The following is a 57,671-nucleotide window of genomic DNA, read 5'->3' on the forward strand; positions in this document are numbered from 1 at the left end:
ACAGAGAAGTTAAGCCCGCCAGAGCCGATGGTACTGCAGTAAAATGTGGGAGAGTAGGTCGGTGCCAAATCTTATCAGCTTCAATGCTGTAGCACTAAGCCCCTTATCGAAAGATGAGGGGCTTTTTTTGTGCGTGTGAGTTTTTCTTCATCGTTGCCAAGCAGCCTGGCAGCAAATAAGGGTTAAAACAATGCCTGGATAGCAAGGCTTATTGCAAATCAATTAATTTACTGCCGCCTTTTTAGTATAATTGCCTGCGCCTTATAACAATGAAACGTAGATCCTGGTTAATATTTTCTGTTATCGTGCTGTTGATAACATCATGTGCACCCAAATTTATTCAATGGTCGGCGGCCCGACCACTTAAGTGGGACGACTTTTTAGCACGGTATACCTCGGGCTTTGAAGCGCATGCCGATGCGCAGATAAAATATCACTATCAAAAACAGCCAGTCGCCCGTGATTACCTGGTAAATTTTACTGTGCAAAATGTGTTTATTCCTTATCAATCGTGGGTAAAACTGGGCAGCGAGACAGACACGTTACTTAAGCACGAGCAACTGCACTTTGATATCTGCGAGTTATATGCCCGCAAGCTTTATATCGCATTAACTAAATATACTTATACGCCAAATTATCGCAACGAAATAAGGACCATTGCCACCAATATTTTTAAGGAGCTAAAGCAAACCCAAACTAATTACGATGCCGAAACGCAGCATTTTTTTAATAAGGATGCTCAAGCCGCATGGGAAGTATTGGTTAGACGGCAACTGGCGCAAACACCGGAGTATCCGCATGTAGGAAAAATAGGCATTGAACCGAATGGTAAATAAAAAAGGCACAAGCGGATGCTTGTGCCATAGACGGTCGCGTCGTTATAGTTCGCAATGATAAATAATTACATTGACCGGCTAATCCCCATTTCCAGCCCTCGCAACTCAGCCAATCCGCGTAAGCGGCCAATGGCGCTATAACCCGGGTTGGTTTTCTTATTCAGGTCATCCAGCATCTGGTGGCCGTGATCGGGGCGCATGGGGATGTTTACCTGCCTGTCTTGCATCACCTTTACCACCGCTTTTACTACGTTGTACATATCTACATCGCCTTCCAGGTGATTGTCTTCGTAAAAGTCGCCATGTTCATTACGGCGGGTGCTGCGTAGATGCAGGAAGTTGATACGGTCGGCAAATTGGGCCACCATAACGGGCAGGTTATTATCAGGCCGCACACCGAATGATCCGGTGCAGAAGCACAAGCCATTATTGACTGATGGAACCGCTTTTATCAGGGCCTCGATATCGGCAGCGGTGCTTACCACGCGCGGCAAGCCCAGGATAGGATAAGGCGGATCGTCGGGGTGGATCACCATTTTAGTACCGCATTCATCGGCAACGGGTATAATTTGTTGTAAAAAATAGATCAGGTTGGCACGCAGGCGGCTGGCATCTATCCCCTGGTAAGTATCAAGGGCCGACTGGAAGTTTTCCAGCGTAAAGCTTTCCTCGCTGCCGGGCAGGCCCGCTATGATATTGCGTTGCAGCAGGGCTTTGTCGGCATCGCTCATACCACGGAAACGCTGCTCGGCACGGATGATCTCGTCTTTGGTATAGTCCTCTTCGGCATTCTTGCGTTTCAGTATAAACAGTTCGAAGGCCATAAAGGCGGCTTTTTCAAACAGCAGGGCCTTAGATCCGTCTTCAACGGTATAGGCCAGGTCGGTACGCGTCCAATCCAGTACGGGCATAAAATTGTAAGTAATAATGCTGATGCCGCAGGCCGCCAGGTTGCGGATGCTTTGCTGGTAATTGGCTATATATTGCAGGTAATCGCCGGTTTGGGTTTTAATGGCTTCGTGTACCGGCACGCTTTCCACCACGTTCCATATCAGGCCGGCGTCGGCTACGGTTTGCTGGCGCTTTTTAATTTCATCAACCGGCCAAACCTGGCCATTGGGGATATGATGCAGGGCACTTACCACACCTGTACAGCCCGCCTGGCGAATATCGGCAAGGCTTACCGGATCGTTTGGGCCATACCAGCGCATGGTTTGTATCATGTGATAAGGGCTGTTGTTAACGTTGTTCATGCTGATTTTTAAATGTGTTTCAAAAATATAAATACCGCGCAAACTTTGGCATTTAATCTTCGGGATAGGAATTGCCAAATATTAAGCCATATATTCCTAATTCGATCCAAATTCAACCAATCAATGTAAATATGACAGTTATTTCGACGATGTGAAATTTATTAATTTTATATTAATAAGGGGTTAACGGCCTGAAAAGTGTTAAACAAACCGGGCAAAAAATATTTTTTTTGAAAAAAGTTATCAACGGATTAAACCTTTGCTATTTCAGCTGTATATGCATAAAAATACAAAAACTTGAATTTATACTGCCAATACAGCTGAATATTTGGCTAATTATATAAAATAATCCTCCTCATTTTATGGTGTAATTGCTTTCACCAATTTATTAAATAAAACCAAAACGATTTTTATAGGAAAACGCATGTGATTTTTTAACTGATCATTCAGTCAGACTGTTTGTCAGCAGGTTTACGGGCTATCTCATTAAAATAATGGATGCCATCTGGTAAACTATTAACCCAATTATTTAAAAAAGCTATACGCTAAACCTAAAGTATATGAAAAAAAGATGTACTCTATTTTTATTTAAACCTGATTCTACTAAACTAACAAACGCCAATTGGATTAAAGGATTGGGTTTTATTTTGCTGTTACTGGTAATTAACCTGATGGTGTTACCGGCATCGGCACAAACAACCAAAGTTACCGGTGTTGTTAAAGACAACAAAGGGGGCACACTACCCGGAGTTAGTGTAAAAGTAAAGGGCACAACCGTAGGTACTTTAACAGATATCGACGGTAAATACGCTATTAACGTACCCGGCAACACGGCCATATTGGTATTTAGCTACGTAAGCTTTGTTACCAAAGAAGAAACGGTAGGCGCCAACAGAGTGATTAACGTTACCTTGTTAGATGCTACTACCGATTTAAATGAGGTAGTGGTACAGGGTTACGGTCAATCGGTAAAGAAAAGCGATCTGATCGGTTCGGTTGGCTCGGTGAGTGCCAAGCAAATACAGGAGCGCCAGCCTTTATCCTTACTGGATGCCTTGCAAGGTAATATTGCCGGCGCCCAGGTGGTGACCGATGGCGGCGACCCTTTCTCGCAGGGTACTATACAAATACGTGGCGCATCAACTATTAACGGTGGCAACGGCCCTTTATATGTAATTGACGGTATCTTAAATAACGATGCTACCTTCCTTAACCCGGCAGATATTGCTTCTATCGAGGTTTTAAGGGATGCCGCATCAGCTGCTATTTATGGTGTGCGCGGCGCTAACGGCGTAATCATTGTAACTACCAAACGTGGTAAAGAAGGTAAGCCGGTGGTATCGGGCAACTATTACCACTTATTTGGCCAGTTAGCACATAAACTGCAAACGGTATCGGCTAACGATCTGCGTTACTATCGTAAATTACGCGGCGATGGTTTGGGTGGTGTAAATGCCGACTCGGTTAACCATTATCTTAATGCCGATAACGATTATCAGGACCTGTTGTTCCGTACGGCTAACAAGGATAATGTTAACTTAAGCATTAGCGGTGGCCAAAAAGGACTTACCTATTATGGTAGCGCCAACTACACCAGCGATAAATCTATTGTGTTAAACAGCCAGGCGCAAACCATAAAAACAGTTTTAAATGTAGATTACCAGGCTACCGATAAGCTGCGTTTTACAAACGGTATCAACTACTCGTATGTAACCGGGAACCAAATTCCGGTTGGTACCAGCGCCAAGCAAGTGTTTGAACGTAACCCGTGGACATCCATCTACAAACCCGATGGCTCCCTGGCTGGTTATGTAGAATCAAAAAGGAACCCGATAGCTTATGCTTTATTGGCTGTTAATAAGCCTACCACTTTTGTATTCCAGGATAATATACAAGGTAGCTACCAGTTCACTAAAGATCTGAGGTTTACCGGATCATTTAACGGCCGTTTGGATAATACACAAACATTCAGCTTTTCTCCGTCGAGCCTAACCAGCGGCGGTACCGGTTTAAATACCGGCGGCAGCGAGATAGAGAAAAAGTTTACTTATGAAATACAGGCCTATTTTAATTATAATCACCGCTTCGGTAAAGATCATGCCCTAACCGCCACCGCAGGCTTTAGCCGCGACCGTTACCGCTATGATGATTTTACCTTTGGCTTTAATAACTACCTGGCCGAAACTGTATTTGTATCCAGCGTTGCTACTATCGACCTGACCAAGACCAATACTACTGCAACCTATAACGCTACCGAATCTATGTTCGGCCGGGCACAATACAGCTTTAAAGACAGATATATTTTGAGCGGTACTTTCAGGCGGGATGGTTCATCAAGGTTCGGCCCCGAGAACAAATGGGGTAACTTTGGTTCGGCTGGTATTGCCTGGCGCTTCAGTTCCGAATCATTTATGCAATGGACCAAAAGCTGGCTGGATGATGCTAAGTTAAGATACAGTTATGGTGTATTAGGTAACGATAAGGTAGGCGATTTCTCGTACGCTACTTTATACAACTTTGGCGCGGGCAGCACCGTTACTAACAGTGGTATTTATAATGGTAATAGCGGTGCTTATATCAGCACTACATTGGGTAACCCAACTATCCACTGGGAATCAACCGCTACACATAACTTTGGTTTAGATTTAACCATGTTGAAAGGCGATTTAACCATCACCCCCGAGTATTATATTAAAAATACCAGCGGTTTATTATACTCTAAACCATTACCCGAAGAAACCGGCGCTAAAAGCGGAACAGTTAACCTGGGTAATATCCAAAATCATGGTATTGAAATTACCATTAGCGGTAACCCGGTTAGAAACAAAAACCTGTTATGGACAACTACCGCTAACATCACTTTCCAATCGGCAGGTGTAGTTAAAGAACTGGCTAACCACGTGCCTTTCTTTGCCGGCAACGCTTTCTATATTTACGAAGGTGGTAAACTGGGAGATTTTTACCTGTACAAAAACCTGGGTGTTTACCAATACGATGTATCAAACGCTTACGCGGTTGATGGCAGGCGCTTAACACCGGTTGGTGTTACTGTAAATACAGCTACCAATACATCAACAGCTACAGGCTATACTTTAGATGGACAGCCATACACCGGTGTTGTACATCAGTTAAGCCGTAACGGTAACGTAATTAAAGGCGGCGGTACTATTTGGCAGGATACCAATAACGATGGTGTTATAGACGATAACGACCGCGTAGTTTTAGGTAATGCGGTGCCAAAAGTATATTTTGGGTTTAACAACTACTTTAAATACAAGCAATTCTCTATCAACTTTTTATTCAACGCGCAGTTTGGCAACAAGGTTTATAACGGTGTAGCAAACGGTCAAAACACCAACTCATCAACCTATTCGCCGCCAACGGTTGCTTCTATTTATGATTCATGGCATGTGCAGGGCGATATAGCTACTTATCCTAACTTTAAGGATAAGGATACTTACGGCTCTATCAGTAATGGCACAAACAGCCTGTACCTGGAAGATGCTTCATTTATCAGGCTGGCAAGTGCTAAGTTCACGTATGATTTGCCTATCAACTTAGCCCGGAAAATTAAAGCCCGGAATGTAAATCTGTATATTTACGGTAACAATTTAGTAGCCTGGACAAATTATAGCTGGTACGATCCTGAATTTACTTCAGGCAATCCATTAACGCAAGGAGTGGATAACGGCACCTATCCAAAAAGGCGCGAGCTTGGTTTGGGTATCAACGTCCAGTTTTAAGTAGTTTAAAAACATTAAAAATATAGAGATGAAAAGATTATTATTTTTTGCTGCCTTAATCGGGATTACGATAAGTGTAGTGATTAGCAGCTGTAAAAAGGACATTACATTAACACCATTAAGCGGTGTAGATTTAAATGCTTACTTTAAAAACAGCAAGGATTTAACAGCCGCCCTGGCCGGGATGTACTCTGCATTCCAGGAAGAGACCACAGGCGACGGTACTGGTAAAGACGAAGGTTACGGCGGCCGCTACCATTATTGGGGCGAGGGCCGTTCAGATAACTTTGCGCCTTCGCAATACTTTAATACCGCCATTACCGAAATGGCCAACAATGGTTTAACGGTTAACAACTCCGCTACCGATTGGGGAGGTTTATACAAGACCATTTTCAGGGCAAATACCATTATTAAATTTGCCCCGCAGGTTGCCCAGTACGATAATAACGCTACACCTGCTGTTATCAATAATACTTTGGCCCAGGCTTATGCCATGCGTGCCGAAGCCTATTTTTACATCGTAAGGCTTTGGGGCGATGCACCAATGTGGCGCGAACCATACCTGGATATCACCCAGCCGGGAGAAAGGACGCGTATGCCTAAAGCGCAGGTTTTAGATTCTATTATTAAGGATTTAAATACAGCTTATACGTTAATGCCTAATAAGGGTACTACCGTAAACCCGGTTTGGTATATCAGCGAAAGCGCTATTTGTGCTATCATGGCCGATGTTTATATGTGGAGAAAAGATTATCCAAACGCCATTGTATGGATCAAGAACCTTTTCAACGCCCGCACGGCACAAACCAAAAAATATAGCGGATTAGCCGTTACCGATCTGGAACCGATGACTACCTGGAAAGCTAATAATTTCCTTACACCAACAGCTGGTATTGAAGCGATATGGAGCATAAATTGGGATAATACAGTAAATGGTTGCGCCTGTATACCGGTATCTATAGCTGCAAGTAATAACCCGGTTCGTGCCGACTCTACTTTTTACTTCAATTGGAAGCTGATCACTGCCGATCAGCGTTTAACACAAACCATTGATATCACTGCTACGCCAACATCGGGCCTGGGTAAATGGGATAAGCTGCTTAAATATTATAATGTAGCTAATGCCGCGGCTTTAGGCGCTGTTGGTACCTCCGCGCTTACTTATAATGTAAACCTGGTAATGTACCGCCTGGGCGATATCTATTTATTATATGCCGAGGCTTTGAACGCTACCGGCGACAGGACAAACGCGTTAAAATATCTGAACTTTATACGTTCACGTGCAGGGCTGTCAACCTTTATCGGTTCCGAGCCGTCAATAGCTACGGTAGATCAACTGGAGGATGTTATCCTTCAGGAACGCCAATACGAATTATTCGGCGAAGGCAAACGCTGGTTCGATTTGATCCGTACCGATCGTGTGAACAAGATAATGGACCCGATATTAAAATTAAGACAAGTTAATAGCAAAAGCCCGCAGGTTGGCTTTGGTACCGATTTAAACAAAGTATTATGGCCAATTAGCCGTAACGCCTTAAACTCCAATAAATCATTAGTTCAAAATCCATCATATTAATTATTGTATAGATATGAAAAGAATTAACTTATTATATACAGCGCCATTTATTGTGATGGCTATTGTAATACTGGCATCGGGTTGTACGCTATTTGGCTTGAAAAAGCAGACGGACAATAACAGGCCAACAAACGTTGATACCATTGATGCGCATTTGAACATGACCGCCTGGGCGTACATTAAATCGCGCGGTTTGCAAAGCCATACTAAAAACGATACCCCTTTAGCGCTTTTGCAAAGGGCAATTATATACTCGGGTATTGATACTAACGAATATATTAAGCCTAACCGCACCTTTGTATGCCCTAACGCAGCATCGTGTAAATTGGTTTGGTCTACATTCCAAACTTCGGCAGCTAAAGCCGCAACAAAATGGCAGGATTATGCTAAAGATGACGTGAAAAACTATTTACTGTACCTGATATTGAATGCGCAATACTCGCACTATAACTTAACATATAGTGATGCTACGGCGCAAACATTAGCCCCGGCTGGTACTTATAGCGCCATGCCAAACGGATTCAGGATAGTCAATTTAGCCGCATTTCCTAATCCTAAATCTATAATGCTGATACGTGTACAAAATGCTTCGCCATCAAACACGTCAGATTATCCGCTTGCCATAAATGCCTCCATTAACGTTACCACCAGCGATCTGCTGGCAACAAATGGTGTTGTGCAGGTGGTGGCAGGTTTAGTGTCGCCTGCAATAGCTCAGTAAAATCAGTTAACCTAATAGGGCCGGATATCATTCATAAGTGATAACCGGCCCATTTTTGTGTATATGCCTGTGAAAAAATTAAAGTCTATCCTTCTTTTATCAGCTATTATCTGTAGCCAGTTTGCCAATGCCCAGCAAAAAACCAGGTTAATCAGCAATTGGGAATTTGTACGTCAGGATCTGGGCGGCGTTTGGGAAGCCGTGCGCCCTGTTACAGCCGGAAACCCCGAAAGCCTGCCCATTTGGGATAAGGTTAATCTGCCCCATTGCTTTAATGCCCGCGATGCTGTTGACCCCGATGTAAACTATTATCAGGGCCCGGGCTGGTACCGCACAAATTTGGATATCAGCAACCCTTATAACAACGGGCGCACGCTGCTGCACTTTGAAGGCGCCGGGCAAAAAACAGATGTATATGTATATACTACCAAAGTAGCATCGCATTTAGGCGGCTATGACGAATGGACGGCTGATATTACCAAAGCCGTAGAAGATTTTAAAAAGACGGATACATATCAAAAACAATTTAAAGGGAAGATCCCGGTAGAGATCCGTTGCGATAACACGCGCGATCTGGAAAGTATCCCATCGCAACTATCCGATTTTAACGTTTACGGGGGCATTTACCGTTACCTTAATTTGGTTTACGTTCCTCCATTATCTATTGATAAAATATTCGCTTCCGCGGAAGTGGACAAGGCGGGGCAATCAGGTAAGCTGAATATCAAAGCCAGGTTTTATAACCCGGCTAACGTTACATCTGCCGAACGCAAAATAGAGGTGACCGATCCCCAGGGTAAAGTGATCGCGTCGTCAACATACAGTTTAAACTCATTGAACGGCGATGTGCAGTTGGATAACTTCCAGGTGAAGAAGCCGCAATTATGGTCGCCTGCCAATCCGGCCTTATATACGGTAAGGGTTAGCGTTACATCGGGCGGGCAAACCTGCACGCAAACCGAAAAGGTAGGTTTCCGCAATTTTGAATTTGTAGATAACGGCCCGTTCAACCTCAATGGTAAGCGCTTATTGCTGCGCGGTACCCACCGTCACGAAGACCATGCCGGCGTAGGCGAGGCCATGACCGAAGCCATGATGAAGCAGGAAATGCAGCTGATGAAGGACATGGGCGTAAATTTTATCCGCCTGGGGCATTACCAGCAATCGCGCATTATTTTGAACCTGTGCGATAGCCTGGGCATTTTTGTTTGGGAAGAAGAGCCCTGGTGCCGTGGCGGTTTGGGTGGCGAGGTTTACAAAAACCAGGCCCGTGCTATGCTGACCAATATGATTGAACAGCACTATAACCACCCGGCCATTATCCTATGGGGATTAGGTAACGAGAACGATTGGCCGGGCGATTTTCCTGAATTTGATAAAGAAAAGATCAGGGTGTTTATGAAAGAGCAGAACGATCGCGCGCATCGCCTTGATCCATCGCGTAAAACAACCATTCGGCGCTGCGATTTTTGCGCCGATATTGTTGATGTGTACTCGCCATCTATCTGGGCTGGCTGGTACCGCGGTATTTATACCGAATACAAGCAAACCAGCGAAGCCGAATTTAAAAAAGTAAAACACTTTTTCCACGCCGAGTGGGGCGGTGATAGCCATGCGCTGCGCCATTCCGAAAATCCGGATAACGCCCTCAGCAAAATAAAAACCGGCAACGGTACCGATGAACGTTCAGGCGATGCTTCCCTGATTGGTGGGGCGGCAAGGGTATCCAAAGACGGCGACTGGAGCGAAAGCTATATCTGTAACCTGTTTGATTGGCACCTGAAAGAACAGGAAACCATGCCCTGGCTAACCGGGTCGGCATTTTGGGTGTTTAAGGATTTTTCTACCCCCATCCGTCCGGATAACCCGATCCCCTATATGAATCAAAAGGGTGTGGTAGAGCGCGACCTGACTAAAAAGGAATCGTATTATGTTTTCCAATCGTACTGGGCCGATAAACCTATGGCGCATATTTATGGCCATACCTGGCCCGTACGCTGGGGCGAAGCCGGCGAGCAAAAAATGGTAAAAGTATACTCCAACTGCGACGAAGCCGAACTGTTTGTAAACGGCAAAAGCCAGGGCCTTAAAAAACGTAACAGCCAGGATTTTCCGGCGGCGGGCCTGCGCTGGCAGGTAGTTTTTAATAAGGGGAAAAATAATGTTAAAGTAGTTGCCCGCAAAGGCAAAACGGTTGTAACCGACGAAATTGAACAGGAATATCAAACTGATAAATGGGATAAACCAGCGCAACTGTCGCTACAAAAAATTGCCGAAGTTAACGGCGTAATTACCGTACAGGTAAAGCTGTTTGACAGCAAAGGCGTACAATGCCTTGATGCGGTGAATTGGGTGAATTTTTCCCTGGCCGGCGATGGCGAATTGCTGGATGACCTGGGCACTTCAAGCGGGTCGCGCAAGGTACAGGCTTATAACGGACGGGCTATCATCAGCCTGAAAACCAATGGTGGTAAAAGCGTGATAAGCGTACAATCGCCGGGATTGCAAAGTGTATTTTTAAATCTGTAAAAATGAAACATCTGCCAAAAATATTAGGGTTAATCGCCATCACGTTATTCATACAGGATGCAACAGCCCAGAGTAATGATCCTAACCTGAAGCTATGGTATAGCAAACCCGCCATGGCCTGGGAAGAAGCGCTGCCCTTAGGCAATGCCACCACCGGCGCAATGGTGTTTGGCCGTGTAAATTTAGAACGTTACCAGCTCAATGACCATACCTTATGGTCGGGCGGCCCGGTGCCGGGAAATAACCCCTTAGGCCCCGCGCATTTGCCCGAAGTACGCCAGGCCGTTTTTGATGGCGAGTACGACAAGGCCGCGCTGATCTGGAAAAAATATTTGCAGGGCCCATACTCGGCCCGTTACCTACCCCTGGCCGATCTGTTCCTCAACTTTAACTTAAAGGACAGTACCGCCACCGCTTACTACCGCGATCTGGATCTGAACACTGCTACCGCTACTGTAAAATATACGGTAGGTGGTGTAAATTATAAACGCGAAACCTTTATCAGCTATCCCGGCAAGGCAATGGTGGTACGCATCAGCGCGGATAAAAAAGGTGCCATCAGCTTTGCTGCCAAACTGACCAGCAAACTGCACTTTACCACATCACCACAAGGGAATAACCTGATGATATTGAAGGGAAAGGCCCCTAAATATGTGGCCAACCGGGCAGATGAAAAAGATCAGGTACTATATGACCAACCCGGCGGCGAAGGGATGAATTTCCAGGTTGATCTGCGGATTAAAAATACCGGCGGTAGGGTAAGCGCGGCAGGCGATGGCTTGCAGGTTACCGGCGCCGATGAGGTAACCCTTTACTTAACCGAAGCTACCAGCTACAACGGCTTTGATAAATCGCCGGGCTTGAATGGAAAGAACCCTGCCATTGAAGCCAATGCCAATTTAAATAAAGCATCGGCCCAAACTTTTGATGAGTTAAGGGCGACCCATGTGGCCGATTACCAGCGCCTGTTTAACCGGGTTAAGTTTGATCTGGGCGCCAACCAGGCCATGGTAAAAATGCCGACTGACGAACGCCTCAGGAGTTTTAAGGCAGATAACGCCGACAAGCAATTGCAAACATTATATTATCAGTTTGGCCGTTATTTATTGATCGCCAGCTCGCGCCCCGGCTCGCCGCCTGCCAATTTACAAGGTATTTGGTGCGATGCCGTGCAGCCGCCATGGGGCAGTAACTATACCACCAACATTAATACGCAAATGAACTACTGGCTGGCCGAAAATGCTAACCTGAGCGAATGCCATCAGCCATTGTTTGATTTTTTAAAAGAACTGGCCGTTAACGGTGCCATCACCGCTAAAACAAACTATAATATTAACGAAGGTTGGGTTGAGCACCATAACTCGGATGTTTGGGCCAAAACATCAACCGTAGGCAACTACGCCCTCGATCCCAAAGCATCGCAGCGCTGGTCGGCCTGGCCAATGGGCGGCGCCTGGATGAGTTTGCATTTGTACGATCATTACCTGTTTACAGGCGATAAGGAGTTTCTGCGTAAAACCGGCTATCCGTTAATGAAAGGCGCGGCCTTGTTTATGCTCAACTGGTTGGTTACCGATCCTAAAACAGGTTTGCTGGTCACCAATCCATCCACCTCGCCCGAAAATACCATGAAAAAGGATGGTAAGGAATACCAGGTAAGTATGGCTACTACTATGGATATGTCCATCATTCGCGAGTTGTTCAGCAACTGCATCAATTCGGCCGAAGCATTGGGTACCGATGCCGATTTTGTGCAGCGTGTTAAAGCCGCTTATGCCAAATTATACCCCTTCCACATTGGGAAGGACGGCCAGCTGCAGGAGTGGTTTGGCGATTTTGACGATCCGAAAGATACCCACCGCCATATTTCGCACATCTTCAGTTTATTCCCGGGCAATCAAATCTCGGTATTTAATACGCCTGATCTGGCGTCGGCGGCCAAGCAGTCGATGATCTTCCGTGGCGATGTCAGCACCGGCTGGTCGATGGCCTGGAAAGTGAACTGGTGGGCGCGCCTGCACGATGGCAATCACGCCTATAAAATTTTAGGCGCTGCATTTAACTATATGAACCCGTTGGAACCCAAAGAAACGATGGGCGGCGGCGGTACCTATCCCAACCTGTTCGACGCGCACCCGCCATTCCAGATCGACGGCAACTTTGGCGGCACCGCCGGCATGACCGAAATGCTGCTGCAAAGCCAAAACGGCGAAATGGAACTACTACCCGCCTTGCCCGATGCCTGGGCCAGCGGATCTATCAAAGGCATTAAAGCCCGTGGTAATTTTGAAGTAAGTATCAAGTGGGACAAAGGCAAGCTGGCCAACGCTACTATCCTGTCAAACAACGGGGGAAATTGCCGCCTGCGCACACCGGTACCCGTAAAAGTGCTGGGTACGGTTTCGGCTAAGGCAAAAGGCAATAATACTAACCCGCTGGTGCAGGTGCCGGCCGTTCCGGTTTATCAAAAGAACAATAAAAGTAAGCTGGCCGATATTACCTTTAATAAGGGCTACGTAATAGATTTTAAAACTGAAAAAGGAATTACTTATACCATTATAGCACAATAATTACAGGCGCAATGAAAAAGGTTTTGGTAATAGTTGTACTGCTCGTTGTATCGGCACTGGCCCATGCGCAAGACCGTGCAGCCTGGATGCAGAGTGCCAGATTTGGCGTAATGACCCATTACCTGCCCGATTGGCTGAAGCAAACCGAAAACCTGGGTATTGACGTAAAAAAATGGAACGACCTTATTGATCATTTTGACGTGGACGGATTGGCTGATCAGGTAAAATCAACCGGGGCTAATTACATGATCTTTACCATCGGGCAAAACTCGGGCTATTATGTATCGCCTAATAAAACGTACGACCGGATAGTGGGTATCAGTCCCACCAAATGCTCAAAGAGAGATCTGATAGCCGATCTGTCGGATGCTTTGCATAAACGGGGCTTAAAACTGATCGTATACCTGCCATCGGGCGCGCCCAATGGAGACTCGATAGCCAAAAAAGCCCTGCAATGGCAAAATGGCGCGCACCCTAATAAAGAGTTTCAAAATAAATGGGAACAGATCATCAGGGAATGGTCGGTACGTTGGGGCACTAAGGTAGATGGCTGGTGGTTTGATGGCTGTTACTGGCCCAATGTGATGTACCGCGGAGAATCGGCGCCAAACTTTAAAAGCTTTGCCGCCGCTGCCCGTGCCGGCAACCCCAACAGTGCCATCGGCTTTAATATGGGTGTAATGTACCGCATTACCAGCGGCACCCCTTACGAAGATTATATTGCAGGCGAGATCAATAAGGACGATCAGCTAAGTATTAATAAACCTTACGATGGTAAGATTGACGGCATGCAGATCCACGTCCTCAGCTTTTTGGGCGAAAAATGGGGCATGGGCAATCCGCGTTTCACAACCGAACAGGTGATCGGCTACAGCCAAAAACTGTGGGACGTAAAAGGCGCCATGACGTGGGATGCCCCTATACAAAGTAACGGGCACATTTATCAGCCGTTTATTAACCAGCTGACCGAAGTTGGTAAAGCATTAAAGAAATAAGATAAAAAATATGAGATACAGGTCCATTTTATTATTACTGATTGTTTTCACTACAGCCGTTAAGGCCCAAACCATCACCTGGACACAGGTACAACCCGGTGTGTGGAAAGGTATAGTAGGTAAGCCCGAAGCATTTAACTTGCTGAACGCGGCAGGCGCCACTCCTTATTTAGCAGGTTTACAGCAAATGGGTAAGGCGGCTTTCCCTTTGGCACAGCAGGACATTGCCGCTAAAGTATCGGATGGTAAAACGTATTTGCGTTTCCCTTTAGATAAAGCCGAGCAGTTGTTTGGTTTTGGCCTGAATTTTCAAACCGTTTATCAGCGTGGTAAAATACTGACGCTGCATGTAGATAATTATGCCGGTAAGGATAACGGCCGCACGCATGCGCCTACCCCTTTCTATGTATCCAGCAAAGGCTACGGGGTGTTTATCAATTCGGCACGGTATATTAATGTATATGCAGGTACTGCTGTCCGTCGCGATAGCAAAACCCCGGCTAAGGTACAGGACAGGAATCTGGATAAAACCTGGTCATCGCGCCCTTATTCGGATGCGGTGGAAATGCTGGTACCCGCAGCCGGTGTAGAGATTTACGTGTTTGCCGGCCCAACGGCCATGGATGCCGTACGCCGTTATAACTTATTAAATGGCGGCGGTTGTTTACCACCCCGCTGGGGGCTGGGCTTTACCCAGCGTTTACAGCGCTTAACCGATGCCCAAGGCGTTGCCGATGAAGCCAAAGCTTTTGAAGACCGCGGCTATCCGCTTGATTTTATCGGGCTGGAACCGGGCTGGCAAAGCAAATCGTACCCATGTACTTTTGAGTGGGATAAAACCCGTTTCCCCGAACCGCAGAAACTGGTACAGGATATGCTGAAAAAAGGCATCCGCATTAACTTGTGGACCAACCCCTATATCTCGCCCGAAGCGCCAATCTATAAAAGTATGTTGCCTTATACAGGTACCCACACGGTTTGGAACGGCGCCGTGCCTGACCTGACCATGCCTGCCGCCCGCAAGATCTTCTTCGGCGAGTTATATAAAGGCAAGGTGGATATCGGCGTAAGCGGTTACAAAATGGACGAGGTAGACGGCGGCGATAACTACCTGTGGCCCGATGTGGCTACGTTCCCCTCAGGCCATAGCGCCGAACAGATGCGCCAAACCTACGGCTTAATGATGCAGCGTTATACTTACGAAATGTACCACCAGCGCAACCAGCGTACTTTTGGTTTGGTACGGGCATCCAACGGCGGCGGCTCATCGTTCCCTTATGTTATTTATAACGATTACTATAATCACGAGGATTTTATTACCGCCCTCATTAACAGCGGTTTTGCCGGGACCTTATGGACCCCCGAAGTACGGGCCTCTAAAACTGCCGAAGAATGGTTGCGCAGGTTTCAGTCTAATATCTTCTCGCCTATGGCTATGATCAATGCCTGGGCCAGCGGCACAAAGCCATGGACATTCCCCGAGGTAGCCGAACAGGTAAAAACACTGGCCGACCTGCGCATGCAAATGATGCCTTACTGGTACAGCGAATTTGCCAAATACCATTTCCAGGGTATCCCCCCTTTCCGTGCGATGAACCTGGAGCCGGGCTTTACCGTTACCGAGGCTAAGAAAGAAAACAAGAAAGTCAATTTAGAAGAAAACCCTTACGAGGAAGCCACATCTAAAGAAGTAAAAGACCAGTACATGGCCGGCGAATACTTATTGGTAGCCCCTATGTTTACCGGCCAAACCACCCGCAAGGTTATACTGCCTAAAGGCAATTGGTACGATTTTTACACCGGTAAATACGCCGGTAATGGCGAGGTAATTACGGTTACGCCCGGTTTGGATAAGATTCCCGTTTATGTAAAGGATGGCGGCGTGATCCCGATGATGACAGCCATGCTGCACGCGCCAAAGAACGGACAAAAGGTAGATATAGAAGTACGCTACTACGGCGAAAAACCGGGCAGCTATATGCTTTACGATGATGACGGCGAAACTTTCAATTATGAAAAAGGGGAGTATACTTTCCGGGAGATAAAAGTGAGCAAATCGGGCGGAACGATATCACCTGCCGCAAAAGGCAAACCGGATAATGTGGGCAAGGTGACGTTTAAGATTATGTAATAACAATCCCTGGCTTCAGTCTGTGACTGAAGCCACAGGATAAATGAAGTCTGCGACTTCGGAGTTGACACAAGTCACAGACTTGTTTTCATCTTTAGGCTTCAGTCGCAGACTGAAGCCAGTTGTGTAAACTTGCGCTCGTTTGCAACGAGCGCTTAAAATGGTTCAGCGTCTGCGACGCTTATACGCGATACAATCGCTTGGCAGCATGAAGCACTCGTCTCAGACGAGCGCAAGAATTTAAAGATAAAAGTTAGACATGAAAAAACTAAAAATACTATTCAGCAGCGCTTTGTTTATCCTGTGCGCTTTAAGTGTAAGCTCGTGGAAACGCGATGTAAAAGACACCTTCGCGACGCAAATTACGGCCACCCTGCGCAAGCAAACCCTGGCCGAAGCCGCCTGGGCCTTAAAGCAAAAGCCGGTAACCGTAACAGCCGAAAGCTGCGCGCGCAGCGCAGGCGGCAAGCACGATTTTTATTCGGAGGGCGATTATTGGTGGCCGGATGAGAAAAATCCCAATGGCCCGTATATCCAAAAGGATGGCATGACCAATCCCGAAAACTTTGTGGCGCACCGCCATGCCATGATCCGCTTCAGCCAGATCGTCGGGGCGCTGGCATCGGCTTATAAAATCACTAAAGATCCTAAATATGTAAAGGCAGCGCAGGCGCACCTGCGCGCCTGGTTTATTGATCCCGAAACGCTGATGAACCCAAGCCTGCAATATGCCCAGGCGATAAAGGGCGTTGCGACCGGCAGGGGTATTGGTATAATTGACACCATCCAGCTGATGGAAGTAGTGCAGGGCCTGGAAGTAATGGAAAGTTCGGCTGTGCTGGACAAGAAACTGCTGGCCGGCGTAAAAGACTGGTTTAATCAATACATCACCTGGCTAACTACCCACCCTTACGGTAAGGACGAGATGAACGCCAAGAACAATCACGGTACCTGCTGGTGCATGCAAACGGCCTGTTTTGCCAAGTTTACAGGGAATAAGGAAGTGTTGCAATTTTGCATAGACAGGTTTAAAAATGTATTGCTGCCTAACCAGATTGAGGCTAACGGCAGCTTCCCGCAGGAGTTAAGGCGTACCAAACCATTTGGTTATTCCATTTTTAACCTGGATGCCATGACCACCCTTTGCCAGATCCTGACTACCAAGGAAGATAACCTCTGGGAGTTTAAAACCCCCGATGGCCGCAATATTAAAAAAGGCATTGAATTTTTACAGCCCTTTTTAGCCGATAAAAACAAATGGCCCTACCAGCACGATGTAATGCACTGGGAAAGCTGGCCGGTAGCACAGCCCGCGCTGGTATTTGGCGCGGTAGCCTATCATGATCAAACCTTTTTGGATACCTGGAAAAAACTGGACCACGACCCTAAGGACGAGGAGATCATCAGGAATTTACCGGTGAGGCATGTGTTGATATGGTTGTAATTTAGAGATTAGTTAATAAGAGATCAGAGATTAGTTCCCGCTGTTGTTGTCCTCACCAACAGCTTCCCGCGTTAGCGATTGCAGCGGATACCGGCCTGTGGCTAAGTCCATGTGCAGTATGAGCGGAAAGCGCGGGCCGGAGGCAACGCCCTGATTAATCAGCCTGATATGCTCTTATTCACGATGGATGAAATAAATCATGTAAAATAAGCTGAATATCTGGCTAACAGCACTAAAAAATAAATAGAGAAATAACCCTCAATTAGCTTACCCAATTAACCAAACGATCAAAGCAATACAATGAAGATAAATTACAGGCAACTGGTATATGGCGCGCTGGCTATAGCCCTAAATGCAGCATCTTTACCAACCCAGGCCCAAAACACGGGCGATGAAGCCGCTATGCAAAACCAGGCTAAGGCGCGCGACCAGAAAGTGATAGACAAAGCCGTTAACGGTTGGTGGACTGCCAGCATGAAAACGCACGATGCCCGGGTAGAGTGGTGGCGCGAGGCACGTTTTGGGATGTTTATCCATTGGGGCGTTTATTCGCTGCCCGGCGGCGAGTGGAAAGGTAAGCAGGTAACCGGCTACGCCGAACACCTGATGCGCAAAGAGAAGATCCACCGGGCCGAGTACCTGGAACTGGCCCATAAATTTAACCCCGTAAAGTTTAATGCCGATGAGTGGGTACGCACGGCAAAACGCGCGGGCATGAAATATATGATCATCACCTCAAAACACCATGATGGCTTTGCGATGTACAACTCGCAGGTGAGTGATTATAATGTAGTGAAACAAACCGCCTGGCACCACGACCCTATGGCCGACCTGAGCGCTGCCTGCAAAAAGTACGGACTGAAATTCGGTTTTTACTATTCACATGCTTTTGATTGGGAGCATCCTGATGCACCGGGTAACGATTGGGAATATGGCAACCCCGCCGGCGACCTGCAATTATTTGGCGGCGCTAACTGGTTTGATGTACACCCCGAGCTATTGCCCAAAGCCGTTAAATATGTCAACGAAAAGGCCATCCCGCAGATACAGGAATTGCTGCGCATATACCATCCCGATATTTTATGGTTTGATACGCCCAGCAAATTACCTTTTTCGGAAAACCTGCGTATTTTAGAAGCTATCCGCGCAACCGACCCTAATGTGGTGGTAAACGGAAGACTGGCCCGAAACGGGAATATGAATTATGGCGATTACCAGAATACGGCAGATCGCCCTGCCGAGTTTTTCCCGGTGGAAGGCGATTGGGAGGCTATCCCTACTACTAACGAGTCGTACGGTTATTCTAAATACGATAAAAGCCATAAACCGGCCGGCCATTTTATCCGCCTGGTAGCTAATTCGGCTTCACGGGGTGGTAATTTGCTGTTGAATATCGGCCCCAAAGGCGATGGCGAGTTTGATGCCAGGGACCAGCAGATACTGGACAGTGTTGGCAAATGGATGGATGTGAACGCCGAAAGTATTTACAAAACCACCAAAACACCGCTGCCCTTACAAAACTGGGGTGTTTCTACCCAAAAAGGCAACCTGCTGTATTTGCAGGTATTCAACTGGCCAAAGGATGGCAAGCTGGTAATAGGCGGCTTAAAAAGCAATATTAAAAAAGCATATTTATTGGCCGATGCGGCTAAAAAAGCGATGGTAATTAAAAGGATCGATCCGCTGGATATTCAATTAACGGTACCAATGAAGGCACCGGATAAAGTGAGCAGCGTGATTGTGCTGGAAACAAATGGCGCGGTAGCCACTGATCCGTTAAGGGTACTGGCCACGAAAGATGATACTAACCGTCTGCTGGCTTTCGACTCGGACATGAAACCGGGCGAGTACCATTTTGGCGATGGCAAAGCCGGTAAATACTTTATTGACAGGTGGAATAAAAAGGACAAGGTGATCAGCTGGAAATTCAGGTTGCTGGCCCCGGCTAAATACAAGGTACTGATCAAATACACCGCCGATGCGGATAATGCCGGAACCTATGAATTGACGATAGGCGATCTGAAAAAAACACAAACGGTAGAAACTACCGAAAAGGGTGAAAAGATAGTGGAACAAAGTTTAGGAGAAGTAAGCTTGCCGCAAGGAACGCACACTTTAAAAATAACCCCGGTTGAGATACAAAAACAGGGATTAATGAAAATATTGGAGGTTGCTTTAGTACCTTTGAAATAACCAATGTGTCATCCTGAACTTGTTTCAGGACCTCACTTGCTGTGCGAACTTGCTGAGCTGATGGGGTGCCGAAACAAGTTCGGCATGACGGATAACGATAAAACCAACTATGAAGAAAAAACACATACTCCCGTTACTGTTCCTGGCATTAAGTGCAGGTAAGGGTTTTGCCCAAACGCAAACAGCCAAAGCTTTCGCCTTTGCAGAAAAACAAACCGATTTAATGCTGAAGGAAGTTGCCGAAGCTAAAAAGACAGCTAAACCGGGCCTGGTTTCGCCACGATCGTTAGATAAAGGCGAACTGGTAATGGTGCCATCCAAAGACTGGTGCAGCGGGTTTTTCCCGGGCGAACTATGGTACTTGTACCAATACAGCAAAAACAAGAAATGGCTGAACGAAGCTAAAGCTTATACCGCCAATATAGAGCAGGAGAAAACCAACGGCGGTACGCACGATATGGGTTTCAAGATCTATTGCAGTGTGGGCAACGGCTATAAACTCACCAAAGACCCGCATTATAAGGAGGTAATTTTAGAAGCAGCCAAAACGCTGAGCACCCGCTTTAATCCAACTGTAGGCTGTATCAAATCATGGGATAACCGTAAGGATTGGAAATTCCCGGTGATTATTGATAATATGATGAACCTGGAATTATTGTTCGAAGCCAGCAAATTATCTGGCGACCCCAGCTTTTATAAGATAGCGGTAACACACGCCAATACCACCCTGAAAAACCATTTCAGGGACGATAATTCATCGTTCCATGTGATAGATTACGATCCGGAAACCGGCGCTGTGCTGCATAAGCAAACCCACCAGGGCATTGCCGATGGATCTGCCTGGGCACGTGGGCAGGCCTGGGGCTTATATGGCTATACCATGTGCTATCGCGAAACCAAAAATAAAACTTACCTGAAACAGGCCGAAAAGATCGCGAAGTTCATTTTCAGTAGTCCAACTATGCCAAAGGATCTGGTCCCCTACTGGGATTATAATGATCCGGCCATTCCCAATGTATCGCGCGATGCCTCGGCTGCCGCGGTAACGGCTTCGGCTTTGTATGAGCTGAGTAGGTATAGCGCCAATGGTAAAAAGTACAGGGCTTTAGCCAATACCATCGTAAAAAACCTGACCGATCATTACCAGGCTGAACCGGGCGGAAGCAAAGGCTTTATCCTGCTGCACAGTACCGGCAACAAGCCCGCTAACGGCGAAATTGACGCGCCGATTAGCTACGCCGATTATTATTATCTGGAAGCTTTGTTGAGGCAAAAAGGCGGGTTTAAGTATTAAAATCACCACCCCGTCATTGCGAGTTGATACTCCGGCATTGGCGGTTAGATGAGACAAAGCGGGCTGTCACCCTGAGCTTGTCGAAGGGTGCGTGCGCAGGCCTGTCCACCATGGTTCGACAAGCTCACCATGACACCCTACGCTCAATCTGTTATAGGTAGGTACGAAGCGATCTTACGGCTTGCATTATTTGGAGATAGCTTCGTACCTTCGATGGTTTAATATGTATTTTATCCTTCCCATGTTCAAGTTAAATACCCCGTTGCTGGTCCTGCTATTAACCGTTTTTACTGCCGGCGCTAAAGATCATCCCATCCGTAACGCTGCCGAACTGGCCGCGTTAAAACTACAACCGGGCGATCGGGTAATTATGCAGCCGGGCGACTGGAGTAACCAGCAAATAGTATTTAAAGCCAAGGGAACCAAGGAAGCGCCCATCACATTGGTATCGGCCGATCCGGGCAGGATCATCCTGAAAGGTAACTCCGGTTTATCAATTGAAGGCCAATACTTAATAGTAGACGGACTTAATTTTACGCAGGGCTATTCGCAAAAAAAAGATGTGATATTATTCAGCAAGGAAACCGAATATTGCCGGCTGACCAATACCGCTATCGTCGATTTTAATCCATCGGATAAAAAGCTTGATTATAAATGGATCTCCCTAAACGGCTACCATAACCGGGTTGATCATTGCTATATGAAAGGTAAAACGCATCAGGGTACCACACTGGTAGTTTGGGTGGCCGATAAACCAAACTATCACCAAATAGATCATAACTTTTTTGATGAACGCCCCGACCTGGGTGTTAACGGCGGCGAAACCATTCGTATCGGCACCAGCACGGTATCCATGAACGACTCGTACACTACCGTAACCGATAATATTTTTTACCATTGCAATGGCGAAATGGAGGTGGTTTCTAACAAATCGTGCCGCAATACCATCTGTAATAACCTGTTTTACGAGTGTGTGGGTACGCTTACCCTCCGGCATGGTAACCATGTAGAAGTATATGGCAATTATTTTATTGGCAATGATGTTAAAGGGACCGGCGGGATCCGCATTATTGGCGAAAACCATAAAGTGCACCATAATTATTTACAGGGTTTAACCGGTACCGGCCTAAAGGCGGCTATTAATATGATGGATGCTTTCCCCAATCCCGAGCTGAATGGTTACTGGCAGGTGAAAAATCCGGAAGTAAAAAACAACACCATTATCAATTGCACCGAGGCTTTTGAAATAGGCTCGGGTAAAAGTGCCGACCGCAACATTCCGCCACTACATGTTACGCTTACCGATAATGTGGTGCTGGGTTCGGACCCTATTGTTTATACCGATAAACCGCAGGGCATCAAAATAAAAAAGAATATTTTATATGATATCAAACTCCCCGGCGATTTACCCGACGGTTTTGATATGAAGGACCCTGGCCTGGTTAAGGACGGCAACAATATTTATCAACCGTCTAATCGCACAAAAGCAGGGGCGCCGGCAATGAGTCCGCAGCAAAAGCAGGTATTAGGCGCGGTTAATATAGGGCCGGCATGGTATAAGGTTTTGCCTGTAATGCATATCGTATTTACAGCGCCGGTTGAAAGAACGAGAGGCTTATCCAGGTTATCAAACCGCAGCGCTTTTAGGCAGTATTAAAAAAAGTTTAGCATTTTAACCCAACAGGCGGTTAAAGAATAGCTGTTTTGGCATTTTCTTGCTGAAGATGTGATGGCGTGAATGGATGTAAGCACCTGCATAACGCCCGGAACTAAGTACCTGAGTCATAACTGAAAAACCGTTCAAATAATTTGCGAAACAAATTAGTTTGCGTATATTTTGAAATCAAATGGTTTCTTATTTAAATTAAAATAATCATGAAAAATGTAATTCTCTTTATTTTATGCTTGTTGACCGGTCTGATGTTTATCAATGCTGGCCTGGATAAATTCTTTCACTATATGCCGATGCCAAAGGAGATGCCCGAAAAAATGGTGAAAGCAGGAAAGGCATTTATGGAAATAGGCTGGCTGATGCCACTGGTGGGCGCTGCAGAAATTCTTGGCGGTTTATTATTGATCGTCCCCAAAACCAGGGCACTGGGCGCTGTGGTTATCGTACCCGTTTTAACCGGCATTCTATTGGCCAATATCAGCATGGGCCCATCAGGTTTGCCTATTGTATTTGCATTGATCGCCATTATTCTATGGGTAATTATTGACAACAGGGAAAAATACCTGCCGATGATCAGGAAATAGTAAGAGATATTTTTCAGGCAGTTGCCCGGAAATTGAAATACCCTAAGATATCTCCTATTTAAACCCGGCTTTAACGGTATTAATGTTAAAATAAAAAAGGCGCAAGAAATTGCGCTTTTTCTGTTTTTAAACAGATAATCAGGCCGGCTGGCCGCTGCAAAGCTGCAATAATTTTTGATGTAAGTGCTCGGGTTGAAAAGGCTTAAGCAGGTAGTCCTGCATGCCTGCTGCCCTGATACTTGTCTTAATATCGTGGGATACAGAGGCGGTAAGGGCCAGGATAGGTGTTGCCGCCCGGGTGCTGTCCTTTAGCGCACGGATAGCATGTGTAGCCTGGTAGCCGTCCATCACCGGCATGTGCAGGTCCATCAGCACCAGGTCAAATGAATTGATGGTAAGCTGGTCTACCGCCTCCTGTCCGTTTACAGCAACAACGCTTTGTATCTCCCACTTAGTCAGCAGGCGCTCCAGCACCATCACATTAATTTTGTTATCCTCCGCAATCAATATCTTTAATCCCTTTAAACTCACCGGCGCTGCCTTAGCCGCCGTAGCGGCTATCTCCGGCATTTCAACAGGGCAAATATCAAAATCGATCCGGAACGAAAATACCGAACCTATTCCGGGCTGGCTTTCCAACACGATCTCGCTGTTAAAAAGGCTGAGCAGGCGCTTTACAATGGCCAACCCAAGCCCCGTACCACCAAAAAGCCGGGTTGTATCTGACGACGCCTGTACAAACGGATCAAATACCGCCTCCTGCCGTTCCATGGCAATGCCGATCCCGGTATCGCTGACCGAAAACAGGATCCCAACCCGCTCAGTAGTCTCTTCAATGATCTTTAAACTAATCCCCACGGTACCCCGCTCGGTAAATTTGATGGCATTCCCTGCCAGGTTATAAATGATTTGCGTTAGCCGGGTAGGGTCGCTGATCACCGGCCGGTCCAATAGTTTTTCATCAATTTCAGGCGCCAGTAACAGGGTTTTTTCCAGCGTTTTCATTTCCAGGCCTTTGCAAATTTGGTGGAGCAGGGCAAACAGGTTAACCGGTACGCGCTCTAATTTGATCTTATCAAGCTCGCTTTTATTATAATCCAGTATGTCGTTCACCAACGAGAGCAGGTTAGCGGCCGAAAACTCCAGGATATCCAGGTTCTCTTTTTGCGAGGGCAGCGCGGTATCGCGGATGAGGCTGGCCATGCCGATAACACCGTTCAGGGGGGTACGCAGTTCGTGCGACATGGTTGATAAAAAAAGCGTGCGGGAATGCGCCAAAGCTTTAGCTTCCGTTATGTTGACCCTCAGTTGCTGGTTAAGTAATTCTTTTTCTTTTAAATTTTCATAAAAGGCCTGGTAATAAAGGTAATGGATCCAGGCGAAAGTCAGGAAGTTCAACAGCACGATGAGCTCAAAAACAGGAGAAACCAGCTCTTCCGGGTTAATATCCAGTTGCCAGGCCGCATGGTCCCGCATCATCAGGTAACTAATCACCGGGCAAATAGATAAAGCAGTCAGCAATGCAGCCCGGTAGCCGCCAATCAGGTAATAGCTGGATAACGTAGCCATAAATACCATTTGTATGGTTACGATATTAAGCCGCTGCGCATAAACAAATACATTGGTCCAGATAACCGCCACGCCGCAGCAAATGATAAAATAGGAGATGATGCGGATTGCTGCAGGGCGATATAACAGTATTTTGAGCAGGCACAAAAAAAGCAGGGTGATAAAACCAGCACGGGAAGCCTGTAGATATTGTCCGGCCCGAAATGCAAAAGGAATGATGAGCGCTGTTTTAGCCGATGAAAACAACAGTATAGCGAATACGATTTTCAGCTTTGCGCGGCAAAAAGAATCCGGTTCCAAAGCAAGCACCTTGCGGAACGAGAAATTAAAAAAGGGTAATGGCTGTTCCATCGCGGTTGTGTATACAAATATGCGATTTACTTCCCTAATAGCAAGCTTTAATCCTTACACATATATGGGTACCCCGGAAAGATGAAAATAATAGTGATGGATATGCTGCGTACTTAAACCTATAAGCTCAAAATCAGCTGCTCGGCTTTATTAACCACGCTCCCCGCACCGTCGCCAATAAAATACACAGGCGACTCTACATGGCGCGATGCCACGGTAACATGTACGCCGTTTGCATGCTGATCAAACAGTTGCTTCACCAGGTCGGGGCAGTTATTATCCTGCGATAGGTGGGCCAGCAGTAAATGCGTAAGGTGTTGCGGACGGTGATCGATAAAAAGTTGTAAAGCTTCACGGTTGGATAAGTGCCCTTTGCCGCCACGGATCCGGTTTTTTAAATGCCAGGGATAACGGCCGCTTTCCAGCATTTGCTCGTCGTAATTGGCTTCTAAAAATGCCGCGTGGCATTGCTTAAAGTGGGCGATCAGCTGATCGCAGGCACGTCCCAGATCGGTAAATATGCCTATTTTAACATCGCCGCAGGCAACAATAAAGCTATGTGGCTCCAGCGCGTCATGAATTTTGGGGAATGAGGTGATGACCAGTTGACCGATGCAAATTTCGGTAAAAGCCTGTAGCAGAAATACGTGGTGCTGGGGCAACTCCATTTGCAAAAAGCCGGAATTGCGGAAAGTGCCGGGCGTAATATACACCGGCAGATCGTACTTTTTAGCAATAACCGGTATGCCGCGGATATGGTCAGAATGTTCGTGCGATACAAAAATGGCTTTAACTTTGCTCATGCTCAGGCCCGCGCGCAGCATCCGCTTTTCGGTTTCGCGGCAGGAGAGGCCGGCATCAACCAATATGGCTTCGTGCTGGTTGCCAACATAGTAACAGTTACCGTTACTGCCCGAATTAAGTGAACAAATATATACCGACATTTCTAACTGCAAATTAACCGTATTTTGAGCAATGTGCAATTGTATCGGCATAGATTTTTGCACATCTTTTTGGTAAGGGATAAGTTAAGCATGTAATTGCTTTAGGCCACTTCCCTTTGAAGCTACTGTGTGGATACATCTATGTATGTACCCCGTAGGGGTTAAAGGTTTGTAGCTACAAACAATCCATACCTGCTCCCCGTAGGGGCGCAAGGTTTGTGTTTAGGCAATTTAACAAACCTTCAACCCCTACGGGGTATGAATCATAATGCGACTTGTGTCCACACGGTAGCCGTTGAAGATGGGTTGGGGTGAGGCTTAACAACGTCCATCTCAAACACGCTCAACCCAATCCTTCAAAAATAAAATCACAATGGCAGGACGGTATAGTACAAACAAACGTTTAACATTCGTTTAATTTGTTCATCTTAATAACAAGCCGACCATTAAAACCGTTTATTTTGAATATGAAGAAGCTGCAAATTTTATCCCTTGCCCTTTTTTTGGTAAGCCTTACGGCGATGCAAACCAGTGCGCAGCAAAAGCGGATCTTGAGTTTGGATAAGCTGAAAAGTAATATCAGCTACTTCAACGCTATTGATACCGAAACGGTTAAAAATTATGTCACTAACGAGCAGGCCTACGATTTTATATCAAAAAATGCCCCCGTGTTTGATTGTCCCGATTCGGCCATTCAACGCATTTATGATTACCGCTGGTGGACATTCCGCAAGCACCTGAAACAAACCCCCGCCGGATTTATTTTCGACGAGTTTATCACCCCGGTAAGTTTCTCGGGCATTTACAATAGCGGCAGCAGCGCGCTGGGGCACCAGATTTACGAGGGCCGCTGGCTGCACGATACACAATATTTGAAAGACTACATCAGCTTTTGGCTGTATGTTGATCCTAAACAGGCTAAACCCAAATTCCACAACTTTAGCAGTTGGGTAGATAATGCCGTGTATAATTTTTACCTGGTTAACCGGGACAAGCCCTTTATTCAAAAGATCCTGCCCGAACTGGATAAGGATTACCGGCAATGGGAAACCGAGAAGCAGCTGCCATCTAAACTCTTTTACCAGTTTGATGTGCGCGATGCCATGGAAGAATCCATCAGTGGCAGCCGTAAGGATAAAAACCGCCGGCCAACTATTAACAGTTATATGTATGGCAATGCCGTAGCGCTATCAAAAATGGCTGCGCTGACCGGTAACGATACCCTTAAGGCTAAATACACCGCCAAAGCGGCCGAATTAAAAAAACTAACCCAGGATAGCCTTTGGAATGCCGAAGCTTTATTCTTCGAGGCCAAACACCCTAACGGTAAATTTGCCGATGCCCGCGAGGAATTGGGTTTTATCCCCTGGTACTTTAACCTCCCCGACGACCGGGCCGATTACGCCAAACAATGGGACCAGTTACTGGATGAAAAAGGCTTTAATGCTCCTTGGGGCATCACCACGGCCGAGCGCCGGCATCCATTGTTCCGTACCCATGGCAGCGGGCATAGCTGCGAGTGGGATGGTGCGGTTTGGCCATTTGCTACAACCCAAACCTTAAAAGGATTAGCTAACCTGCTGACTAACTACAAAAACAAAGGCAGCATGACCAGCAAGGTTTTTTATGATGAGCTGCACAAATACGCCCTCTCGCACGTTAAACGCGGCGTTCCCTACTTAGGCGAATACCAGGACGAGAAAACCGGTTACTGGCTAAAGGGCGATAACCCACGCAGTAGTTATTATAACCATTCGGGTTTTGTGGACCTGGTGATAAACGACCTGATTGGCATGAAACCCCGCGCCGACGATATGCTGGAGATAAACCCCCTGATCCCGCAAGGGAAATGGAAATGGTTCGGCCTGGATAATGTGCTGTACCACGGCCGCATCATCAGCATTTTATGGGACGAGACCGGTGCCAAATACAAAAAAGGCAAGGGCCTGTCTGTTTATGCCGATGGTAAGGTGATCTATCGCGGTAACGCTTTGAAGCGGGTGCTGGTGAAGCTGGTATAAAGGGCCGTTTTATAGATCAGCAAAAACCATTATACTTTCTTAGCATTGTTGCTTTTATGTTAACCCAGAAAATGAATTAATATATTGATTGTCAATAATTTAAACTTTGAAAAAATTGAATTGTGTTAAGTCGTGTTAACCCCCTGACACGGTCGAACTTTAGTAGATGTGAGGGCTGTACAGTTGAAGAACCCCTGTTTTACGAAGTTTGCTATAACGAATATTATCCTTTAAGGAACGCTCATCCCGTTATTTATGGATAAATTCGTACAACACCATGAAAACATTGTAGATGAAAATACCATCTGCTACTGATATTTTTGAGTTGATAACCAATAAACGGTTAAACCTATTATACCCCGTTAAATTCATCTGCCAGGAAGAAAGCCCTAAAGCTGTTTGCCTGCAACTTTTATAAAGGAATGAGAAGAAGAACAAGCTGTTTATTCGCCGTGCTGGTTTTGTGTTTTGCCTTAGCGGTAAAAGCATCGGGACCTGTGCCTAAAAAGGTGAATATCGTTACTTATCCCAACCACCATGCCCGTATTGATTATGGCGTGCAAAAGCTAACCGAAGCCCTTGAAAAAGCAGGATATACGGTAGGTAAATTCAGTGGCAGGTCTGCGGCGGCTATGAGTGTGCCGTTCATAGAGGTCTCAGTTTACAAGCCGCATATACAAATGAAGGCAAAAGCCGGTCAGGCACCAAAAGCTTTACCCAAAGAGGGCTTTTCAATAACGAGCGGTAAGGGTTTAATCACCATTATAGGTAACGATAATTCGGGCGCGCTATATGGCTGTATCGAACTGGCCGACCGCATCACTGCCAAACATAGCCTACCCACCAATGTAACCCTGCACGATCAGCCTCAAATGGTTTTGCGTGGTACCTGTATCGGTTTGCAAAAGCCGGCCCTGCTGCCCGGTCGGGGTACTTACGAGTATCCATATACACCCCAAAACTTCCCCTGGTTTTACGATAAGGCTTTATGGTCGCGTTACCTGGATACGTTGGCTGAGAACCGCATGAACTCGCTATACCTGTGGAACGGTCACCCCTTTGCTTCACTGGTGCGGGTGAAGGATTACCCTTACGCTGTAGAGGTTGACGATGCCACCTTTAAACAAAACGAAGAGATGTACCACTGGCTGGCCGATGAGTGCGATAAGCGCGGTATCTGGCTCATCCAGATGTTTTATAATATCATCGTATCCAAACCATTTGCCGAAAAAAATAACCTGAAAACGCAGGACCGTAACCGCCACATCATCCCTATTATTTCCGATTATACCCGTAAGTCCATCGCGGCTTTTGTAGAGAAATACCCTAATGTTGGTCTGCTGGTTGCCCTTGGCGAAGCCATGGAAGGCGTTGGTCAGGACGATATCGACTGGTTCACAGAAACCATTATACCGGGCGTAAAGGACGGTTTAAAAGCTTTGGGCAAGACTGAAGAACCGCCGATTGTACTCCGCGCCCACGATACCGACGCGCCCGAGGTAATGAAGTACGCCCTGCCTATATACAAAAACCTGTACACCGAGGCCAAATACAATGGCGAAGCCTTAACCACCTACACCCCGCACGGCCCCTGGGCTGATCTGCACCGCACCTTGAGTAAAATTGGTACCGTACAAATTGAGAATGTCCACATCCTGGCTAACCTGGAACCCTTCCGCTATGGCTCGGCCGATTTTATACAGAAGTGCGTGCAGGCTATGCACAACGTTTACGGCGCTAACGGCTTACACCTGTACCCGCAGGCATCGTACTGGGACTGGCCATATACGGCCGATAACGCCAGCGGCAAACGCATTCTACAGTTAGACCGCGACTGGATTTGGTATAAAGAATGGGCCCGCTACGCCTGGAATGCTAATCGCGACAGGGCTGAGGAAGTGAAGTATTGGTCAGGTCAGTTAGCAACTAAATATGGCACCGATGCCGCGCACGCTAAAAACATTTTAGATGCTTACGAAGAAAGCGGCGAGATCTCGCCACAGATCCTGCGCCGCGTGGGCATTACCGATGGCAACCGCCAAACCATGACTTTGGGCATGCTGATGCAGCAATTTGTCAACCCCGAAAAGTTTGGCCTGTTCAGTTTGCTTTATAACTCCGAAGCCCCGGTTGGTGAGATCTTAAGCGAGTATGCCGAACGTGAGTGGAAACATCAGTCCCACGTCGGCGAAACGCCGTCCATGGTGGCCGACAATATTTTAATCTACGGCAAAAAAGCGGTAGCGGCTATCGAGGCGGCATCTCCCGGTATCACCAAAAACAAAGCCGAGTTCAATCGTCTGAAAAACGATATGTACTGCTACCAGGCCATGGCCAATAGCTATGCCCATAAAGTAAGGGCCGCTATTTGGGTATTGCGCTATAAATACAGCGACGATGTAGCCGACCTGGACAAAGCCCTGCCCGAAATGCAAACCAGCTTAAAGTATTTTGAAGAACTGGTAAAGCTGACCAAAGACAGCTACCTGTATGCCAACAGCATGCAAACCCGCCAGCGCAAAATCCCGGTTCCGGGTATCGATGGCACCATGAAAACCTGGGTAGAGTTGCTGCCCGTTTACCAAAAAGAGCTGACCAATTTTAAACGCAATATCGATTCGTTAAAATCGCCGCAGGCAGCTAAAAAAGCCGAAAGAGTGGTACTAACCGATGCTGCCATAACCCTTAACGGTGATCTGCAACGTTATAAAATAGCCACCAATCAACAGGTATATACCGATAGCCCTAACGTGATTAAAAACACCGCGCCCGAACTGGCAGGTTTACAAGGTATCAAATTAAACAGGAATAACCAGGTAAAAGACGGTACCAGTATCAGCTTTACCAACACTAAAGCTGTAAAAGTACTGGTGGGTTATTTTGTAGATAAGGATAACGCCTACCTGCAACCGCCTCAACTGGAAAACGATGCCAGCGCTAACGATTACGGCCAGTCGGATGTTAAAATAACTGGCGCCATCCAAATCTCGGGCATGCCGCCGGTAAACGTGCATACCTACACCTTTAAACCCGGCAGCAATACGCTAAGCCTGGGCAAAGGCGCTTGCGTAATATTAGGCATAGTTGACGATACCGCCCGTATCCCCGTTTACGATGCCGGCCTAAGCAACGAAGGAAATATTAAGGATTTAAGATGGCTGTTCAATTAGTCCCGGTACACACAAGTAGTTCCCTCCCTCGGGAGGGGTGCGGCAGGATTGCGCAGTGGCAGGGAGGGGTTTCTTCATCCGTCCCCGCAGGGTCTCGCGGAGAGGACCCTGCGCAAGCTATGCAGACCCATAAAAATGCGGGCGTTGCCTCCGGCCCGGGCTATCCGCTCATACTGCACAGGGCCTTAGCCACAGGCCGGTATCCGCTCCTATCCCTAACGCGGGAAGCTATGCCCCATCGGGGCTACCTGTTTGTAGCAATACACACAGAAAAATATACATGCGCCGTAGGTGCTACCCTTAACCGAACTGATATTCAAATCGCAGATAGGGTAACCCCTCCGGGGCACCAAGAAACGCCTCCCCGTTTTCTACAAACAGGTAACCCCTCCGGGGCATCGAAATCAGGTTTTGGATCAAAGCAAGCGAGGGCACGCGCGATTCCCTCCCAAGGGGAGGGTGTAGGGAGGGGTTTCACTACGCCACATGCGTCGGCAAATCGTATAAACCCCTCCCTGCCATCACACGGACAGCCGCACCCCTCCCCGTGGGAGGGAACTGTTTTTTTTAGAACCCTATCCTTTGGAGAGGGTAGGGTGAGGCTCTCATCGCTGAGGCCCTCAGCACTAAGGCTCTTACTCCTGACTTTAATCTTAGGACTAACGACTTTATCCACCAAAGCCCAATCCCCACGCCAGGATCTCACCCTCAACAGCAACTGGAAAACCATTGCCGATGATACCAATATTAAAGCCTATAACGGTTTTGAGCAAAGCACCTTTAGCGATAAGAATTGGAAAACAGTGGATGTCCCCCACAACTGGGATGATTACGGCGGTTATCGTCGGTTGAAGCACGGCAACCGCCATGGCTATGCCTGGTATCGTAAAACCTTTACAGTCGCCAATCAGCCGCAAGGCAAGCGTTATTTTTTATATTTTGAAGGGGTAGGCTCCTACGCCACAGTTTGGCTGAATGCTAAGCAGGTTGGCTACCATGCCGGTGGGCGCACCACCTTTACCTTAGATGTTACCGATGCCATTAAACCCGGCAAAGCCAATTTATTGACGGTGCGGGCCGATCACCCTTCGTTTATCAAAAACCTGCCCTGGGTATGCGGGGCATGCTCGGACGATCCCGGTTTTTCGGAAGGATCGCAGCCCATGGGGATCTTTAGACCGGTGCATTTGATCGTGACTAATCCCGTAAGGATACAGCCATTTGGCATCCATATCTGGAACGATACTACCGTCACCGAAAAATCGGCTACACTGAATTTGGAGACAGATGTTAAAAATTACAGCGCTAAGCCATCCCATATCACTATCACCAATAAATTGGTTGATGCGGCAGGTAAAACCGTGGCTATAATTAAAGCAGATAAAAAACTGAATGCAGGCGAGGGGGCAACTATCCAACAGGTGTTGCCCAAGTTAAGCAATGTGCATTTATGGGACTTGCAAAACCCATACCTATATCAATTGGTAACCGAAATTTCTACCGACGGCAAAATAGCCGATCGCCAAATTACCCCCTATGGTATCCGCTGGATCAGTTGGCCCATTGGGCGTAATAATAAGGACGGTCGCTTTTTCCTGAATGGCAAGCCCGTGTTTATTAACGGCACTGCCGAATACGAGCATTTAATGGGTAAAAGCCATGCCTTTAGCGCGCAGGAAATTAAAGCGCGGGTAATGCAGGTAAAAGCCGCCGGTTTCAACGCTTTTCGCGATGCGCACCAGCCGCATAATTTGGCCTATCAAAACTATTGGGATAAAATGGGCATCCTGTGGTGGCCGCAATATTCGGCGCATATCTGGTACGATAGCAAGGAGTTTAAGGAGGAGTTTAAAACCCTGCTGGTGGATTGGGTAAAGGAGCGGCGCAACAGTCCGTCGAACATCCTGTGGGGCCTGCAAAACGAAAGCCGCCTGCCTGAGGATTTCGCGAAGGAGTGTTCGGATATCATCCGTAAACTGGATCCTACTTCATCATCGCAACGCAAAATTACGACCTGCAACGGCGGGCGCGGTACCGATTGGGACGTACCCCAAAACTGGACCGGCACCTACGGCGGTAACCCGCTTACCTATAGCGAAGACCTGAAGAAGCAAAACCTGATAGGCGAATACGGTGCCTGGCGCAGCGAAGGCTTGCATACCGAGGGGCCATTTAATCAAAACGGCCCGCAAAGCGAAGAGCGTTTTGCGCAATTGATGGAAACCAAAGTAAGGTTAGCCGAGGCTGTGAAAGACCAGATCTCGGGGCAGTTTCATTGGTTATTATACTCGCACGATAACCCAGGCCGCACACAAGGCGGCGAAGGGATGCGCGAATTGGACAGGGTAGGCCCGGTGAATTATAAAGGCCTTTTTACCACCTGGGGGCAACCTACCGATGCGTTTTATATGTACCGCGCCAATTACGTGCCTAAGGATAAGGAACCGATGGTATACATTGTATCGCACACCTGGCCCAACCGCTGGCTGAAGCCGGGTAAGAAGGATAGCATCGTGGTATACTCTAATTGCGATGAGGTGGAGTTGTTTAACGATATAAACCATGCATCGCTGGGTAAACGCAAACGTGGGGGCATCGGTACACACTTCCAATGGGATGGGGTGGATATTAAATATAATGTGCTTTATGCATTAGGTTATGTGAATGGCAAAATGGTGGCTAAGGATGAGGTTGTATTGAACCACTTGCCAACTGCGCCGGCTTTAGCAACATCTGAAAAGGAAAAAGAAGATGTTTTGAAGCCCACGCCAAACAGCAAATATGTGTGGCGTATAAACTGCGGTGGCGATGCGTATAAAGATAGTTTTGGAAACCTTTGGGAGGCTGATAATATTTGGTTTAACTCAACGTCATGGGCGGGTGAATTTCGTGATATGCCGCTTGCCTTTGCCAGCCAGCAGCGCACATTCGATCATATTAAGGGAACAAGCAACGATGCATTGTTTCAAACTTTCCGTTATGGACTAAATAAACTAAAGTTTTATAACAAATTGCCTGATGGCGATTACCGGGTGGAGTTGTTTTTTACAGAGCCGTGGTATGGTGCCGGTGGTGGTATGGATTGCTCGGGCTGGCGGGTGTTTGATGTTGCTGTGAACGGCGAAACCAAAATCAAAAACCTGGATATTTGGAAAGAAGCCGGGTATGACCGTGCCATTAAAAAAACGGTAAACGCGCATATTACAGGCGGCGAGTTAGAAGTGTCGTTCCCAAATGCGGCTGCCGGACAGGCTATTATATCTGCTATCGCGGTTATTCAGCTAAAAATTACAAAGCCATTGGCCGATACGGATATCCATATATACCCGCAGCTTTTAACTGGCCCTACGTTACTTAAAAGATGGTTGGATATAGGCCAAAAACAATATAGTAATACTGATATTACCTTCAGTAATTTACCCCCGGTACTATACGGCGCCGAATGGATACAAACAGTAAATAAGCCGGGTAGCGAGGTGCGGCATGTACGGTCGCACGAGTCGATGGTAGATGTATATATCGCGATGGATTGCCCGCCCGCCGCCCGCCCCGCGTGGTTAGAGGAATACGAGGTTACAGGCCTTTATGTAGAGAACGATTATAACGGTGGCCATAAAATGCCGCTTTACCGGAAGCGGTTTAGGCCGGTGCATAGCATAACTATGGGCGAAAATAAAGGCGAATTAATGTTCACCGTATTTGCGGTTCCCGTTACCAATATGGAGCCCGCAACCGATCTGCGCAAAACCATTAACTACAATATTCAGGATGCCATAGTGCAGGGCGGGGCGGTAAAAGATACTTTAAGCGGCAAAAAAATAGCTCGTTTAGAAAAAAGCGCAGGTAGCAGTGTAACCTTTGCCATTGCCCCCGGCGTGGCCGATCTGTATGCTATCCGTATAAAATACTATAACTTCACCGATAAGATGCTGACCGGTAAAATGCAATTACGGGCTGCCGACGGTACACTGATGAAGGAAGAAAACCTAACGTTTAAAACGGTGGCCAAAGGTAAATCGGGCACTATTGCTACCAGTACAGGTACCAGCATAAACGCCGGCAATTATAAGTTGGTAATCACAGGGCTGGATGCCGAAGGTTTAAGCATTAGCGGGGTGGAAATACAATAATTAAGAGATTAGAGGTTAGTGATTAGAAAAACACAGTATGTCATTGCGAGGAGCCGGGGAGGGTTGTAGTTGGGCGCTACGTGGCAATCTCGTCGCTTGTAAATTTACTACGAGATTGCCACGCTGCGCTCGCAATGACAATGTCTTATGTAAAGCGACATTGATTAGTGATTAGATTTAGATATAAATGATAGGTTGTTTTAAATACATTTTGCTGGTATTGTTAATTCCCGCGCAGGTTTTTGCGCAGGGCTTAAAAGTAACGGCCCTGCAATGCGAGTACAAGCAAAACCCGCAGGGGGTGCAAACGGTATCACCACACCTAAGCTGGCAGTTAGTAACCAATAAGCAACAGACCCTGCAAACCGCTTACCGGGTTTTGGTAGCGGATGATGCCGCTAAACTGGCAGGTAATACCGGCAATGTTTGGGATAGTAAAAAAATAACATCAAACGCTTCTATCCAAATTGAATATCAAGGTAAAGCTTTGCAAGCAGCCAAAACCTATTACTGGAAGGTAATGGTTTGGGATAACCACGGGCAGGCATCCGCCTGGAGCGGCATAAATAACTGGCAAATGGGCCTGCTGGCCAAAACCGACTGGAAAGGTGCGCGATGGATAGCTTACGATAAAATCCAGGATACTTCGATCATAGTCCCTCTCATTCATCAGCGCGGTCCGAAAAGGTTGGGTTACGAGAATGATATTTTGCCGCTGATGCGCAAAACCTTCGCGGTGAAAGCCCCTCTAAAAAAAGCGACTTTATATATCAGCGGTCTGGGTCATTTTGACTTGAGTTTAAACGGAAAGAAGGTCGGCAACGATTTCCTGAATCCCGGCTGGACTATGTATACCAAAGAGGCGCTGTATGTGCCTTTTGATATCACCAAAGATTTAAAAGTCGGCCAAAATACCATCGGTGTAATGCTGGGTAACGGCTTTTATTATATCCCGCGCGATAAGCGTTACCGTAAACTGACCGGCGCTTTCGGCCACCCGAAAATGATCTGCCGTTTGGTGATGGAGCGCATGGATGGCACGATAGAAAACCTGGTAAGCGATATCAGTTGGAAAGCTACACCCGGCCCAATTACCTTTACCAGCATTTACAGCGGCGAAGATTATAACGCCAACCTGGAACAAAAAGGCTGGGACACCAACACTTTTAACGATGCTAAATGGCAGCAGGCTATAGTAGTAGATGGATCACCGGAGTTGAACGCCCAAATGGCCGACCCGCTGAAAGTGATGCAGGTGTTTACGCCCATCAGCAAAACGCCTTTAAGCAGCGGTGCTTTGGTGTATGATTTAGGTCAGAACTTTTCAGGCATCCCGCAGATTAGTGTGAAAGGTAAAAAAGGCGATACCGTAAAGATCATCCCGGCAGAATTGGTCAATGCTGATGGCAGCGCCAATCAAAAAGCATCGGGCAGTCCGCATAATTACAACTACATTTTAAAAGGCGACGGGATAGAGACCTGGCAGCCGCAGTTTACCTATTATGGGTTTAGATATTTGCAGGTAGAAGGTGCGGTCGCGCAAAATGCGCCTAACCCTAATAACAAGCCGGTTATGATCAGCGTTAAAGGCCTGCATACCCGTAACGGGGCTGCCACTGTGGGAGATTTTGCCTGCTCGAACGAATTGTTCAACAAAACATTTAAGCTGATAGACTGGTCGATGAAAAGCAATATGGCCAGTGTATTTACCGATTGCCCGCACCGCGAAAAGTTGGGCTGGCTGGAAGAAGCGCATTTGGTGGGCAGTTCGTTACGGTATAATTACGATATTCACCGCCTGGCCTTAAAGTGCATCAGCGATATGCGCAATGCCCAAACGGCGGATGGGTTAATTCCTGAGATAGCACCCGAGTTTACCCAGTTTGCCGAACCTTTCCGCGACTCGCCCGAGTGGGGGAGCAATGGCATTATCCTGCCCTGGTATGTATACCAATGGTATGGTGATAAACAGGTACTGGCTGATAATTACGATATGATGAAGCGTTACCTGGCTTACCTGGAAAAAAAATCGGACAATCATATCCTGAAACAAGGCCTGGGCGATTGGTACGATCTGGGCCCAAAATCGCCCGGCGTATCGCAATTAACCCCGCAGGGTATCACCGCTACGGCCATGTATTATTATGATCTGGATATCGCTGCTAAAACCGCCTTTATGCTGGGCAGGGATGCTGATGCCAAAGCCTTTTTAAAATTGGCCACTGAAGTAAAGACATTGTACAATAAAGCTTTTTTTAACAAGGATACCAAGCAATACGGCACCGGCAGCCAGGCGGCCAATGCTATGTCGGTTTATATGGGGTTAGTTGATGAGAAGGACAAGGCAGCCGTTATCAATAATATGGTAAACGATTTAAAGGAGCACGGTAATGCCCTCACCGCAGGCGATATCGGTTTTCGCTATTTGCTGCGGGTGCTGGACGATGCCGGCCGCTCGGATGTCATCTACGCCATGAACAGCCGGTCGGATGTGCCGGGTTACGGCTACCAGCTGGCACATGGTGCAACGGCGTTGACCGAATCGTGGGCGGCGTTGCCACAGGTATCCAACAACCATTTTATGCTGGGGCATTTAATGGAATGGTTTTACAGCGGACTGGCAGGCATCCGCCCGGCCGGGGGCTCTATCGCGTTTAACAAAATTGAGATCAGGCCCGAGGTAGTAGGCGATGTAACCTGGGCCCGGGCAAACTATCAGTCGCCTTATGGTGTTATATCCAGCAATTGGAAAAAAACAGCAGGCGGGTTCGAGCTGAAAGTAAGCATCCCGGCTAATACTACCGCGGTGATTTATATCCCGGCAGGTGCAAACAGTACAGTGATGGCTGATGGCCAAAATGTGAAAACCCGTAAGGATACGCAATTTGCTGGTTATCAAAATGGCAAAGCTATGGTGGCTATCGGTTCGGGCGATTATGTGTTTACGGCCAAATAACCTGCCTCATAAATTAGAAAATGATGAAACAGACGATCAAAATTTTTACACTGCTTATCGCAATCAGCGCTTGTTTAAGTGTATCCGCGCAAAGCAAAAAAACTAAGAAAACAACAGCAAAAAAAGCGACCCCTGTAAGCTTACCCACTACCGTGAGCGATAAGGTAATGAAGGGCATCTACAACGAAATAAAAACGCCCTACAAATATGGCCTGGTGATTGCCACCGATGATAACTCCAAAAAGGCCGATTGCCCCAGCGTATTCCGCAAGGGGAATAACTGGTATATGACCTACCTCATCTTCAACGGGCAGGGGTACGAAACCTGGCTGGCCCAAAGTAAGGACCTGCTGCACTGGGCAACCCAGGGGCGCATCCTGTCGTTCAGCGATACCAGTTGGGATAAAAATCAAAAAGCAGGCTATATTGCCCTGCAGGACCCGGCCTGGGGAGGTACTTATGCCTTGCAACAATACCAGGGCAAATATTGGATGAGCTATTTTGGTGGTAAGGATAAGGGTTACGAGAAGGGCTTGCTATCTATCGGGATAGCTTCTACCACGCAGGATCCATCCACCGTGCACGAGTGGGACCGGCTGGATCATCCCGTTTTAAAGGCCACTGACGACAACGTAAGTTGGTGGGATAATCACACGCTGTACAAAGAAACTGTGATTTGGGATAAATCAAAACGCACGGGCCACCCTTTTATCATGTACTATAATGCCAATGGCGATAGTCTGAATAAAAAACGCGGTGCCGAACGCATTGGTATGGCCACCAGCGATGATATGCTGCATTGGTCGCGCTATGGTAAAGACCCTATACTGAACCATCACATCGGCATTACCGGCGATCCTTATCTGCAAAAGATCGGGAACGTTTGGGTGATGTTCTACTTCGGCGCGTTCTGGAAAAACACGACGGGCGCGTTCAATAAGTTTGCCTGCTCGTACGACCTGGTGAACTGGACGGAGTGGCAGGGTGAGAACCTGATCCAATCGAGCGAACCTTATGATGAATTGTTCGCCCATAAATCATTTGTGGTGAAATATAAAGGTGTGGTTTACCACTTTTACTGTGCGGTTAACAAAGCCGATCAGCGGGGTATAGCCGTAGCCACATCAAAAGATATGGGCAAAAGCGAGGTGAGTTTTGTAGAGCCACCGAAGAAGAAATAGTTTAATTAGAGTTTAAGAGTAACCACAGAGTTCACAGAAGGAGAAATCACGGAGTACACAGAGGATTTAGTTTAAAGGATTTATTAAATATCAAAAACTGAAGCCGGTTCAAGCGTCCACGCTTGAACCTAAGTTGACAGCAAGCGTCCACGCTTGCGATGCTTGTAACGTAAGCGTGGACGCTTACACTAAAATTTCGGCTAAGCGTGGACGCTTAGCCGGGCGACTAATTACCATGAGGCATTTTTACATTCTATTTTTCCTTTTATTGACCGGCTCATTTGCCCACGCCCAAACCGCGCGCAAAACCGAAAGCTTTAACGCCGGCTGGAAATTCTATTTAGGCGATGAGCCGCAGGCTAAAAATGCAGCCTTTAATGATACCAAATGGCGCAGCCTTAACCTGCCGCACGATTGGAGCATTGAAGGCCCCTTTGACGAAAAAAACACAACCGGGCAGGGTGAGGGTGGTTTGCCCGCCGGTATTGGCTGGTACCGCAAAACTTTTACTGTTCCCGCTGCTTCAAAAAACAAGCGTGTATTTATCGATTTTGATGGCATTTACCGCTATAGCGAAGTTTGGCTGAACGGGCATTTGCTGGGCAAACGGCCTAACGGCTATATTTCGTTTGAATATGATCTGACACCCTATCTGAAAATCGGGCAAAAGAATGTGATGGCGGTTCGTGTAGATAATTCGCAGCAGCCTAACTCGCGCTGGTATTCGGGTTCGGGGATTTACAGGAATGTTTGGCTGGTGACTACCAACAAAACTTATATAGCACATTGGGGCACGTTTATTACAACGCCGCAGGTGAGCGCTGATAAAGCTACTATCCGTGTAAAAACTACCATAATGCCTGCTACTGGTCCGCTGAAATTACGGGTGCAGGTTTATAAGGGAGATAAGTTGGTTGCCTCTGATGTTTCTAATGTGCGGAGCGCTGATGATACCACTGTCACTTTTGCTCAGCGCGATATTGTGATTCAAAAGCCCAAATTGTGGTCGGTAGCGCAGCCTGATTTATACCGGGTTAAAGTGCAGGTACTTTCGGCAACACAAGTGTTAGATGATGAAACTATAAACGTGGGTATCCGCACTATCAACTTCGATGCTAATAAGGGTTTTAGTCTGAACGGCGAACGCATGAAGATTAACGGCGTATGTATGCATCACGATCTGGGTGCTTTAGGTGCCGCCGTAAATATCCGCGCTATGGAACGCCAGTTAGAAATACTGAAAGCCATGGGCTGCAATGCCATCCGCACATCGCATAACCCGCCTGCACCTGAATTACTTGATCTGTGCGACAGGATGGGCTTTTTGGTGATGGATGAAGCCTTTGACATGTGGAAGAAAAAGAAAAATAAGTTCGACTACTCGGTGGATTGGGATAAATGGCATGTGCAGGATTTGCAGGATCAGGTACTGCGCGACCGTAATCACCCATCGGTTTTTGTGTGGAGCATTGGTAACGAGATTAGGGAACAGAAAGACAGCACCGGCATAACGATAGGGCGCGAACTGGTGGCTATTGTAAAACAACTGGACAAAACCCGGCCGGTAACCTCGGCATTGAGCGATGCCGATCTGAATAAGAACTTTATCTATCAATCAAACGCGCTTGATCTGGTAGGGCTGAATTATCACACCGAAGTATATGCCGGTTTTCAAAAGAATTATCCCGGCCAAAAGTTTATCGGTACCGAGCAAATGTCGGCATTGGCAAGCCGCGGGTTTTATGATCAGCCAACGGATACTACCCGCTACTGGCCCCAAAGCTTTAAAGAGAAATATACAAAAGGTAACCCCGAAATGGCGGTTACAGCTTATGACAACGTAGCGGCTTATTGGGGATCTACCCATGAAGATACCTGGAAGATCATCAAGAAGCATGATTTCCTTTCGGGCATGTTTGTATGGACCGGCTTCGATTATTTGGGCGAGCCTACGCCTTACCCATGGCCGGCGCGCAGTTCGTACTTCGGTATTGTGGATCTGGCGGGTTTCCCTAAGGATGTATATTACATGTATCAAAGCGAGTGGACCAGCAAGCCTGTGCTGCACCTGCTGCCACATTGGAACTGGGAAGCGGGTAAAACTATTGATGTTTGGGCCTACTATAACAATGCCGACGAGGTGGAATTGTACCTGAACGGCAAAAGTCTGGGCATCAGGAAAAAAACCGGTGACGACCTGCACGTGATGTGGCGGGTAAAATATGAACCTGGTACGCTTAAAGCCATCTCCCGGAAAAACGGTAAAACAGTATTAGTTACCCAACGGGTTACCGCCGGCGCACCTTATCAAATTAAACTAAGCGCCGATAGAAGTAAAATAAAAGCTGATGCTAAAGACCTGTCGTTTATTACGGTAAGCGTTTTAGATCGGCAGGGTAATCCTGTGCCTGTGGCCGACAACCTGATCCGTTTTAATGTAAGCGGTGCAGGTGGGTTAAAAGCGGTAGATAACGGATCGCAAACCAGTTTAACGCCATTTTCGGCAAAGCAATGTAAACTGTTTAGTGGCTTGTGTCTGGCTATTGTGCAGGCTAAGCTAAATGCAGGCAAAATCACCATCAGGGCAACAGGAGAAGGGCTTTTACCTGCCCAATTAACGTTGCAAAGCCTGAAATAACCGTTTGGTTTCATGGTAAAATCGTACAATATCTTGAGAAAGTGATATATTAATTTGCCATGCGCATGGTTTAGCTTTATCCTGTTAAACCAAATCAGCTACCTATTTTATAGTGTTACGGATGAAGCAGCAAAATATCTTCGATTTTATCAATGTTGATGGCTTGTCATTAACGCCAAAATATATTCAGTTGGCTAATTCCATTCAGGACGCGGTGGTTTCCGGCAAGATCAAAAACAACTGGATCCTGCCGTCGCTGCACGAGCTGACCTATCATTTAGAAATATCGAAAGAAACTGCCGACAGGGGGTACAAATACCTGCGCGATCTGGGGGTACTTTCATCGGTTCCCGGCAAGGGGCATTATGTAACCGCCAAAACTATAGAGCAGCCCCGCAAGGTTTTTTTATTGCTGGATAAATTAAGCGCCGGTAAAAAAGCATTCTATGATGTATTTAGCCAGGTGCTGGGCGATAATGTAACCATCGACTTTTACATCTATAACGAAGATTTTGAGCTGTTTAAAAAACTGCTGGACCGTCGCCGCGATGGTTACTCGCATTATGTGATATTGCCGCATTTTAATGATGGCGGCGAACGCGCGCACGAACTGATCAATACCCTGCCTAAGGATAAACTGATTTTACTGGATAGGGCAGTTGAGGGCGTTAGTGGCGCATATGGTTCTGTTTTAGAAAACTTTAAGCGTAATGTATACAAAGCCATGGAAACCGTACTGGAAGATTTAAGCAAGTACGATACCATCAGGATGCTGACATCCCCAAACAGTACGCTATCGCCCGATATGGCTAAGGGGTTTAACCTGTTTTGCCAGCAATATGCCTTTGACCGCAGCATAGAAAATGATGTACACCAATTAAATATTAAGCAAGGCGAAGTATTAATTTGCCTTAATGATGATGACCTGGTGGTGCTGATAGAAAAAATAAGAGAAAAAGGACTGGAAGTAGGTAAGGATGTGGGCATTATATCCTACAATGAAACCCCGCTGAAAAAATATATCCTGAAAGGCATTACCACCATATCAACCGATTTTGAACAGATGGGGATCAAGGCCGCTAAAATGGTGTTAAAGAACCAAATGGAGCAGGTGGAGTTGGATTGCCGTTTAAAAGTCAGGCACTCGTTATAGTACAGCTAAACAGTTCCCTCCCATTGGGAGGGGTGCGGCTGACCGGTGTAGTGGCAGGGAGGGGTTTCGTCATTATGCATTAGAATAAACCCCTCTCTACAGCCTCGCTGTGGGAGGGAATCGCACAATTCCTGCTTGTCGTTTAATCTTTTCCATGATAAAATCCTACAATAGCCGGCAAACATGTTATAAAAAACCACACCTGCCTGCTGTTACATTTGTTATATCGCATTAAACCTGCAATACTTAAATTTAACGGAAATATCCTGTTTATAACGCATGAAAGTTTTACCGGTGCTTGATCTGTCCATTATACTGGTTTACCTTATCGGTATGGTGTTGGTAGGTTTTTGGTTTTCGCGCAAAAATAAAAGCAGCGAGGCCTTCACCAAGGCATCCGGGTTGATACCGGGCTGGGCCATCGGCTTTTCCATTTACGCTACGTTTTTAAGCAGCAATACTTTTTTAGGTGTGCCGGGCAAATCATTCGGCGGTAACTGGAATGCTTTTGTATTTAGTCTGAGCATGCCCCTGGCCGCATGGATAGCGGTAAAATACTTTGTACCCTTTTATCGTAATACCGGCGAAATCTCGGCTTATACCCATCTGGAAAAACGCTTTGGCCCATGGGCGCGCACCTATGCCGTAGTTTGCTTTTTGCTGACGCAATTAGCCCGAATGGGGTCGATATTTTTCGGCATCGCGTTAAGTCTGCAGGCGTTAACGGGCGTATCCATGCGGATGATCATGGTGGTGATGGGCGTATGTATTATCCTGTACACGGTAACCGGCGGCATTAAGGCGGTGATATGGACGGAGGTGGTGCAGGGCATTATCAAAACCCTGGGCGCCATGCTGATCATTTACCTGGTGGTAAGTAATGTACCTGGCGGTTACGCTAAAATTATAGAAATAGGCAAGGCCGACCATAAATTTAGCCTGGGCAGTTTTGCTATCGATTTTAAACAGCCTACTTTTTGGGTGGTGCTGCTCTACGGTTTCTTTATCAACCTGAATAACTTCGGGATGGATCAAAATTATATCCAGCGTTACCATACGGCCAAATCAACCAAACAGGCGGCTAAGTCGGTTTGGTTGTGCGTGTATCTGTATGTGCCGGCTTCATTCCTGTTTTTCGTGATCGGGTCGTGCCTGTATGCCTATTATAGCCAGCACCCCGATCTGGTTTATGCTATAAAGCACCAGGCCGCGGTAGAGCGTTTGCCCATATCGGCCACAGCCACTGAAATAGGCGCGGCTATGGATAAATTAACACCGGCCGATTATGGCGACAAAATTATGCCGCACTTTATGGTCACCCGTATCCCGGCTGGTTTGGTAGGCTTAATCGTTGCCGCCATCTTATCGGCAGCTATGAGTACCATCAGCTCTGGCATGAATTCATCGGCTACGGTTTTTACCGTAGATATTTATAAGCGATATTTTAAACCGCACATCAGCGAAAAGCAGACCATGAGCCTGCTGCATATCATGACAGTGGTATTTGGCTGCGCCGGGATGATAGCCGGGATAGGGATGATAGGTGTGAAGAGTATTTTGGATGTGTGGTGGCAACTGTCGGGCATTTTCGCGGCGGGTATGCTGGGCTTGTTTTTACTGGGGCTGATTAGCCGGCAAACTAAAAATCACGAGGCTATGGTGGCTACCATAATAGGTGTGCTGGTGATACTTTGGTTAACCTTCCCTAATCTGATTCCTGACGATTACGCCGCCCTGCGCAGCACCTTGAATACCAATATGATTATTGTGGTAGGCACCCTCACTATATTTTTAACAGGGTTGCTGTTAACTAAGATAAAACGAAATAATATAACACCATTGGCAACACCAATGACAAATGACTAACAACCGATGACTAAAGAAAAAGGATTTATACCCGTAATGCTGACACCGTTTAAAAACAATGGTGATATTGATTACGATATACTGACCCAGCTGACCGAAATATACCTGAAGGCCGGCGCGGCAGGCTTGTTTGCCAACTGCCTGAGCAGCGAGATGTTTGAACTGGAGGATGACGAAAAATTGCAGGCCATTAAACACATTATTAAAGTAGTTAACGGCGCAGTGCCGGTGGTAGCTACGGGCACCTTTGGCGGGCCGATCACCAAGCAGGCCGATTTTGTAAAACGGGTACATGATACCGGTACGCAGGCCGTAATTATATTAAATAGCCTGCTGGCTACCGAACAGGAAAGTGATGCTGTATTTAACGATAGGGTGTTTGACCTGTTTAAGCAGACAGACAATATCCCCCTGGGGTTTTATGAATGCCCGGTACCTTATAAAAGGTTGTTATCGCCGCAGCAGCTGATTGATTTTGTTGCAACCGGCCGGGTGATCTATCATAAAGATACCTGCCTGGATATTAACATTGTAAAGCAAAAACTGGAAGCCGGTAAAGCTAACCCTGCTTTTGGTTTGTACGATGCTTATATGGCCCACGCTGTCGAAACGCTAAAGGCCGGATCGGCGGGACTATCCTGTATCCAGGGGAACTTTTTTCCAGAATTGATTGTATGGCTATGTAAAAACTATGCCGACGAATCTTTGCAGCATGAAGTAGGCATGGTACAGCAATTTTTGATTGATAATATGGATGTGATGCACAATGTGTACCCCATTATTGCCAAATACTGGTTAACCAAAAGGGGTTTAAATATCAGCACCATTACCCGCCGTAATGTAGGGGTGTTTAGCCCAACAACCCGCAAGCAAATTGAGCATCTGTATGGAGATTATAGCTCGCTGAAAAGTAAGCTGGGGATGCCGAATTATATGTAAGGTATAAAGTTGTGTGCTGAGTTATCAAATCCTGGCGGGGCTTTGAAAGAGTAGTGACGTTTAGGTATCTCCACAAATCAAAAAACAGTTTGTCATCCTGTGAAACGAAGAATCTACCGCCAATGCATTCCCACTCTGCTGACGATAGATTCTTCACTCCGTTCAGAATGACAAAAAAACACGTCATGGTTAGCTTGTTTCAGTATCCCACAAGTAAGGTTTACTCGCGATTGGTTAACCTGCATATGGGATCCCGAAATAAATTCGGGATGACCATCAATATTTAATTACTCGCCACCGGATTCCCCTGCAGATATTTTCGTTTATACTCCAGCGGGGTCATATCGGTTACTTTTTTAAAGTGGCGGTAAAAGTTTGATACATTATTAAAGCCGCACTCAAAACAAAGCACTTCCGTGGGCAGTTTATCCTCAATTAAAAAGCGGCAGGCATGGCTAATACGGATCTCGGTCAGGAAATCAGAATACGTTTTTTTGGTCATTAATTTAAAATACCGGCAAAAGCTGGTTACACTAAGGTTGCCAATGGCGGCAATTTCCTGCAGGCCAATTTCCTTTTTATAGTTTGCCAGCGTATACGAGCAAACTTTGTTTAACCGTATCGTATCCGATTCGTTCGATTGGTGAAATTCGTTATGGGCTAATGTAATGTTTTCATAATCTTCGTTCTCGGCCAGCACCTTTAGTATGGATAACAGCACAATAATACGGTCCAGATTAGTAGCATCTACCGCCTGGCGCATCAGCGCGGTTAATTTGTTGCGGGCCTCGCCGTTTACTATTATTCCGCTTTTAGCTTTTTCAAATAATTTAGGTAAAAGGTAGGCCTCGGGCAAATTAAGCATATAGCGGCCCAGGCAATCGGGCAAAAAATGAATAACGATCACTTCCACATTCAGGCCCGAATCCTGCTGAAAATACTCTTCTTTACAGCGCCAGCAATGCGGCAGGTTCTCGCCCAGCAGCAACACTTCGCCCGACGAAAAATTGCTGATATTATCACCAATAAAACGGACACCTTCACCCTTAATTACGTAGTGTAATTCCAGTTCGGGGTGATAATGCCATATACCCCTAAAGGTTGGTAAAATATCATGCCTTATGCTAAAGGAGTTTTGCGGCTTTACCGCAACTTTAAGAAAATGAGGTTTCATTCTAAAAAAATCACTTAGTCAATAATCAAAAACAGATGTGTTTGAGACGCTGATTAGGTTATGATTTTTAAAATTAGGAAATTTTAAACAATTAGCAGGTAATTATTGAGCAAAAAAATATTTGCAGCCAATTAATGCCTGTCCGGGTTTCCTTATGATAACATCGTACAATAAATTGATAAATACAGGTAGTAATAGCTATACCTAATAATTGATATTTGTTAAAGCAAGCCCATTTTATACCTATGCGGCTGAAGCTGAAATATAAACCATAGTAATTAATTATACATTTTGTTTAAAGTAGGGTTGTGATAAACCTTTGGTCTCCTTATTAATTGTTATAACTACAATTATTGTATTGCCAACATTACTGGCGGATACAAAAAGGGATTCGAATAACTTAATCATCAACCAGCTTTTTTGCTAATAACGCAATAATTGAGTCCTGATAATGGCTGAAAATTTGAAAGAAGTTTTATTAGTTGCAAGTGGCGACCTCCGTTTGGCAGCCAACCAGATCTGCTGGCCCGAACAGCAGAAGGTGGAAGCATTGCTGGTTGCCGCCATAGAAAAACTGGGATGGAAAGCCACGCGCGCGCATCAGTATGATCCTGTTAAGAAACACGGATTAATCGATTCGCAAAAAATGGGGATGGAGGTTTTCCGTACTATTGATAACACTAAGCCATTAATAGTTGTTGAAAGCCTGTGGCAATACACCCACCACGTATTAGCCGGATTAACCACCCACCAGGGGCCCATATTAACCTTAGCTAACTGGAGCGGCACAGCCCCCGGTTTGGTAGGGATGCTTAACATTAACGGATCGCTGGCTAAAGCGGGTGTTAAATTCAGCACCTTATGGAGCGAAAATTTTGATGATGAATATTTCCTGCAAGGCATTAAGCAATGGCTGCAAACCGGCAACCTGGAGCATGATGAAAGCCATATCCGCCATTTTGAAACGGGAGCTATTCCTGAAGCGGATGCTGCAATAGGGAATGGTTTTGCTAAAAAATTCAAAAAGGATAAAGCCATAATGGGCGTGTTTGACGAAGGCTGTATGGGTATGTATAATGCCATTGTGCCCGATGAACTATTGCACCCAACCGGTTTGTTTAAGGAAAGATTGAGCCAATCGTCGCTTTATGCGGCTATGCAATTGGTTACCGACGCCGAAGCCCGCAAAGTTTTAGACTGGCTGCTGCAAAAAGGCATGCAGTTTAAATGGGGGAGCGACGGCGCAACCGAACTGACCGAAGGCCAAAGCCTGGAACAGTGTAAAATGTATATAGCCGCCGTGCGCATGGCCGATGAATTTGGCTGCGCCACTATAGGCATACAATATCAGCAAGGATTAAAAGACCTGACTGTAGCCAGCGATTTGGTGGAAGGATTACTAAATAACCAGGACCGCCCGCCGGCTTATAGCACCGACGGCCGCGAACTGTACGCAGGCGAAGCCTTACCGCATTTTAACGAGGTAGACGAGTGCGCCGGTATTGACGCCCTGCTTACTTATAACTTATGGAAACAACTGGGCCTGCCCGGCGAAAATACCCTGCACGATTTGCGCTGGGGCGAACATTTTAAAGGTGATGGGATAGATGATTTTGTGTGGGTTTTCCTGATATCGGGGGCTGTGCCGCCGGCCCATTTTGTGGGTGGCTATAAAGGTGCCAGCAGCGAAAGGCAGCCTGCTATGTATTTCCGTTTAGGCGGCGGTAGTTTAAAAGGGATCAGCAAGCCTGGCCATATTGTTTGGAGCCGCGTGTATGTAATGGGGGGCCAGCTGCATTGCGATATCGGTGTAGGCGAAAGTGTATTACTGCCCGAAGCCGAAACCAAGCGCCGCTGGGAAGCTACTACACCGGTTTGGCCCATTATGAATGCCGTATTAAAAGGCGTAAGCCGTAACCAAATGATGGGGCGCCATAAGGCTAACCACATCCACGTGGTTTATACGCCCGACGAGGCTACAGCACATCAGGCCTGCCGCATAAAGGCAGCAGCACTTAATGGTTTAGGGATAGCCGTACATTTTTGCGGCGATGTTAATTTGAATTGATTAGAGATGAAGATGATGACTAAGCATAATTTAATACTGATACTGTTCCTGTTTTTTGGAGCGGTAGTGAACGCGCAAACACAAACCCAGGCCGAAAAGGATAATTATACCAAAGTGATCACCGAACGTTCGGCTAAATATTTGGTTAACATCGGGATCACCGATACGCTGTCGCCAAAATTCAAAAAGGCGCAGGCTGTGTTGGTTGATCAGTACCGCGCTTTGGGTACCATACATGATACCCGTAATGCCCGGGTAAAAGAAATAAAAGCCGCCGCAGCCGAAGATAAGGCCGCTGCAAACTTAAAAATTGCCGCTACCGATAGTATCATGAATAGCCAGCTAACAGCACAGCATAACCTTTTCCTAAGTAAACTGGGTAAGGTTTTAAGTCCCGAACAGGTAGAAGCCATAAAGGATGAAATGACCTATAAAAAACTGGCCGTTACCTACAACGCTTATTTGGATGAATTGCCCCAGCTAACTGATGTGCAAAAAGCGCAGATAAAAACCTGGCTGGTGGAAGCACGCGAGAAAGCGATAGATGGTGGGTCATCGGATGAAAAGACGGCCATATTTGGCAAATACAAAGGCCGTATCAACAACTATTTATCGGCACAGGGATACGATATGAAACAGGCCGGCATTGAATGGCAAAAACGGATAAAAGAAAGGTCGGCGCCAAAGAGTAATTAATAAACAACAGGCTATTTAATGACCACCGTGAGAAGTATGAATTAAAGAATACGCAGGCCTTAATATAACAGCAAACCAATAATAATTAATCCAATATGAAACTAAATCTAATTAACTTATGAGAAAAATTTTCCTCTTTCTTTCAGTACTGCTCATGTTTAGCAGTGTACTAAAAGCCCAGACACGAACCATAACAGGTGTTGTGACTGGTGATAAAGGCGAGACGCTTCCTGGCGTTACTATTAAAGTAAAGGGAAGCACTGCAGGCACACAAACCGATATTGATGGTAAATACAGCCTTAAGGTTACCAGCCTGCAAAATGTAACAATAGGTGTAACCTACATTGGTTATAATTACCAGGAAAAAACGCTTAAAGTTGGCGAAATGAACGCCGATTTTAAATTGACAGTTTCTACCAGTGATTTAAGCGAGGTAGTGGTGACCGGTTATGGCGAGCAGAAAAAATCTACCCTTACCGGTGCTATCTCTGTTGTTGATTTGAAAAAGGTTGAGGACATTCCTAACCTTAACCTTACAGCATTGCTTAGAGGTACGGTACCGGGATTAAGCGTTTCGGGGGGCACAGCCCGTCCGGGGCAGGGAACAACCGTTACCATACGTAATCCGGTTGCTTTTGCTAAAGACGGTGGACAAGGGACCAACCCTTTGTTTATTATTGATGATGTAATTCGCACGCAAAACGATTTTGACCTTTTGGATGTAAGCCAGGTTGAAAGCGTATCGGTATTAAAAGATGCCGAAGCATCAATTTATGGTGTGCAGGGTGCAAATGGTGTGGTAATTGTGCGTACCAAAAAAGGTAAAATGGGTGCACCTAAAGTTAGTTTAAGCACATCATTAGGTGCGGCGGATGCTACCATGATACCTAAAATGCTTAACTCAACCCAATTGGCTACGTTTAATAACGATTACTCGCAAACAAGCGTATATCAGCAAACTGTACCGGGCGTACCTGTAAACAATTATTATAACGCCGATGGTTTCCTTGTAAACGGAACAACAGGTACTGTAGGTACAACCCGGTTAGCCAGTTGGTATACCCCGGATGAATTTGACTATTTTGCTAATCACAGCCACAATTGGCTTGACGAGGCTTTTAAAACTTCGTTCGTAGAGCGTGCCGCGGTAACCATTGCTGGCGGTGGCGAAAAAACCACCTATTTTTTCGGCGGCGATTATGTTAACCAAAACTCTAACTTTAAAGGGATCAACTCTTACAAATATGGGGTAAGAGCTAATGTGGAAACTAAACCTGTTAAAGGTTTAACCATCAATTTATCAGTAACCAATGATGTTTCTTATTCAAAAAGTTACTTCTATAAAATCAACAGCACACAGGAAAGTTTAGATAATGATGCCGGTACATTGCTAAATATGCAACCATGGCAGGAATACTTTATTAATGGCAATCCGGTGTTATTGGGCTCCAGTACTTCTGGTGGTTATGATAATATTAACTATTTCCTGATCCAAAATTCAGATAACTATACCAAAAATAACAGTTATATCATGAATATACTGGGTAAGGTAAGTTACGAGTTTCCGATAAAAGGCTTAACAGCTACCGTTACGCTGAACAAAAACACCAATAGTACAAACGGTAAACAATATGGCACGACTTTCAATTACTATAAATACTCGGGTTTGGGTACAAACTCCCACATTCCGGGCGGTACTTTGTTAAGTGTAAATCCTATAAAAAATGGCGACCGTATCCGTTTAAACCCAAGTTTCGCTAATACTTATCAATTAGATGCCGGTTTAAATTACAACCGCACTTTTGGTAAGCATACCATTAGCCTGTTAAGTTTATTTGAGCAGCGCGAGCAAACTACCGAAGGCGTAGCTGCTATGGTTGAAGGTGTAATAACAGGCGGTTTAGATTATCAAACCTTTGCTGTTGGTGCGCAAACCTCAACACAGTCGGGCCAGTTAAGCGATTTTGGTTTCCAGTCGGTTATCAACCGTTTAAATTACTCGTATGATAATAAATATTTACTACAATTGGTTTACCGCGCCGATGGTAGCTCAAGGTTCCCGCCCGGAAAACAATGGGGTGGTTTCCCCGCTGCATCAGTGGGCTGGGTAGCTTCAGAAGAGTCCTTTATCAAAAAGAGTTTACCATGGATGGAATTCCTGAAATTCAGGGCATCTATTGGTTTAACCGGTACCGATAATACCAAAGCCTATCAATTTGCAACATCATATAACCTGGGTACAGGCAGCAGTGGTGGTGCCGTATTTAATGAGGGCGAAAGAAGTGTTGCTATCAGGCCAAACGTTGCCATTTCAAACGCTAACGTTACCTGGGACCATATCCTGAAAACCAACTATGGTGTTGATATGCAGTTCCTGAAAGGCCGTCTATCTGTTTCCGGCGATTATTTCTGGAGCCATGGTTATGATATGCTAACCGGTCTGCAATCATCTGTTCCGGTAACTATCGGCTTTTCAAACGTTCCTACCGAAAACTATGCTTCGGTAAATATGTTCGGGTATGAAATTAGCGCCGGCTGGAGAGATCATATCGGCAGCAAATTCACTTATAGCTTTTCACCATTTTTTGCATGGAGCGATAACAAAAACTTAAAGATTGACGTATCTCCGGGTAACATCGGAACCCTCGAAGATTTAACCGGGCAATCAAGCGATAGGGGGAATTTTGGTTATAAATCATTAGGTATTATTCGTACCCAAGCTGAAGCTGATGCAATTATCGCTTCAAGGGCGGCTGCTGCGGGCGGTGCTGCTAACGTTAAAATATTTGGGCAGGCCTTACAACCAGGTATGATCAATTATGAAGATGTTAATGGCGATGGTGTAATTACCACTGATACCAAGGATAAACAATATATCACCAAAAGGCAAAACAACCACAATAGTTTAGGCTTAAACTGGAGTGTAGGTTATGCCGGTTTAAATCTTAATGTAGTTATGGGCATGTCGTGGGGTGGCTGGGCGCAAATTGATGGTTTAAAACCATTCCAGCAATCAAGTTCAGGTGCTTCTATACAGGATAACAGACCCGTATATTGGGCCGACCACTGGACACCAAGCAATACCAATGCAAGGTTCCCTGCGCCATACTTCCAGGCTAATTACCAGGTTACTACTGATTTTTGGTTAGTACCGGCAACCACATTAAATGTAAGCAGTGTTAATTTAAGTTATTCTATCCCTTCAAAAATCATGAACCGGATAGGTATAGCCAGCGCCCGCTTCTTTGTTGTGGCAACAAACCCAATACAGTTTATTAACCCATATCCGGATGGTTACCGCGATTTCCAGACGAAGTTATACGAATACCCAAGTCTGAGGACGGTATCTTTAGGTTTAAATGTTGGATTTTAAAAAATGATGATCATGAAAAAGATATATATTCTTCTAACAGCAGCTTGTGCCGCGTCACTGATGTTTAGCAGTTGCAAAAAAGTGTTGGAAAAGCAAGATATTTCAAGCTTCTCGGCAGACCAGGTGTATAGCGATTCGCTCACAGCTAAATTGGCGGTCGACTATATTTACAGCCAAAATCAACCAAGCTGGTTCGGCAATTCGGGTGGTTCTTTGGGCGGTACGCTTAGTTCTTTAACAGATGAGCAGTATAGCGATAACGTGTATGTAAAAGGAACCGCTACAATAGAAAATGTTACCGATATCGGCACAGCTAACAGTACCTCCAATGCTTATGGTAAATTGCGTACCATTAATATGTTTATCAGGGATGTTAATGCTGGTACCATGGCTCCTGATGTTAAAAAAAGGTTTTTAGCACAAGCATATTTTTGGCGGGCATACCGGTATTTTGAGTTGGTTAAATTATATGGTGGCGTACCATTGGTAGTAACCCCGCTTGATGAAGTTGGGCCCGATGCTAAAGCCGCCGCACTTTTACCACGTAATACAACAACCGAAACATTTGCATTGATAAATAGTGATTTGGATAGCTGTATTAAATACCTGCCCGGCAAATGGCCAAACAGTTTAGATTATGGCCGTATCACATCAGGTGCTGCAGCTGCATTTAAAGGGCGTGTATTGGTAACTTACGCCAGTCCGCAGTTTAATCCAACAAATATAGCCGCAAGGTGGCAAGCCGCTTATGATGTTAATACGCAAGCTATCACATTGCTTACAGCTAATGGTTTTGGTTTATTTGCCAAGTGGGATTATACCATGTGGGCTACCGAAAAAAATTCGGAATCGGTTTTAGTTACCGAGTATAATACATCATCAACAGACAACGGGGCGAATAATAATACTTACCCTAACGCTACCATCCCTAAAACGGCCGGTGGTAATGGTACCTCTAATCAGCCAACATGGGATCTGGCCCGCGCATTCCTGATGAAGGATGGCAAGGATACGCTTACATCTAAGTATACCTACACCGCCCAAACATTTTACAAAAACCGCGACCCGCGCTTTGATCAAACTATTGCTTATAATGGTGCTGCCTGGTCGGTATTAAGTAACCCAAGTTTCAGGTTGTGGACCTATTATTATTATAAAACCGCCACTACAACGCAATCAACAGAAGCTACCGCAAGTACAACAGGCTTATACTTGCGTAAAGCTATTGATCCATCGTTTACATTGGCCAATATATTAACTGCCGGTACCGACTGGATCGAGATCCGTTATGCCGAGGTATTGCTTAACCAGGCCGAAGCCGCTGCCGAATTAGGTCGCATTGGTACAACCCAGGAAGCTTATGCAAACGTGATAGCAGTTAGAAAAAGAGCAGGTATTGAAGCCGGTACAGATAACCTTTATGGTTTAACAGCCGGGATGACCAGCGCCCAATTAGTAAATGCTATTATGAAGGAAAGGCAAGTTGAATTTGCTTTTGAAGGCAAACGTTTTTGGGATTTAAGAAGAAGGAAATTGCTGGAAAGTACCTTAAACGGTAAAAGAAGGATGGGCGTAGTAATCACTTTAAATAATACATCTACCGGTACCGATTATATCTTAACCACGCGCGATGCATCGGCAGCAACATCGTTAGATGCCATGTATACTTCAAACTTTGTGGTTAAAACCAAAAGTGTTGACACCTACAATATAGCCTATCAACCGGGTGTTTATTTCTTTGGTATACCAACCGCGGCAATAAATAATAACCCTAATTTAAAGCAAAACAATACCTGGGGCGGTACATTTGATCCGTTGCAGTAATTTAAAAAAATAACATTAATTTAAAATGGGGAAGCATAACAGCTTCCCCATTTTTTTTGAATTTTGATGAATCAGTTTTTGTATTATTTTAACACTAAATAAAATATTAAAGCGTTTAATTAAAGTGAAAATAATACCTGTTAAACCTGATATTTGCCTTTGTTTTAACCTGTTTTGTAACATCCGTGCGACAAAATGCCCGGTCGAAGGACGTAAAATCCAATAGGATAATATCCTATAAAAGCTTGCCAACATTCTATATTAAACAGCAGGCTATAGCTTGCATATTTGAATAAGGATAATTTTAAACCAAATTAATACCTAAAGGCCCCTGAAATTTATTGCGAAGCATTTTAAGATGTTTGTAAACATATTTATGCCGTAATAATTTAAAAAGCCCGATCTTACCAAATACGTTTTGGTATACTAATTAAAACGATCTAAAAATGAAAAAAAGAGTTTTTCTGCTATCGGTATGTGCTGTTGCTTTGTTTGTTAAACCTGTATTAGCGCAATACCCCGATGTCCCTAAAAAGGTACAGGAAGAAAGCGCTGCATTAATGAAAGCGGCGCAAGCCCATTCAGATTCGGCCTGGGCGGTAGCCTTGCCAATTATACAAGCCGACCAGCGCAAAGGTAAGGTATATGTGCCATGGGCCGGCCGGCCAACCGATCTGCCGCAGGCATCAATCCCGGCATTTCCGGGTGCCGAGGGCGGCGGTAAATTTACACCTGGCGGCCGCGGCGGTAAAGTATATGTGGTAACTACGCTGGCCGATAGCGGCCCCGGTAGTTTACGCTGGGCCTGCGAGCAGGGCGGCGCGCGCATTATCGTATTTAACGTAGCCGGTATCATCCGCATTAAAACTCCCATTATTGTTAGGGCACCATATATTACCATTGAAGGCCAGACTGCTCCCGGCGATGGCGTTTGCGTAGCGGGCGAATCTTTTTGGGTAAACACGCATGATGTTATTATCCGCTACATGCGTTTCCGCCGCGGCGAAACCAATGTTGGCCGCAGGGATGATGCTTTAGGTGGCAACCCGGTAGGTAATATCATAGCCGACCACGTTTCGGCAAGCTGGGGACTGGATGAGAACTTCTCCATGTACCGCCACATGTACGACCCGATGGATGGTTCGAAAGAAGAGAAACACGGTACGGTTAATATCACTATCCAAAACTGTATCTATTCAGAGGCGCTGGATTACTGGAACCACTCGTTCGGCAGCACAACAGGTGGCGAGAACAGCTTGCTTGTACGTAACCTTTGGGCTGATAACACTGGCCGCAACCCGTCAGTGGGCTGGAATGGCGTTTACAACTTTGTAAACAATGTGGTGTTTAACTGGCACCACCGATCAATGGATGGCGGCGATTATACCACCAACTATAACATAATTAATAACTACTTTAAACCAGGCCCGGTAACCCCTAAAAACGAGCCCGTGGGCCACCGGATCCTTAAACCCGAATCGGGCCGCAGTAAGCTGAAGGAAAAATATTTTGGTCGCGTATACGCCGTAGGTAATATTATGGAAGGTTTCCCTGAAGTAACTAAAGACCCATGGAATGGCGGGATACAGGTAGAAGGCGAAGGCGGTAAAGAATTGCCTGATGCTGGCCAGTATAAGGATTATATGAAATCGGACGTGCCTTTCCCTATGCCACCGGTTACTATCCTTTCGGCTACTGATGCTTTAAAATTTGTGATCACCAATGCGGGGGCCACACTGCCTGTGCGCGATGCTGTTGATAAACGGATCACCGAGCAGGTACGTACCGGTAAGATCACTTACAAGGAGATGAATACCGATACTGCCTTCCAGTTTAAGATCCGTAAACTACCTAAAGATTCCTATAAACTCGGTATCATCACTGCCCCATGGCAGGTAGGCGGTTACCCGGATTATAAAGGCGCGCCCTACAAAGATTCGGATAACGACGGTTTGCCTGATGAATGGGAACTGGCCCACGGCCTGAACCCTAAAAATAGCAATGACTCGGCGCTACCGGCTAAAAACGGCGGCGGTTATAGCAATATTGAAGTATACCTGAATACGGTGGCCGAGAA

31 protein-coding genes (1 of these 31 running past the window's edge) are annotated in these 57,671 nt (G+C 46.1%); 27 read left to right on the top strand and 4 right to left on the bottom strand.

Annotation, left to right across the window (positions count from 1 at the left end):
• The first annotated feature begins 269 nt into the window (after nt 1-269).
• Nucleotides 270-836, top strand: a complete 567-nt coding sequence (locus tag AC07M6_RS14195; protein WP_494890454.1) for a DUF922 domain-containing protein — start codon at nt 270-272, stop codon at nt 834-836.
• A gap of 65 nt (nt 837-901) precedes the next feature.
• Here AC07M6_RS14195 and uxuA read toward each other — a convergent pair whose 3' ends face one another.
• The gene (gene uxuA / locus AC07M6_RS14200) at nt 902-2,089 is read right to left on the bottom strand and encodes a mannonate dehydratase (RefSeq protein WP_494890456.1); all 1,188 of its coding nucleotides are present in this window, start codon (nt 2,087-2,089) and stop codon (nt 902-904) included.
• A gap of 560 nt (nt 2,090-2,649) precedes the next feature.
• On the opposite strand from uxuA, the gene AC07M6_RS14205 reads away from it, so the two are divergent.
• The 12 genes from AC07M6_RS14205 to AC07M6_RS14260 all read left to right on the top strand — a co-directional run bounded on the left by AC07M6_RS14205 (nt 2,650) and on the right by AC07M6_RS14260 (nt 23,541).
• Entirely contained in the window at nt 2,650-5,832 is a 3,183-nt protein-coding gene (locus tag AC07M6_RS14205; RefSeq protein WP_494890458.1) for a SusC/RagA family TonB-linked outer membrane protein, read from the top strand.
• 28 nt (nt 5,833-5,860) lie between these two features.
• Nucleotides 5,861-7,408 (top strand): RagB/SusD family nutrient uptake outer membrane protein, encoded by a 1,548-nt coding sequence (locus AC07M6_RS14210; protein ID WP_494890460.1) that lies wholly within the window; start codon nt 5,861-5,863, stop codon nt 7,406-7,408.
• A 13-nt stretch (nt 7,409-7,421) separates the two neighbouring features.
• Nucleotides 7,422-8,129, top strand: a complete 708-nt coding sequence (locus tag AC07M6_RS14215) for a hypothetical protein (RefSeq protein ID WP_494890462.1) — start codon at nt 7,422-7,424, stop codon at nt 8,127-8,129.
• A gap of 63 nt (nt 8,130-8,192) precedes the next feature.
• Nucleotides 8,193-10,658: a glycoside hydrolase family 2 protein gene (locus AC07M6_RS14220; RefSeq protein WP_494890464.1), complete on the top strand. Its 2,466-nt coding sequence runs from the start codon at nt 8,193-8,195 to the stop codon at nt 10,656-10,658.
• A 2-nt stretch (nt 10,659-10,660) separates the two neighbouring features.
• A complete protein-coding gene (locus tag AC07M6_RS14225; protein WP_494890466.1) occupies nt 10,661-13,228 on the top strand; it encodes a glycoside hydrolase family 95 protein in 2,568 nt (855 codons plus the stop codon).
• Between the two features lie 11 nt (nt 13,229-13,239).
• Entirely contained in the window at nt 13,240-14,223 is a 984-nt protein-coding gene (locus AC07M6_RS14230; RefSeq protein ID WP_494890468.1) for an alpha-L-fucosidase, read from the top strand.
• Nucleotides 14,224-14,233: 10 nt separating this feature from the next.
• Complete coding sequence (locus tag AC07M6_RS14235; RefSeq protein ID WP_494890470.1) at nt 14,234-16,354, top strand: glycoside hydrolase family 31 protein; 2,121 nt, start codon at nt 14,234-14,236, stop codon at nt 16,352-16,354.
• Between the two features lie 259 nt (nt 16,355-16,613).
• Nucleotides 16,614-17,798, top strand: a complete 1,185-nt coding sequence (locus AC07M6_RS14240) for an alginate lyase family protein (protein WP_494890472.1) — start codon at nt 16,614-16,616, stop codon at nt 17,796-17,798.
• Nucleotides 17,799-18,098: 300 nt separating this feature from the next.
• Nucleotides 18,099-19,991: an alpha-L-fucosidase gene (locus AC07M6_RS14245; RefSeq protein WP_494890474.1), complete on the top strand. Its 1,893-nt coding sequence runs from the start codon at nt 18,099-18,101 to the stop codon at nt 19,989-19,991.
• 109 nt (nt 19,992-20,100) lie between these two features.
• Nucleotides 20,101-21,285: a glycoside hydrolase family 88 protein gene (locus AC07M6_RS14250; RefSeq protein WP_494890476.1), complete on the top strand. Its 1,185-nt coding sequence runs from the start codon at nt 20,101-20,103 to the stop codon at nt 21,283-21,285.
• A 241-nt stretch (nt 21,286-21,526) separates the two neighbouring features.
• Entirely contained in the window at nt 21,527-22,942 is a 1,416-nt protein-coding gene (locus AC07M6_RS14255; RefSeq protein WP_494890478.1) for a polysaccharide lyase 6 family protein, read from the top strand.
• Between the two features lie 218 nt (nt 22,943-23,160).
• Nucleotides 23,161-23,541 (top strand): MauE/DoxX family redox-associated membrane protein, encoded by a 381-nt coding sequence (locus AC07M6_RS14260; RefSeq protein ID WP_494890480.1) that lies wholly within the window; start codon nt 23,161-23,163, stop codon nt 23,539-23,541.
• A gap of 138 nt (nt 23,542-23,679) precedes the next feature.
• Here AC07M6_RS14260 and AC07M6_RS14265 read toward each other — a convergent pair whose 3' ends face one another.
• On the bottom strand, nt 23,680-25,461 hold the full coding sequence (locus tag AC07M6_RS14265; RefSeq protein WP_494890482.1) for an ATP-binding protein: 1,782 nt from the start codon (nt 25,459-25,461) through the stop codon (nt 23,680-23,682).
• Between the two features lie 119 nt (nt 25,462-25,580).
• Nucleotides 25,581-26,405, bottom strand: a complete 825-nt coding sequence (locus tag AC07M6_RS14270) for an MBL fold metallo-hydrolase (protein ID WP_494891242.1) — start codon at nt 26,403-26,405, stop codon at nt 25,581-25,583.
• Between the two features lie 467 nt (nt 26,406-26,872).
• Here AC07M6_RS14270 and AC07M6_RS14275 point away from each other — a divergent pair, with 467 nt between their 5' ends.
• From AC07M6_RS14275 to AC07M6_RS14315, 9 genes are all read left to right on the top strand, one after another.
• Nucleotides 26,873-28,426 (top strand): MGH1-like glycoside hydrolase domain-containing protein, encoded by a 1,554-nt coding sequence (locus AC07M6_RS14275; protein WP_494890484.1) that lies wholly within the window; start codon nt 26,873-26,875, stop codon nt 28,424-28,426.
• 422 nt (nt 28,427-28,848) lie between these two features.
• Nucleotides 28,849-31,596, top strand: coding sequence for an alpha-d-galacturonidase (locus AC07M6_RS14280; RefSeq protein ID WP_494890486.1), 2,748 nt, complete (start codon nt 28,849-28,851; stop codon nt 31,594-31,596).
• Between the two features lie 596 nt (nt 31,597-32,192).
• On the top strand, nt 32,193-35,726 hold the full coding sequence (locus AC07M6_RS14285; RefSeq protein WP_494890488.1) for a malectin domain-containing carbohydrate-binding protein: 3,534 nt from the start codon (nt 32,193-32,195) through the stop codon (nt 35,724-35,726).
• 187 nt (nt 35,727-35,913) lie between these two features.
• Nucleotides 35,914-38,682, top strand: a complete 2,769-nt coding sequence (locus AC07M6_RS14290; protein ID WP_494890490.1) for a family 78 glycoside hydrolase catalytic domain — start codon at nt 35,914-35,916, stop codon at nt 38,680-38,682.
• Nucleotides 38,683-38,702: 20 nt separating this feature from the next.
• Entirely contained in the window at nt 38,703-39,863 is a 1,161-nt protein-coding gene (locus AC07M6_RS14295) for a glycoside hydrolase family protein (RefSeq protein ID WP_494890492.1), read from the top strand.
• Nucleotides 39,864-40,098: 235 nt separating this feature from the next.
• Nucleotides 40,099-42,501, top strand: coding sequence for a beta-galactosidase GalB (gene galB / locus AC07M6_RS14300; RefSeq protein ID WP_494890493.1), 2,403 nt, complete (start codon nt 40,099-40,101; stop codon nt 42,499-42,501).
• A 121-nt stretch (nt 42,502-42,622) separates the two neighbouring features.
• A complete protein-coding gene (locus AC07M6_RS14305) occupies nt 42,623-43,654 on the top strand; it encodes a GntR family transcriptional regulator (RefSeq protein ID WP_494890494.1) in 1,032 nt (343 codons plus the stop codon).
• 279 nt (nt 43,655-43,933) lie between these two features.
• A complete protein-coding gene (locus AC07M6_RS14310; RefSeq protein ID WP_494890495.1) occupies nt 43,934-45,520 on the top strand; it encodes a sodium:solute symporter family protein in 1,587 nt (528 codons plus the stop codon).
• 6 nt (nt 45,521-45,526) lie between these two features.
• Nucleotides 45,527-46,459 (top strand): dihydrodipicolinate synthase family protein, encoded by a 933-nt coding sequence (locus AC07M6_RS14315; protein WP_494890497.1) that lies wholly within the window; start codon nt 45,527-45,529, stop codon nt 46,457-46,459.
• Nucleotides 46,460-46,742: 283 nt separating this feature from the next.
• On the opposite strand, the gene AC07M6_RS14320 is transcribed toward AC07M6_RS14315, so the two are convergent.
• On the bottom strand, nt 46,743-47,633 hold the full coding sequence (locus tag AC07M6_RS14320; protein ID WP_494890498.1) for an AraC family transcriptional regulator: 891 nt from the start codon (nt 47,631-47,633) through the stop codon (nt 46,743-46,745).
• 451 nt (nt 47,634-48,084) lie between these two features.
• Between AC07M6_RS14320 and AC07M6_RS14325 the strand changes: the two genes are divergently transcribed.
• From AC07M6_RS14325 to AC07M6_RS14345, 5 genes are all read left to right on the top strand, one after another.
• Entirely contained in the window at nt 48,085-49,701 is a 1,617-nt protein-coding gene (locus AC07M6_RS14325; protein WP_494890499.1) for a fucose isomerase, read from the top strand.
• 6 nt (nt 49,702-49,707) lie between these two features.
• Entirely contained in the window at nt 49,708-50,397 is a 690-nt protein-coding gene (locus AC07M6_RS14330) for a DUF3826 domain-containing protein (protein WP_494890501.1), read from the top strand.
• Between the two features lie 118 nt (nt 50,398-50,515).
• Entirely contained in the window at nt 50,516-53,770 is a 3,255-nt protein-coding gene (locus tag AC07M6_RS14335) for a SusC/RagA family TonB-linked outer membrane protein (RefSeq protein ID WP_494890503.1), read from the top strand.
• A gap of 12 nt (nt 53,771-53,782) precedes the next feature.
• On the top strand, nt 53,783-55,594 hold the full coding sequence (locus AC07M6_RS14340) for a RagB/SusD family nutrient uptake outer membrane protein (RefSeq protein WP_494890505.1): 1,812 nt from the start codon (nt 53,783-53,785) through the stop codon (nt 55,592-55,594).
• A 446-nt stretch (nt 55,595-56,040) separates the two neighbouring features.
• A protein-coding gene (locus tag AC07M6_RS14345) for a polysaccharide lyase (RefSeq protein WP_494890507.1) crosses the window boundary here: on the top strand, nt 56,041-57,671 show its 5' portion. Its footprint extends 19 nt past the window's final position; the window shows 1,631 of its 1,650 coding nt (coding positions 1-1,631); it begins with the start codon at nt 56,041-56,043; its stop codon lies beyond the right edge, outside the window.

The sequence above is a fragment of the Mucilaginibacter sp. GW821-FHT07H05 genome, from assembly GCF_059418485.1.

Excerpts from the sequence above, each read along its gene's own strand:
- AC07M6_RS14195 (WP_494890454.1), top strand. The coding sequence starts at position 270 with ATGAAACGTAGATCCTGGTTAATATTTTCTGTTATCGTGCTGTTGATA.
- uxuA (WP_494890456.1), bottom strand. The coding sequence starts at position 2,089 with ATGAACAACGTTAACAACAGCCCTTATCACATGATACAAACCATGCGC.
- AC07M6_RS14205 (WP_494890458.1), top strand. The coding sequence starts at position 2,650 with ATGAAAAAAAGATGTACTCTATTTTTATTTAAACCTGATTCTACTAAA.
- AC07M6_RS14210 (WP_494890460.1), top strand. The coding sequence starts at position 5,861 with ATGAAAAGATTATTATTTTTTGCTGCCTTAATCGGGATTACGATAAGT.
- AC07M6_RS14215 (WP_494890462.1), top strand. The coding sequence starts at position 7,422 with ATGAAAAGAATTAACTTATTATATACAGCGCCATTTATTGTGATGGCT.
- AC07M6_RS14220 (WP_494890464.1), top strand. The coding sequence starts at position 8,193 with ATGCCTGTGAAAAAATTAAAGTCTATCCTTCTTTTATCAGCTATTATC.
- AC07M6_RS14225 (WP_494890466.1), top strand. The coding sequence starts at position 10,661 with ATGAAACATCTGCCAAAAATATTAGGGTTAATCGCCATCACGTTATTC.
- AC07M6_RS14230 (WP_494890468.1), top strand. The coding sequence starts at position 13,240 with ATGAAAAAGGTTTTGGTAATAGTTGTACTGCTCGTTGTATCGGCACTG.
- AC07M6_RS14235 (WP_494890470.1), top strand. The coding sequence starts at position 14,234 with ATGAGATACAGGTCCATTTTATTATTACTGATTGTTTTCACTACAGCC.
- AC07M6_RS14240 (WP_494890472.1), top strand. The coding sequence starts at position 16,614 with ATGAAAAAACTAAAAATACTATTCAGCAGCGCTTTGTTTATCCTGTGC.
- AC07M6_RS14245 (WP_494890474.1), top strand. The coding sequence starts at position 18,099 with ATGAAGATAAATTACAGGCAACTGGTATATGGCGCGCTGGCTATAGCC.
- AC07M6_RS14250 (WP_494890476.1), top strand. The coding sequence starts at position 20,101 with ATGAAGAAAAAACACATACTCCCGTTACTGTTCCTGGCATTAAGTGCA.
- AC07M6_RS14255 (WP_494890478.1), top strand. The coding sequence starts at position 21,527 with ATGTTCAAGTTAAATACCCCGTTGCTGGTCCTGCTATTAACCGTTTTT.
- AC07M6_RS14260 (WP_494890480.1), top strand. The coding sequence starts at position 23,161 with ATGAAAAATGTAATTCTCTTTATTTTATGCTTGTTGACCGGTCTGATG.
- AC07M6_RS14265 (WP_494890482.1), bottom strand. The coding sequence starts at position 25,461 with ATGGAACAGCCATTACCCTTTTTTAATTTCTCGTTCCGCAAGGTGCTT.
- AC07M6_RS14270 (WP_494891242.1), bottom strand. The coding sequence starts at position 26,405 with ATGTCGGTATATATTTGTTCACTTAATTCGGGCAGTAACGGTAACTGT.
- AC07M6_RS14275 (WP_494890484.1), top strand. The coding sequence starts at position 26,873 with ATGAAGAAGCTGCAAATTTTATCCCTTGCCCTTTTTTTGGTAAGCCTT.
- AC07M6_RS14280 (WP_494890486.1), top strand. The coding sequence starts at position 28,849 with ATGAGAAGAAGAACAAGCTGTTTATTCGCCGTGCTGGTTTTGTGTTTT.
- AC07M6_RS14290 (WP_494890490.1), top strand. The coding sequence starts at position 35,914 with ATGATAGGTTGTTTTAAATACATTTTGCTGGTATTGTTAATTCCCGCG.
- AC07M6_RS14295 (WP_494890492.1), top strand. The coding sequence starts at position 38,703 with ATGATGAAACAGACGATCAAAATTTTTACACTGCTTATCGCAATCAGC.
- galB (WP_494890493.1), top strand. The coding sequence starts at position 40,099 with ATGAGGCATTTTTACATTCTATTTTTCCTTTTATTGACCGGCTCATTT.
- AC07M6_RS14305 (WP_494890494.1), top strand. The coding sequence starts at position 42,623 with ATGAAGCAGCAAAATATCTTCGATTTTATCAATGTTGATGGCTTGTCA.
- AC07M6_RS14310 (WP_494890495.1), top strand. The coding sequence starts at position 43,934 with ATGAAAGTTTTACCGGTGCTTGATCTGTCCATTATACTGGTTTACCTT.
- AC07M6_RS14315 (WP_494890497.1), top strand. The coding sequence starts at position 45,527 with ATGACTAAAGAAAAAGGATTTATACCCGTAATGCTGACACCGTTTAAA.
- AC07M6_RS14320 (WP_494890498.1), bottom strand. The coding sequence starts at position 47,633 with ATGAAACCTCATTTTCTTAAAGTTGCGGTAAAGCCGCAAAACTCCTTT.
- AC07M6_RS14325 (WP_494890499.1), top strand. The coding sequence starts at position 48,085 with ATGGCTGAAAATTTGAAAGAAGTTTTATTAGTTGCAAGTGGCGACCTC.
- AC07M6_RS14330 (WP_494890501.1), top strand. The coding sequence starts at position 49,708 with ATGAAGATGATGACTAAGCATAATTTAATACTGATACTGTTCCTGTTT.
- AC07M6_RS14335 (WP_494890503.1), top strand. The coding sequence starts at position 50,516 with ATGAGAAAAATTTTCCTCTTTCTTTCAGTACTGCTCATGTTTAGCAGT.
- AC07M6_RS14340 (WP_494890505.1), top strand. The coding sequence starts at position 53,783 with ATGAAAAAGATATATATTCTTCTAACAGCAGCTTGTGCCGCGTCACTG.